The sequence below is a fragment of the Leifsonia sp. CL147 genome (genome assembly GCF_900114565.1).
Lineage (GTDB): Bacteria > Actinomycetota > Actinomycetes > Actinomycetales > Microbacteriaceae > Leifsonia.
Map to the genome: position 1 here is coordinate 109477 of NZ_FOTM01000001.1, position 56657 is coordinate 166133.

Annotated in this window: 51 protein-coding genes and 3 rRNA genes (2 of these 54 only partly in view); 35 read left to right on the plus strand and 19 right to left on the minus strand. The window is 68.4% G+C overall.

What is annotated here, in order from left to right:
• From hemG to hemL, 10 genes are all read left to right on the plus strand, one after another.
• A protein-coding gene (hemG, locus tag BM287_RS00600; RefSeq protein WP_244527795.1) for a protoporphyrinogen oxidase crosses the window boundary here: on the plus strand, positions 1-1534 show its 3' portion. It extends 137 nt beyond the left edge of the window; 1534 of the gene's 1671 nt are visible here — the last part of the coding sequence; its start codon lies off the left edge, out of view; the stop codon is at positions 1532-1534.
• Positions 1535-1548: 14 nt separating this feature from the next.
• A complete protein-coding gene (locus BM287_RS00605; RefSeq protein WP_090035397.1) occupies positions 1549-1869 on the plus strand; it encodes a hypothetical protein in 321 nt (106 codons plus the stop codon).
• Between the two features lie 37 nt (positions 1870-1906).
• Positions 1907-2410: a phage holin family protein gene (locus BM287_RS00610; protein WP_090035395.1), complete on the plus strand. Its 504-nt coding sequence runs from the start codon at positions 1907-1909 to the stop codon at positions 2408-2410.
• Positions 2400-2615 carry a DUF3618 domain-containing protein gene (locus tag BM287_RS00615; protein ID WP_090035393.1) on the plus strand — a complete coding sequence of 72 codons (216 nt, stop codon included), beginning with the start codon at positions 2400-2402 and terminating at the stop codon, positions 2613-2615. The genes BM287_RS00610 and BM287_RS00615 overlap by 11 nt, the downstream gene beginning before the upstream one ends.
• A gap of 49 nt (positions 2616-2664) precedes the next feature.
• Positions 2665-3396: a hydrogen peroxide-dependent heme synthase gene (hemQ, locus tag BM287_RS00620; protein WP_090035392.1), complete on the plus strand. Its 732-nt coding sequence runs from the start codon at positions 2665-2667 to the stop codon at positions 3394-3396.
• A gap of 59 nt (positions 3397-3455) precedes the next feature.
• Positions 3456-4610 carry a ferrochelatase gene (locus BM287_RS00625; RefSeq protein WP_170857395.1) on the plus strand — a complete coding sequence of 385 codons (1155 nt, stop codon included), beginning with the start codon at positions 3456-3458 and terminating at the stop codon, positions 4608-4610.
• Positions 4607-5608: a hydroxymethylbilane synthase gene (hemC, locus tag BM287_RS00630; protein WP_090035390.1), complete on the plus strand. Its 1002-nt coding sequence runs from the start codon at positions 4607-4609 to the stop codon at positions 5606-5608. The genes BM287_RS00625 and hemC overlap by 4 nt, the downstream gene beginning before the upstream one ends.
• Complete coding sequence (locus BM287_RS00635; RefSeq protein WP_244527796.1) at positions 5605-6441, plus strand: uroporphyrinogen-III synthase; 837 nt, start codon at positions 5605-5607, stop codon at positions 6439-6441. The genes hemC and BM287_RS00635 overlap by 4 nt, the downstream gene beginning before the upstream one ends.
• 210 nt (positions 6442-6651) lie before the next feature.
• Positions 6652-7578, plus strand: a complete 927-nt coding sequence (gene hemB / locus BM287_RS00640) for a porphobilinogen synthase (RefSeq protein ID WP_244527828.1) — start codon at positions 6652-6654, stop codon at positions 7576-7578.
• A complete protein-coding gene (hemL, locus tag BM287_RS00645; RefSeq protein ID WP_090107265.1) occupies positions 7575-8897 on the plus strand; it encodes a glutamate-1-semialdehyde 2,1-aminomutase in 1323 nt (440 codons plus the stop codon). The genes hemB and hemL overlap by 4 nt, the downstream gene beginning before the upstream one ends.
• 395 nt (positions 8898-9292) lie before the next feature.
• Here hemL and BM287_RS00650 read toward each other — a convergent pair whose 3' ends face one another.
• The 5 genes from BM287_RS00650 to BM287_RS00670 form a co-directional block, all read right to left on the minus strand.
• The gene (locus BM287_RS00650) at positions 9293-9529 is read right to left on the minus strand and encodes a hypothetical protein (protein WP_090035388.1); all 237 of its coding nucleotides are present in this window, start codon (positions 9527-9529) and stop codon (positions 9293-9295) included.
• 50 nt (positions 9530-9579) lie between these two features.
• A complete protein-coding gene (locus tag BM287_RS00655; protein WP_090035387.1) occupies positions 9580-10848 on the minus strand; it encodes a sugar ABC transporter permease in 1269 nt (422 codons plus the stop codon).
• Positions 10845-11675 (minus strand): ATP-binding cassette domain-containing protein, encoded by an 831-nt coding sequence (locus BM287_RS00660; RefSeq protein WP_090035610.1) that lies wholly within the window; start codon positions 11673-11675, stop codon positions 10845-10847. Before BM287_RS00660 ends, BM287_RS00655 begins: the two co-directional genes overlap by 4 nt.
• A gap of 145 nt (positions 11676-11820) precedes the next feature.
• Positions 11821-12936 carry a sugar ABC transporter substrate-binding protein gene (locus tag BM287_RS00665; protein ID WP_090035385.1) on the minus strand — a complete coding sequence of 372 codons (1116 nt, stop codon included), beginning with the start codon at positions 12934-12936 and terminating at the stop codon, positions 11821-11823.
• A gap of 150 nt (positions 12937-13086) precedes the next feature.
• Positions 13087-14268, minus strand: coding sequence for an ROK family transcriptional regulator (locus tag BM287_RS00670; RefSeq protein ID WP_090035383.1), 1182 nt, complete (start codon positions 14266-14268; stop codon positions 13087-13089).
• 107 nt (positions 14269-14375) lie between these two features.
• Here BM287_RS00670 and BM287_RS00675 point away from each other — a divergent pair, with 107 nt between their 5' ends.
• Positions 14376-14762 carry a hypothetical protein gene (locus BM287_RS00675; RefSeq protein ID WP_090035381.1) on the plus strand — a complete coding sequence of 129 codons (387 nt, stop codon included), beginning with the start codon at positions 14376-14378 and terminating at the stop codon, positions 14760-14762.
• A 5-nt stretch (positions 14763-14767) separates the two neighbouring features.
• On the opposite strand, the gene BM287_RS00680 is transcribed toward BM287_RS00675, so the two are convergent.
• Positions 14768-15157 carry a DUF1304 domain-containing protein gene (locus BM287_RS00680; protein WP_090035379.1) on the minus strand — a complete coding sequence of 130 codons (390 nt, stop codon included), beginning with the start codon at positions 15155-15157 and terminating at the stop codon, positions 14768-14770.
• A gap of 23 nt (positions 15158-15180) precedes the next feature.
• On the opposite strand from BM287_RS00680, the gene BM287_RS00685 reads away from it, so the two are divergent.
• Complete coding sequence (locus BM287_RS00685) at positions 15181-16482, plus strand: FAD-dependent oxidoreductase (RefSeq protein WP_090035378.1); 1302 nt, start codon at positions 15181-15183, stop codon at positions 16480-16482.
• 95 nt (positions 16483-16577) lie between these two features.
• Here the strand turns inward: BM287_RS00685 and BM287_RS00690 are convergent, their stop codons facing one another.
• From BM287_RS00690 to BM287_RS00700, 3 genes are all read right to left on the minus strand, one after another.
• The gene (locus tag BM287_RS00690) at positions 16578-16976 is read right to left on the minus strand and encodes a DUF1304 domain-containing protein (protein ID WP_090035376.1); all 399 of its coding nucleotides are present in this window, start codon (positions 16974-16976) and stop codon (positions 16578-16580) included.
• 25 nt (positions 16977-17001) lie between these two features.
• The gene (locus BM287_RS00695; RefSeq protein WP_090035375.1) at positions 17002-18024 is read right to left on the minus strand and encodes an MDR family oxidoreductase; all 1023 of its coding nucleotides are present in this window, start codon (positions 18022-18024) and stop codon (positions 17002-17004) included.
• A gap of 105 nt (positions 18025-18129) precedes the next feature.
• Positions 18130-18936 (minus strand): isocitrate lyase/PEP mutase family protein, encoded by an 807-nt coding sequence (locus BM287_RS00700; RefSeq protein WP_090035373.1) that lies wholly within the window; start codon positions 18934-18936, stop codon positions 18130-18132.
• A 74-nt stretch (positions 18937-19010) separates the two neighbouring features.
• On the opposite strand from BM287_RS00700, the gene BM287_RS00705 reads away from it, so the two are divergent.
• The gene (locus BM287_RS00705) at positions 19011-20456 is read left to right on the plus strand and encodes an LssY C-terminal domain-containing protein (protein ID WP_090035371.1); all 1446 of its coding nucleotides are present in this window, start codon (positions 19011-19013) and stop codon (positions 20454-20456) included.
• 97 nt (positions 20457-20553) lie between these two features.
• On the opposite strand, the gene BM287_RS00710 is transcribed toward BM287_RS00705, so the two are convergent.
• Both BM287_RS00710 and BM287_RS00715 read right to left on the minus strand, forming a co-directional pair.
• On the minus strand, positions 20554-22140 hold the full coding sequence (locus BM287_RS00710) for a Na+/H+ antiporter (RefSeq protein ID WP_244527797.1): 1587 nt from the start codon (positions 22138-22140) through the stop codon (positions 20554-20556).
• Positions 22141-22269: 129 nt separating this feature from the next.
• Positions 22270-23157, minus strand: a complete 888-nt coding sequence (locus tag BM287_RS00715; protein WP_090035366.1) for an oxygen-dependent tRNA uridine(34) hydroxylase TrhO — start codon at positions 23155-23157, stop codon at positions 22270-22272.
• A gap of 151 nt (positions 23158-23308) precedes the next feature.
• Here BM287_RS00715 and BM287_RS00720 point away from each other — a divergent pair, with 151 nt between their 5' ends.
• Positions 23309-24085 (plus strand): polyprenol monophosphomannose synthase, encoded by a 777-nt coding sequence (locus BM287_RS00720; RefSeq protein WP_211772936.1) that lies wholly within the window; start codon positions 23309-23311, stop codon positions 24083-24085.
• A gap of 9 nt (positions 24086-24094) precedes the next feature.
• Entirely contained in the window at positions 24095-24625 is a 531-nt protein-coding gene (locus BM287_RS00725) for a YbhB/YbcL family Raf kinase inhibitor-like protein (protein ID WP_090035364.1), read from the plus strand.
• Between the two features lie 63 nt (positions 24626-24688).
• Here the strand turns inward: BM287_RS00725 and BM287_RS00730 are convergent, their stop codons facing one another.
• Positions 24689-25327: a LysE family translocator gene (locus tag BM287_RS00730; RefSeq protein ID WP_090035362.1), complete on the minus strand. Its 639-nt coding sequence runs from the start codon at positions 25325-25327 to the stop codon at positions 24689-24691.
• A gap of 247 nt (positions 25328-25574) precedes the next feature.
• Here BM287_RS00730 and BM287_RS00735 point away from each other — a divergent pair, with 247 nt between their 5' ends.
• Positions 25575-26702 (plus strand): bifunctional 2-methylcitrate synthase/citrate synthase, encoded by a 1128-nt coding sequence (locus tag BM287_RS00735; RefSeq protein WP_090035608.1) that lies wholly within the window; start codon positions 25575-25577, stop codon positions 26700-26702.
• Positions 26703-26767: 65 nt separating this feature from the next.
• On the opposite strand, the gene BM287_RS00740 is transcribed toward BM287_RS00735, so the two are convergent.
• The gene (locus BM287_RS00740) at positions 26768-27952 is read right to left on the minus strand and encodes an acetyl-CoA C-acetyltransferase (protein WP_090035361.1); all 1185 of its coding nucleotides are present in this window, start codon (positions 27950-27952) and stop codon (positions 26768-26770) included.
• A 127-nt stretch (positions 27953-28079) separates the two neighbouring features.
• On the opposite strand from BM287_RS00740, the gene aspS reads away from it, so the two are divergent.
• Positions 28080-29408: an aspartate--tRNA(Asn) ligase gene (aspS, locus tag BM287_RS00745; RefSeq protein ID WP_170857372.1), complete on the plus strand. Its 1329-nt coding sequence runs from the start codon at positions 28080-28082 to the stop codon at positions 29406-29408.
• Here aspS and BM287_RS00750 read toward each other — a convergent pair.
• Positions 29338-30099, minus strand: coding sequence for a JAB domain-containing protein (locus BM287_RS00750; RefSeq protein WP_090035356.1), 762 nt, complete (start codon positions 30097-30099; stop codon positions 29338-29340). The two genes, aspS and BM287_RS00750, sit on opposite strands and share 71 nt — an antisense overlap.
• Before the next feature lie 152 nt (positions 30100-30251).
• Here BM287_RS00750 and BM287_RS00755 point away from each other — a divergent pair, with 152 nt between their 5' ends.
• The 10 genes from BM287_RS00755 to BM287_RS00800 all read left to right on the plus strand — a co-directional run bounded on the left by BM287_RS00755 (position 30252) and on the right by BM287_RS00800 (position 44086).
• The gene (locus BM287_RS00755) at positions 30252-30968 is read left to right on the plus strand and encodes a histidine phosphatase family protein (RefSeq protein ID WP_090035353.1); all 717 of its coding nucleotides are present in this window, start codon (positions 30252-30254) and stop codon (positions 30966-30968) included.
• Positions 30965-31582, plus strand: coding sequence for a TlpA disulfide reductase family protein (locus tag BM287_RS00760; RefSeq protein WP_090035351.1), 618 nt, complete (start codon positions 30965-30967; stop codon positions 31580-31582). Before BM287_RS00755 ends, BM287_RS00760 begins: the two co-directional genes overlap by 4 nt.
• 1 nt (position 31583) lies before the next feature.
• On the plus strand, positions 31584-32324 hold the full coding sequence (locus BM287_RS00765) for a cytochrome c biogenesis CcdA family protein (protein WP_090035348.1): 741 nt from the start codon (positions 31584-31586) through the stop codon (positions 32322-32324).
• A gap of 100 nt (positions 32325-32424) precedes the next feature.
• Positions 32425-33936, plus strand: coding sequence for a cytochrome c biogenesis protein ResB (locus BM287_RS00770; protein WP_244527798.1), 1512 nt, complete (start codon positions 32425-32427; stop codon positions 33934-33936).
• 9 nt (positions 33937-33945) lie between these two features.
• Positions 33946-35013 (plus strand): c-type cytochrome biogenesis protein CcsB, encoded by a 1068-nt coding sequence (gene ccsB / locus BM287_RS00775; RefSeq protein ID WP_170857373.1) that lies wholly within the window; start codon positions 33946-33948, stop codon positions 35011-35013.
• Between the two features lie 680 nt (positions 35014-35693).
• Positions 35694-37217: ribosomal RNA gene (locus BM287_RS00780) — 16S ribosomal RNA — on the plus strand.
• A gap of 454 nt (positions 37218-37671) precedes the next feature.
• Positions 37672-40786 (plus strand): 23S ribosomal RNA (locus tag BM287_RS00785).
• Between the two features lie 133 nt (positions 40787-40919).
• A 5S ribosomal RNA gene (gene rrf / locus BM287_RS00790) occupies positions 40920-41036 on the plus strand.
• Together the 16S, 23S and 5S rRNA genes form the textbook arrangement of a ribosomal RNA operon.
• 1216 nt (positions 41037-42252) lie before the next feature.
• On the plus strand, positions 42253-43092 hold the full coding sequence (locus BM287_RS18000) for a hypothetical protein (protein ID WP_244527799.1): 840 nt from the start codon (positions 42253-42255) through the stop codon (positions 43090-43092).
• Positions 43067-44086, plus strand: a complete 1020-nt coding sequence (locus BM287_RS00800; RefSeq protein WP_090035340.1) for an HAD-IIA family hydrolase — start codon at positions 43067-43069, stop codon at positions 44084-44086. Before BM287_RS18000 ends, BM287_RS00800 begins: the two co-directional genes overlap by 26 nt.
• Before the next feature lie 6 nt (positions 44087-44092).
• Here the strand turns inward: BM287_RS00800 and BM287_RS00805 are convergent, their stop codons facing one another.
• Complete coding sequence (locus tag BM287_RS00805) at positions 44093-45085, minus strand: o-succinylbenzoate synthase (RefSeq protein WP_090035338.1); 993 nt, start codon at positions 45083-45085, stop codon at positions 44093-44095.
• A 56-nt stretch (positions 45086-45141) separates the two neighbouring features.
• On the opposite strand from BM287_RS00805, the gene BM287_RS00810 reads away from it, so the two are divergent.
• The 3 genes from BM287_RS00810 to BM287_RS00820 are packed head-to-tail and all read left to right on the plus strand — an operon-like array spanning position 45142 to position 48262.
• Positions 45142-46053, plus strand: a complete 912-nt coding sequence (locus BM287_RS00810; RefSeq protein WP_090035335.1) for a 1,4-dihydroxy-2-naphthoyl-CoA synthase — start codon at positions 45142-45144, stop codon at positions 46051-46053.
• A 5-nt stretch (positions 46054-46058) separates the two neighbouring features.
• Positions 46059-47252, plus strand: coding sequence for an AMP-binding protein (locus BM287_RS00815; protein ID WP_244527800.1), 1194 nt, complete (start codon positions 46059-46061; stop codon positions 47250-47252).
• Positions 47253-47278: 26 nt separating this feature from the next.
• Positions 47279-48262 (plus strand): 1,4-dihydroxy-2-naphthoate polyprenyltransferase, encoded by a 984-nt coding sequence (locus tag BM287_RS00820; protein ID WP_090035332.1) that lies wholly within the window; start codon positions 47279-47281, stop codon positions 48260-48262.
• On the opposite strand, the gene BM287_RS00825 is transcribed toward BM287_RS00820, so the two are convergent.
• On the minus strand, positions 48250-48606 hold the full coding sequence (locus tag BM287_RS00825; protein WP_244527801.1) for a DUF4229 domain-containing protein: 357 nt from the start codon (positions 48604-48606) through the stop codon (positions 48250-48252). The genes BM287_RS00820 and BM287_RS00825 overlap by 13 nt on opposite strands.
• 42 nt (positions 48607-48648) lie before the next feature.
• On the opposite strand from BM287_RS00825, the gene BM287_RS00830 reads away from it, so the two are divergent.
• From BM287_RS00830 to BM287_RS00840, 3 genes are all read left to right on the plus strand, one after another.
• Positions 48649-49005, plus strand: a complete 357-nt coding sequence (locus BM287_RS00830) for a PLD nuclease N-terminal domain-containing protein (RefSeq protein WP_090035326.1) — start codon at positions 48649-48651, stop codon at positions 49003-49005.
• Positions 48998-50794, plus strand: a complete 1797-nt coding sequence (gene menD / locus BM287_RS00835; protein ID WP_090035323.1) for a 2-succinyl-5-enolpyruvyl-6-hydroxy-3-cyclohexene-1-carboxylic-acid synthase — start codon at positions 48998-49000, stop codon at positions 50792-50794. Before BM287_RS00830 ends, menD begins: the two co-directional genes overlap by 8 nt.
• Positions 50795-50935: 141 nt before the next feature.
• Positions 50936-51481, plus strand: a complete 546-nt coding sequence (locus BM287_RS00840) for an acyl-CoA thioesterase (RefSeq protein WP_090035320.1) — start codon at positions 50936-50938, stop codon at positions 51479-51481.
• 88 nt (positions 51482-51569) lie between these two features.
• On the opposite strand, the gene BM287_RS00845 is transcribed toward BM287_RS00840, so the two are convergent.
• Positions 51570-52940, minus strand: coding sequence for an FAD-binding oxidoreductase (locus tag BM287_RS00845; protein WP_090035318.1), 1371 nt, complete (start codon positions 52938-52940; stop codon positions 51570-51572).
• A gap of 78 nt (positions 52941-53018) precedes the next feature.
• On the opposite strand from BM287_RS00845, the gene BM287_RS00850 reads away from it, so the two are divergent.
• Entirely contained in the window at positions 53019-54035 is a 1017-nt protein-coding gene (locus BM287_RS00850; protein ID WP_170857374.1) for a DNA-3-methyladenine glycosylase family protein, read from the plus strand.
• A gap of 33 nt (positions 54036-54068) precedes the next feature.
• Here BM287_RS00850 and BM287_RS00855 read toward each other — a convergent pair whose 3' ends face one another.
• Together BM287_RS00855 and BM287_RS00860 are read right to left on the minus strand one after the other, a co-directional pair.
• A complete protein-coding gene (locus tag BM287_RS00855) occupies positions 54069-54623 on the minus strand; it encodes an SRPBCC domain-containing protein (RefSeq protein ID WP_090035315.1) in 555 nt (184 codons plus the stop codon).
• Between the two features lie 85 nt (positions 54624-54708).
• Positions 54709-56298 (minus strand): phytoene desaturase family protein, encoded by a 1590-nt coding sequence (locus tag BM287_RS00860; protein ID WP_090035312.1) that lies wholly within the window; start codon positions 56296-56298, stop codon positions 54709-54711.
• A 77-nt stretch (positions 56299-56375) separates the two neighbouring features.
• On the opposite strand from BM287_RS00860, the gene BM287_RS00865 reads away from it, so the two are divergent.
• On the plus strand, positions 56376-56657 hold the 5' portion of the coding sequence (locus BM287_RS00865; protein ID WP_090035308.1) for a proline dehydrogenase family protein. It continues 3399 nt past the right edge of the window; 282 of the gene's 3681 nt are visible here — the first part of the coding sequence; the start codon lies at positions 56376-56378; its stop codon lies beyond the right edge, outside the window.

Below are 56657 nucleotides of genomic sequence, written 5' to 3' on the forward strand. Positions count from 1 at the left end.
CGAATGCGCGCGTCCGGGCTTCGAGGTGACGCTTCTCGAGGCCGGCGACCGCGTGGGCGGCAGTGTCGCCCCTCTGGACCTCGGCGGGATGACCCTCGATGCGGGCGCGGAGAGCTTCGCCACCCGCGGCGGTCACGTCGCCGAGCTGCTGCGCGACCTCGACCTCGACGACGACGTGGTCCAGCCGAACCCGTCCGGCGCCTGGGTGCGCCACGGGTCCCGATCGGTGCCCCTTCCGAAGGCGGGACTGCTCGGCATCCCCAGCTCGCCGCTCGCGAAGGATGTGGCGGACGCGATCGGGTGGTCCGGCGCTTTCCGCGCGTACCTCGACCGGCTCATCCCGGTCCTGAAGATCGGGCAGGAGCGGCGGCTCGGCACCCTCGTGCGCAAGCGGATGGGGCAGAAGGTCCTCGACCTCCTCGTCGCGCCCGTCGCGACCGGCGTCTACTCGGCCGCCCCGGACGAGCTGGATGTGGACGTCGTCGCGCCCGGGCTGAACGCCGCGCTGACGCGGTTGGGCTCGCTGTCCGGCGCCGTCGCCGAGCTGCGGTCGGCCTCGAAGGCGGGCAGCGCTGTCGGAGGGATCCGCGGCGGGATGTGGCGGTTGCCGCAGGCGCTCGCCGCAGACGTCGCGACCCGCGGCGGAGTCGTCCGGACGGACGCTGCAGTCGCCGCACTCGAGCGGTGGACAGCGCCGACGGCGGCGGAGACGGCGCGGGCGCTCGTGCAGGGCGTGCTCACGGACGCGCTCGGCGACGCGGTGGACCCGATGGAGGTCGCCCCGGCGTCGGAGGACGAGGAGATCGCGGAGGTCGGGGAGGTCGCGGAGGACGCGCGCCCGGCGCGCTGGCTCGTCCGCCTGGAGGACGGAGACGAGCTCCCGGCCGATGCCGTTGTGCTCGCAACGCCGGCCGACGCCTCCCTCGCGCTGCTCGCCTCCCTCGATCCGGACCTCGCCGCGCTGGGCGACCTCGACTGGCCGGCGGCCTCCAGCGTCGAGCTGGTGACCCTCGTCGTCGCGGACGACCGGCTCGCGACCGCTCCCGTGGGGACCGGCGTGCTCGTGGCCGACGTCCCGGGGAACGATGTCCGGGCCAAGGCGATGACGCACTCCAGCGCCAAGTGGGCGTGGGTCGCGGAGGCGGCGGGAGCCGGTCGCCACGTCGTCCGCCTCTCCTACGGGCGCGCCGGTCGCCCGGCCGAGACCCTGGCCCTGGGGGACGCGGAACTCAGAGCCCAGGCGATCGAGGACGCCTCCCGTCTGCTGAATATTCCGATCGCGGAATCCGCCGTGACCGCATTCGCCCGGACCCCCTGGACGAACGCCCTCCCATATGCGACAGTGGGGCAGCGGGAACGCATCCAGCGGGTCCGCACCGAGGTCGACGGTGTCGAGGGTCTCGAGGTCACCGGGTCCTGGCTGACCGGAACAGGCCTCGCCTCCGTCATCCCGGATGCGCGCCGGGCAGCAGAGCGCGCGCGAGGTCTGCGCTGGAAAGGCCTCACCGAGGCTCTTCACCACACGGACAACTGAGACAGGGAGACGGAATGCGCGGCAAACTCCTCTTCGTCACCGGGGCAGCGGTGGGCTACGTGCTCGGCGCGCGCGCCGGCCGCAAGCGGTACGAGCAGCTGAAGGCCGCCGCCGGCAAGGTGTGGGAGTCGCCCGGGGTGCAGAAGCAGGTGCATGCCGTGGAGGACTTCGTGGCCGAGAAGGTGGGCGAGTTCCCCGAGACGGTGTACGTCACCATCAAGAGGCTCGTGGTCCAGGCGAACGCCCGGCGCCGCGAGGCCCGCGCGCCCTATCCGTCGCCCGCGGCCGAAGCGGCCATCCGTGCGGCGGACGACAGCAGCCCCACGTCGTCCTGACGGGGGTACTGTACGGAAGCGACGAGGGGAGACACGGATGACCGACCGTGAACGGACCGCCGCGGGCGCTGCCGGTACGCCGGGTGCGCCACGCGCGGCGGGCGCGGATCCGGTTCAGGAGGCCCGGGCCCGTGCTCGCGCCCAGGGCGCCCGCAGCCGATCCCTGGTCCAGCTGGTCTCCGACCTGCCCCGCCTGATCGTCGACCTGCTCAAGGCCGAGCTGAACCACCTGAAGGCCGAGTTCGCCGAGAAGGCGAGATATGCCGGGGTCGGCATAGGGCTCCTCGTGGTCGCCGCGCTCCTGCTGTTCTTCGCGCTGGGGGTGCTCATCGCCGCTGCCATCCTCGGGATCGCCGTCGCTCTGCCGGCCTGGGCCGCCGCCCTGATCGTCTTCGGCGGCCTTGTCGTGATCGCGGTCGTCCTCGCGCTGTTCGGCATCCGCTCGTTCAAGAAGATGAACGGGGTGGCGCCGTCGCAGACCATCGAGAGCGTCCGCGAGGACGCCGACGCGCTGAAGGGACTGGGGAAGTATGACAACTGACCGCAGCGACGTCGACCGGGCGCGCGCCGAGCTCGCCGCCACCATGGACGCGATCGAGTACAAGCTCAACGTGCCCAAGCGCGCCGCCGAGCGCGTCCAGCGGCTGCGGGCCGAGAACCCCGTCGCCCTCGCCGGGATCGCGGCCGGTGCGGTGGCCGCGGTGGCCGGTGCCGTGTGGGGCGTCGTCCGGCTCGTCCGCCGGTGAGCCGGCGCCCGTTTTTGGCCTTCTCAGGTTTGCGAGAGAGACTGTGGGTATGAGTACCCCGGCTGCCGTTCCGGCAGAGTCGACCAGCCCAGAAACCCCCAGCGACAACCCGTCCGGCTTCACGGTGTGGGCCGTGCTGCGCCGCGATCCCGCCCGCCCGGACGACCTGGACGGCACCGATGTGCCGACAGCCGTCGAGGAGCTGGAGGGCGTGATCGCCGACATCGAACTCCAGAATGTGACCGTTCGAGGGCTCTACGACGTCTCGGGCCTGCGCGCCGACGCCGATCTGATGCTCTGGCTGCACGGCCCCGAGGCGGACACCCTGCAGTGGGGCCTGCGCCAGCTGCGCCGCACACGTCTGCTGAAGGCGCTCCTCCCGACGTGGAACGCGATGGGCGTGCACCGGGACGCGGAGTTCAACAAGGCGCACGTGCCCGCCTTCCTCCGAGGCGTGGCACCGAAGGACTGGCTCTGCGTCTACCCGTTCGTCCGCAGCTACGAGTGGTACCTGCTTCCGGACGAGGAGCGCTCGACGATGCTCGCCGATCACGGCCGCAAGGGCGCAGCGTTCCGGTCGGTGCTCGCGAACACCGTCGCAGCCTTCGCGCTGGGCGACTACGAGTGGCTCCTGCCGATGGAGGCGGACCAGCTGACCGACCTCGTCGACATGATGCGCGAGCTGCGGTACACCGAGGCGCGCCGCCACGTCCGCGAAGAGGTGCCGTTCTTCACCGGCCGCCGCATCCAGCCCGCTGAACTGGTGGAGGTTCTGCAGTGACGGACGCCCGCACGGGTGAACACGTGGAGGCCGCCGGCACGGCAACGCCGGGCGGGCGAGTGCTCGCCGCGACCGCTGCCGCGGCCGACGGTCCGGAGCACGTGACGGAGCCGGTCGCCTACGACGCGATCCTCCTCGCCGGCTTCGGCGGACCCGAGGGTCAGGACGACGTCATCCCCTTCCTCCGCAACGTCACGCGCGGGCGCGGCATCCCGGACGAGCGGCTGGAGGAGGTGGCGCACCACTATCGCCACTTCGGGGGCGTCAGTCCGATCAACGACCAGAACCGCGAGCTCAAGGCGGCGCTGGAGGCGGAGCTCGCCGAGCGCGGGATCGACCTGCCGGTGCTCTGGGGCAACCGCAACTGGGACCCGTACCTCGCCGAGGCGCTCCGCGAGGCCGACGAGCGCGGCTTCACGAGACTCATCGCGATCGCGACGAGCGCGTACTCTTCGTACTCCAGCTGCCGCCAGTATCGCGAGGACTTCGCGGGCGCGCTCGAAGCCACCGGGCTGGCCGGGCGCATCCAGATCGACAAGATCCGTCAGTTCTTCGACCACCCGGGATTCGTCGAACCGTTCATCGAGGGCGTGCGTGCGGCGATCGACGAACTGCAGCACCGGCTGCCCGGCATCGACCCCGCGACCGAGGTCCGCATCCTTTACTCGACGCACTCGATCCCCTCGACCGACGCCGCCAAGTCCGGGCCGGCCGACCGCGGCTTCGGCGAGGGCGGCGCCTACGCCGCCCAGCACCTCGCGGTCGCGGAGGTCGTCTCGCACGCCGCGACCGGCGGGACGGTCGCCTGGGATCTGGTCTACCAGTCCCGTTCCGGGCCGCCGTCGATGCCGTGGCTGGAGCCCGACATCAATGACCGCATCGCCGAGCTGCCCGCCCTGGGCGTCAAGGCCGTGGTCATCGTGCCGCTCGGTTTCGTGAGCGACCACATGGAGGTGCTCTGGGACCTCGACAACGAGGCGCTGGAGACCAGCGACAAGAACGGCCTGGTAGCGGTCCGCGTCCCGACGCCCGGGACGCACGCGAGCTACGTCCGGGGACTCGTCGACCTCGTCCTGGAGCGCCGGGACGGCGTGGCGGTCGCGCAGCGTCCCGCCCTCACCTCGCTCGGCCCCTGGTACGACGTGTGCCGGCCCGGCTGCTGCGAGAACGTCCGCCTCGGCTTCAAGCCGGCAGTGGCGGGGCTCGCTCCGTGACCGGCTCCGTGACGAGGGTCGAGGGCGCCGCCGAGCGCCGCGACGGAGTGGTGCGCATCGGAACGCGGGGCAGCGCTCTGGCCGTCGCCCAGACGACCACGGTCGCCGAGTCGATCGCTCGCGCGACCGGATCGGAGGTCGAACTCGTCACGGTGACCACGCACGGGGACACGTCGCGCGAGTCGCTCTCGCAGCTCGGCGGGACCGGGGTGTTCGCGACGGCGCTGCGTGAGGCGCTGACCGCCGGCGAGGTCGATCTCGTGGTGCACTCCCTCAAAGACCTCCCGACCGCACCGGCGCCCGGACTCGTGATCGGCGCCATCCCGAAGCGTGCCGATGCCCGCGACGCGCTGTGCGCTCGGGACGGTCTGACGCTCGAGACCCTCCCGGAGGGCGCGCGCGTCGGCACCGGCTCACCCCGGCGCGTCGCTCAGCTGAAGGCGCAGCGCCCGGACCTCGACATCGTGGACCTGCGCGGCAACGTGGACACCCGCCTCGGCAGGGTGGCCGCCGGCGACTTGGATGCGGTGGTGCTCGCCGCCGCCGGGCTCAGCCGTCTGGGGCGGCTGGACGCGGTCACGGACTTCTTCCCGCTGTCGACCATGCCGACCGCACCCGGCCAGGGTGCTCTCGCGCTGGAGGTCCGCGCCGGCGAGGAGAAGGGCCGAGGGCTGGTCGCGCGGGCGCTCTCCGCCGTCGGCCACGTCACCACGCACGCCTCCGTCATCGCCGAGCGCGACGTGCTCGCGGGGCTCGAGGCGGGATGCGCCGCCCCGATCGGCGCCACCGCCATCGTCGATGACGGCCTGCTCTTCCTCACCGCCACGGTGTACCGGCCGGACGGCAGCGAACAGCTCACCGCCTCCCATGCGGCGACCCCCGACTCCCTCAGTGCCGCGCACCTCGAAGAGGCCGCGCACGACGTCGGCGCCCGCGTGGTCGCCGAACTGCTCGACGCGGGCGCGGCGGGCCTCGCGCCGCTCGGGAGCACTCGATGACCAACACCGCGCCGATCCCGAAGCCGCTCGCCGGCTGGCGGGTGCTCGTGCCGCGCGGCGGCCCGTGGGGCGACTCCGTCGCCGCCGACCTGCGGGCGAAGGGCGCCTCTCCGATCGTCGCCGCCATGATCAACTTCGCGCCGACGGCCGATGCGCCGGCCCTCGAGGCCGCCCTCGCCCGGCTCGCGAACGGCGACTTCGACTGGATGACCGTCACCAGTGCGACGACGGTGGATGTGCTCAGCGCCCAGCGGGCCGTCGTGCCCCCGACGACGCGGGTCGCCGCTGTCGGCGAGACGACCGCCGCCGCGCTCGCGGCCGCCGGCTACCACGTCGACCTGGTGCCGTCCGAGGACAACTCCGCGCGCGGCCTGCTCGCCGAGTGGGAGGCGGCCACGCAGGGCGCGTTGCCGCTCCGCATCCTGACGCTGCGGTCCGAGATCGCGAAGCCGCTGCTGACCGAAGGCCTGCGGCGCATCGGGCATCACGTCGAGTCGGTGGTCGCCTATCGCACCGTCGGAGTGGCCGTGCCCGAGAACGTCGTGCGGGATGTCCGCGACGGGCTGGTGCAGGCCATCCTGGTGACGAGCGGCTCGGTCGCGGAGCAGGTGCAGCAGCAGCTCGGCCCCGTTCCCGAGTCGACCCTCATCGCCGCGATCGGCCCGCAGACCGCGCGCGACGCCCGCAGCTTCGGACTCCGGGTGGATGTGGTCGCCGCCGAGCGCACCGCCGCATCCCTCATCGACGCCGTCGTGCGCGTCGCGCTGTCGGGAGCCGTCCATCCGCACCCCCGCACCGACCCCGAAGCCGACGACGCCACCGAGAGCTCCTGACCTCCGGCCTCCTGACCTCCGGCCTCCTGACCTCCGGCCTCCTGACCTCCGGCCTCCCGGCCTCCCGACCTCCGGCCTCCGGCGGCGACGACGCTCGAAGGATTCCGGACCCGTCGTCTGGGAAACCGTCAGCGCCGCGGGCGTAGGCTCGTACGAGTGAGCGAACTGCACCCCGTCATCCGCCCCCGACGGCTGCGGCAGTCGCCGGCGATGCGCCGGCTGACCGCCGAGACCCGCCTCCATCCGGCTGAGCTGATCCTCCCGCTGTTCGTGCGTGAGGGCGCGAGCGAGCCCGTCCCGATCGGGTCGATGCCCGGCGTGGTGCAGCACAGCCTCGACTCGTTGAAGCGCGCGGCGAACGAGGCCGCCGAGGGCGGAGTCGGCGGCCTCATGCTCTTCGGCGTGCCGGAGACCCGGGATGCGGTGGGGTCCGGCGCAACCGACCCGGACGGCATCCTCAACGTCGCGACCCGTGTCCTCGCCGGCGAGGTGGGGGACGCCATCGTGGTCCAGACGGACCTGTGCCTGGACGAGTTCACCGACCACGGGCATTGCGGTGTCCTGGATGCGCGCGGTCACGTCGACAACGACGCCACCCTGCTCCGCTACCGCGACATGGCCGTCGCCCAGGCGGAGGCCGGCTCGCAGCTCCTCGGGCTCAGCGGGATGATGGACGGCCAGGTCGCCGCCGTGCGCGAGGCGCTCGACGACGCGGGCCGCACCGACGTGGTGATCCTCGCCTATGCCGCCAAGTACGCCTCCGGGTTCTACGGGCCGTTCCGCGAGGCCGTCGACTCGCAGCTCTCCGGCGACCGCCGGGCCTACCAGCAGGACCCGGCGAACCGCCGCGAGGGCCTGCGTGAGGCGCGACTCGACCTCGAGGAGGGGGCCGACATCCTCATGGTGAAGCCGGCGCTCAGCTACCTCGATGTGCTCAGCGACGTCGCCGCGATCAGCGACGTGCCCGTCTGGGCCTACCAGGTGTCCGGCGAATACGCGATGGTGGAGGCGGCGGCGGCGAACGGCTGGATCGACCGCGAGCGCATCATCGAGGAGACCCTCCTGGGGGCGCGCCGAGCCGGCGCCGACGCGATCCTGACCTACTGGGCGACCGAGGTGGCGGGGTGGCTGCGATGAGCGACAGCAACGAGCAGGAGTTCGAGCGCGCCCAGCGCGTCATCCCGGGCGGCGTGAACTCTCCGGTCCGGGCGTTCGGGTCGGTCGGCGGCACGCCGCGGTTCCTGGTGTCGGCCCGCGGGCCGTACGTCACCGACGCGGAGGGCCGCGAGTACGTCGACCTGGTCGCGTCGTGGGGTCCGGCCATCCTCGGCCACGCCCATCCCGCCGTCGTGGAGGCGGTGCAGCAGGCGGCCGCGCGCGGCCTGTCCTTCGGCGCCTCCACCCCGGCGGAGACCGAACTCGCCGAGACCGTGATCGCGCGCGTGCCGTTCGTCGAGAAGCTGCGGCTCGTCTCGACCGGCACGGAGGCGACCATGAGCGCGATCCGTCTTGCCCGCGGGTTCACCGGACGCCCGCTGCTCCTCAAGTTCGCCGGTCACTATCACGGCCACTCGGACAGCCTCCTCGCCCAGGCCGGCTCGGGCCTCGCGACCCTCGCCCTGCCCGGATCCGCGGGCGTGACCGAGGCGACCGCCGCGCAGACCATCGTGCTGCCGTACAACGACCTGGATGCGGTGCGGGCGGTGTTCGAGGCGCAGGGCCCGGACATCGCCGCCGTCATCACGGAGGCCGCCGCCGCGAACATGGGCGTCGTGCCGCCCGACGAGGGCTTCAACGCGGCCCTCGCCGACCTGGCGCACGAGTTCGGCGCGCTGCTCATCCTCGACGAGGTGCTCACCGGCTTCCGCGTCGGCGAGGCCGGTTTCTGGGGTCTCGATCGCGGCTACACGCCCGACCTGGTCACGTTCGGCAAGGTCATCGGCGGAGGGATGCCGCTCGCGGCCCTCGGCGGACGCGCGGACCTGATGGACTTCCTCGCGCCGGCCGGTCCCGTGTACCAGGCGGGAACCCTCTCCGGGAACCCCGTCGCGGTCGCCGCCGGTCTCGCCACCCTCGCCAACGCGAATGAGGCCGTGTACGACCGCCTCGACGCGGTCGCCGAGACGGTCTCGGCCGCGGTGTCCGATGCGCTCTCGGCCGCGGGAGTGGCCCACCGCGTCCAGCACGCGGGCAACCTCTTCAGCTTCGTCTTCGGGGAGTTCGCCCGCCCGCCGCGCACCTACGCCGAGGTGCAACGCCAGGAGGCGTTCCGCTACCGCGCCTTCTTCCACGCGATGCTCGACGCCGGCGTCTCGCTGCCGCCGAGCGTCTTCGAGGCCTGGTTCGTCACCGCGGCCCACAACGAGGCCGCCGTCTCCCGCATCCTCGACGCCCTCCCCGCCGCCGCCCGCGCGGCGGCCGCTGCCACCCCGTCCATCCCGCACACCCCGCAGTAGGAGCGCCGAGGTGCTCGTAGGCGCACGCGACACGCCGTCGCGCCCTGCAACAACGAGCACCTCGGCGCCCGGGGCGCAGGCGACCGGGCCGCGGCCGCTGCCACCCCGTCCATCCCCGGCACCCCGCAGTAGGAACGCCGAGGTGCTCGTAGGTGCACGCGACACGCCGTCGCGCCCTGCAACAACGAGCACCTCGGCGCCCTCCCCGCTGCCGCCCGGGCCGCGGCCGCTGCCACCCCGTCCACCCCGTCCATCCCGCAGTAGGAACGCCGAGGTGCTCGTAGGTGCACGCGACACGCCGTCGCGCCCTGCAACAACGAGCACCTCGGCGATCGGACCGGGGCGGAGGCGCGACCGCGCGACCGCGCGACCGCGCGACGGGGGCGGAGGCGGCGTCAGGCGTCCGGCGACGCCGGCTCGCGCGACAGGGACTCGACGTACGTGTACGTCGCGGAAGCCGGCCACCCGTCCGCGTCCAGCAGCGCGTAGACGTCGAAGTTCAGCGACCCTCCGCCCCCCGCTGCGCGCCGCAGCGTCCGCGGCGGTGCGTCGGAGGCCGACCGCACGGTCACCGTCTGCGGCTCCACCCCGGAGCGCAGGAGGCGGGCGCGGAAGGTGGTGGTCCGGGTCATCCCACCACTTTCCCACGCCCGCCTGTCACGACACAGCGGGGACGGCGTCCCTAGGCCTGGCCGTGCGACGCTCGCGAGCGCCGCGACAGCGAGTCGATGATCACCGCCAGCAGCAGCACGGCTCCGGTGATCATGAACCGGTAGGACGAGTCCAGGTTCATGAGCGTCAGGCCGTTCGAGATCGACTGGATGACGAGGATGCCGAGCAGCGCCGACCAGGCCGATCCGCGTCCGCCGAAGAGGCTGGTACCGCCGATGACGGCGGCCGCGATCGCATTGAGGTTGGTGTCCGTTCCGCCCGACGACGCGCTGACCGACGCGAGTCGCGCCGCGGCCAGCAGCCCGCCGACCGCCGCGAAGGTGGAGGTGAGGACGAAGACGCTGATGAACACCCGGTTCACCTTGATGCCGGCGCGTCGTGCCGCCTCCACCGAACCGCCCACCGCGAAGACCGACCGGCCCCAGCGGGTGCGGGTGAGGAAGAAGTTCATCACGACGACGAGGATCACGAACAACAGGAACATGGCCCCGGTGCCGCGGTCCGTGGACAGGTACCAGACGCTGATGCAGAGTCCGACGAGCAGCAGCCCGGCCCGGAGCGCCACCACGGCCACCGAGCCCTCGGACAGCCCGGCCTTCCGGCGGCGGACGTTCCGCCGCCAGTCGGAGAGGAACATCCCGCCGGCCGCGATGACCGCGAGCGCGTAGGCCGCCCACGGCGGGAGGAACGTCTGCTGCGCGAACTTCACGATCCACGAGTCGTACGGGATGTTGATCGAGCTGTTCGGCCCGAGGATCCACAGCTGGAGTCCGAGGAAGCCGAGCAGACCGGCCAGCGTGATCACGAAGCTCGGGACGCCGAACCGCGTGAACAGGAACCCGTACAGCAGGCCGATCGCCGAGCCGGCCAGGATCGCGACGATCACCGTCAGCCAGAGCGGCCAGTGCAGCTGGGTGAAGCCGACGCCCAGGACGGCCGCCGCCACACCGCTCACCGAGCCGACCGACAGGTCGATCTGCCCGAGCAGCAGCACGAGGACGATGCCGATCGAGATGGTCCCGATCGCGGCGCACTGCAGGGTCAGGTTGACCAGGTTGTTCGCGCTGAGGAAGTTCGGGTTGAGGATCTGGAACACGACCCAGATCACGACGAGGCCGATGACGACCGGCAGCGACCCGAGGTCGCCTCCGCGCACGCGGCGCCCGAAGGCGCGTGCAGCGCCGCCGAGGCCTTCCGTGCGGATCAGGCGCTCGTCCTGGAGGTCGGCCGCAAGCTCGGCCGGGCTCTCCGGGGCAGTGGATTGGGCTGCCTTGCTCATGCTTCCGGGCTCCGTTCGGTGGATTCTTCGGCCTCCATGAGCCGCTCGGCACGTCGGACGACGACGTTGTCCGTGGCTCCGGTGATGGCCGAGATGATGTCCTCGTAGCTGACCTCCGGGACGCGGAAGTCGCCGTTGTTGCGCCCGAGCCGCAGCACGGCGACCCGGTCGGCGACCGCCTGCACGTCGGCCATGTTGTGGCTGATCAGGATCACGCCGAGCCCGCGCTCGCGGAGGCGCTCGATCAGGTTGAGCACCTCGGCGGTCTGAGCGACGCCCAGCGCCGCCGTGGGCTCGTCGAGGATGACGACGCGGGGGTCGCCGATGAGGGATCGCGCGATGGCGACGGTCTGCCGCTGCCCGCCGGAGAGCGACGCGACGGCGATGCGGACCGAGGGGATGCGCGCCGAGAGCTGGCGGAGCAGGCTCCACGACCGCTTCTCCATCTCCTCCTCGTCGAGCGTGCCCCGGCTGATCTCGCGGCCGAGGAAGAGGTTGGAGACGACGTCGAGGTTGTCGCAGAGCGCGAGGTCCTGGAAGACGGTCGCGATGCCGAGCTGCCGCGAGGCGGACGGCGTCGGGATGCCGACGACCTGGCCGTCGAACTCGATCGTCCCCGAGTCCTGCGGGTGGACGCCCGCGAGGATCTTGACGAGGGTCGACTTCCCGGCCCCGTTGTCGCCGACGAGGGCGACGACCTCGCCCGGGTAGACCTCGAGGTGGATGTCGGTGAGCGCTTGGACGGCGCCGAAGCCTTTCGATATCCCCCGGAGGGAGAGGACGGGCTGGCGGGTCGACCGCTCTCCGTCCACGATGGCGGATTCCATGGTCACGGCGTTCTCCTTCGAGCTGTGCGCAGCATGTTTCCTGTTCTCAGGGTAGAGCGGAACGGGTGAAACGGAACCTCCCGGCCCGGCTTGCGCTCCCCTTTCGGGTAGGAGGGCGCAGTCCGGGCCGGGAGTCCGTCAGGGGTTACTTGACGCCGTACTTGTCGCAGGCCGCCTTGTATGCGGCCGTGCAGATCTTCGCGGCGGAGTCGGAGCCGTAGAACTCGTCCTTGACGACCGTGCTCTCGATGTTGTCCGCCGTGACGGCGACCGGGGTGAGCAGGAAGGACTGGATCTCGGCGCCGCCGGCCGTCTTGACCGTGGTGTCGCCCTTCGGCTTGTTGCCCTTGGTGAGGTCGATGGCGAGCTCGGCGGCCTTCTCGGCCTCCGGCTTGATCGCCTTGTAGACCGTCATGTACTGGTCGCCGGAGAGGATGCGCTGGATGCCCGCCAGCTCAGCGTCCTGACCCGTCACCGGGGGGAGCGGGTTGAGGTTGGCCGCCTTCATGGCCGCGATCGCACCGCCGCCGGTCCCGTCGTTGGCCGCGTAGACGCCCTTGATCTGGTCCTTGAACTGCGAGACCTGACCGGACACCCAGTCCTGGGCCTTCGCCGGGTCCCATCCTGGTGTGTCGAACTCGGCCAGCACCTTGAAGCCGCTGGAGTCGATGACGCTGTGCGCGCCCTTCTTGAACAGGGTGGCGTTGTTGTCCGTCGGCGAGCCGTTGACCATGAGGATGCCGCTGCCGGAGGCCACGCCGTCCTTCTTGAGCTTGTCGACGAGGGCCTGCGCCTGCAGCTGGCCCACCTTCTCGTTGTCGAACGAGATGTAGTAGTTGCTGTCCGGGCTGTTGATCAGCCGGTCGTAGGAGATGACCGGCACGTTCTTCGCCTTGGCCTCTCCGACGATCGAAGCGGCCGCCTCCCCGTCGAACGGGTCGAGGACGAGCACCTTGACGCCCTGGGTCAGCATCGACTCCGCCTGCTGCTGCTGCTTGCTGGCGTCGCCGTCGGCGTTCGCGTAGAGGACCTTGCAGCCGGAGCAGAGCTCCGCGACCTTGGCCTCGAAGAAGGGCTTGTCCGCCGCCTCGTACCGAGCGGTGACCGAGTCGGGCAGCAGGAGACCGATCTGGGCGGTCGAGGCGCCTGACGTGCTCCCTCCCGAACTGTTTCCGGAACCGTTGGAACACGCTGTGAGGGTGACGGCTGTGAGCAGGATCGCAGCGGACGCGATGACCGCTCTCTTGGTGGCGATCTTCATTGAAAAACCTCCGATTCGGAACCGCCTTCGTTGGCGGCTTCGTTGAGTGTGCCAGTCGGTGGATTTGGCGTCAAGACTTGAAGCCAACGGATTCGATAACGGTTGGGGACGTCTTCGGGGGACACGGCCGTCCTCGACGCAGGGCGAGCGTCAGTACGAGAGGCTGTTCGAGTCGAGCGAGACGCAGTCGACGGCGTAGGCCACGGCGCCGAGCGCGGCGGCGCGCATCCCGAGCTGGCCCTGGACGATGTCGGGCATCAGGTCGGGGTTGACGATGATCGAGCGCTCCACCGCGTGCCGCATCGGACCGAGCAGGAGCTCGCCCGCGCGGGCCAGTTCTCCGCCGACGATGACGCGCTCCGGGTCGATCAGGTTGCACAGGTTGGCCGTCGCGACGCCGATGTGCCGGCCCGCGTCCGCGATGGCCCGGATGCAGCGCGCATCCCCTGCCATCGCCTGCAGGACGAGGTCGCCGAGCTTGAGCGTGCCGAGGTGGTCGCGCAGTTCCTCGAGGATCGCCGGACCGCCGGCGATCGCCTCCAGGCAGCCGCGGTTGCCGCACCGGCAGAGCGGCCCGTTCTCGCGGATCGTCGTGTGGCCGAACTCGCCGGCGATGCCCCGGTTCCCGCGGAAGACCTGGCCGTTCAGCAGCAGCCCCGCGCCGATCCCGTCGCCGATCTCCAGGGTGACCGTGTTGCGTCTGCCCCGGCCGGCGCCGAAGCGGGACTCGCTCAGCGCGGAGAGATTGGCGGCGTTGTCCACGAACACCGGCCGCTTGATCCGCCGTTCCATCGACTCCGCGATCACCACGCCGTCCCAGCCGCGCATGATGCCGCTGCGGGCGGTCGTGCCGGTGGCGCGGTCGATCGGGGCGGGCACGGCGATGCCGACCGCGAGGAGGTCGTCGCGGGACGCATCCACCGACTCCAGCATGTCGTTCAGCAGCAGTGCGACCTTGTCCAGCTCGTTGTCGGCGCGATGGTCCCGCGCCAGCGGCATGTGGTTCTCGGCCACGACCGTGTGGGCGACATCGGCGAGCGCGACGCGCAGATGCCGCGTCGAGAAGTGCACCCCGACGACCAGTCCGAGCGCGTGCGCGAGGGTGACGTGCTGCGCCCGGCGGCCGGAGCGGATGCTCTGCGTCGTGTGCAGGAGCCCGGACGTCGAGAGCTCCTTGACGATGTTCGAGACGGTGGCGGGGGAGAGGCCGGTCGCGCCCGCCAGCTCGACCTGGGTGAGGCCGCCGTGCTTCTTGATGGCGTCGACGATGCGGGCTCGATTGGCTTCACGAAGTGAAGTCTGCGAACCCGGAGTTCGTCGCTGCGTTGCCACGACGAGAAGGATACATGCCCGGGATCGGTCGCTCGCCTTTTGTGAAAGTAATCGCTTTGTGAGGTTCCTGCGCCCATCCGGAGAGGTGCAGTTGGCAGGATAGAGCCATGTCCGACCTGCACGTTCACCCCGACCGCCTGGAGATCCACCTCACGCGGGCCGAGAAGGTGCTGGCCATGAAGCGTGAGGACCTGGTGGTGCCGCGCGACAGCATCCGCTCGGTGGCCATCACGGAGGATCCGTGGATCTGGATCCGCGGCATCCGCGCGCCCGGAGCCGCCGTGCCGCTGACGCTGTCGATCGGCACGTGGAAGTTCCACGGCGGCAAGGACTTCCTCCTGATCAAAGGCAAGCAGCGAGCCGCCGTCGTGATCGACCTCGACGGCGAGGAGTACTCGCGCATCATCGTCTCGACCCCGCACGCCGCACGCCTGGTGGAGGCGCTGCGCGTGGACGGGAGCGAGCTCGCCGCCGACGGCGAAGTCATCGAGTAGTCGCGCTACTCGTTCTCGCCGATCACGAACAGGATGAGGCCGACCAGCGGCAGCGCGCCCTGCAGCACGGCGGTGGCCCAGAAGCGACGGCTGATCGTCAGCAGCACCAGCGACGCCAGGATCATGCAGACGCCGCAGAAGAAGATGAGCCCGAAGCCGACCTGGCGCAGCGTCGTCCAGTAGAGCAGCAGTCCGACCACCGACCCGCCCGCGAGGAACAGATTGTAGAACCCCTGGGTGTACGCCATCGGGCGGACCGCGTCCGCCTGCGACTGCGAGGCCACCCCGAAGCGCCTCCACACTCCGGGCGCCGGCCAGAGCACGCTCTGCATCGCGAAGAAGCTGAGCTGCACCAGCGCCGCCGCGGCGATGAGGACGCTGCCGATGATCGCCATGCCGGGAGGATACGCTTCCAGCCATGGAGACGCTGAACACCACGTGCGTCATCGTCGGCGGCGGCCCGGCCGGGATGATGCTGGGCCTGATCCTGGCGCGCAACGGCGTCGACGTCGTCGTGCTCGAGAAGCACGCCGACTTCTTCCGGGATTTTCGGGGGGACACCATTCATCCGTCCACGATCTCCGTGCTCGGCCAGCTGGGACTCCGGGAGCGTTTCCTCGGGCTTCCGCACACCAGCGTCACGAGCCTCGACGTCGTCGTGAACGGCAACCGGCTGCATCCCATCGATTTCAGCCGGCTCCCGGCGCCGGACGACTTCCTCGTGCTGGCGCCCCAGTGGGACTTCCTGACCTTCCTCACCGAGGACGCGGCGCGGTATCCGAACTTCCGGCTGCTGATGCGAACGGAGGCGACCGAGCTGATCTGGGAGGGCGGCGCCGTGCGCGGCGTGCGGGCACAGGGGCCGGAGGGTGCGCTGGAGGTCCGCGGGCGCCTGACGGTGTCGGCGGACGGCCGCGCGTCGGTGCTCCGCGACCAGGCGGGGCTGCGTCCCCGGCGGTTCGGCGTGCCGATCGACGTGCTGTGGTTCCGCATCCCGAAGCCCGAGGACCTGCCGGCGCACACGCTCGCCTACGTCGGAAGCGGCGGCATGGTCGTCAGCATCGAGCGCGAGGACTACGTGCAGCTCGGCTTCATCATCCGCAAGGGCGGCTTCGATGAGCTGCGCGAAGCGGGCCTCCCGGCCTTCCGCACGGCGGTGGCCGGTGCGGCGCCGCATCTGCGAGCGGTGCTCGAGACGATCACCGACTGGGATCAGGTCAAGCTGCTGAGCGTGCAGATCGACCGGCTGCCGCGCTGGTATCGCCGCGGGTTCCTGGCGATCGGGGATGCGGCGCACGCCATGTCGCCGGCCTTCGGCGTCGGGGTGAACTACGCGATCCAGGATGCGGTGGCGACCGCGAACGCCCTCACCGAGACGCTGCGAGAGCTCGGTCCGGTGGGGGTCGAGGACGCGGGGGCTGAGGATGCGGGGGCGGGGGATGCGGGCGCTGGCGGCCAGGAGGCGGAGCCCGGCGTCGAGCTGCGGTTGCTGGACGGCATCCAGCGGCGACGGATGCCCGCGGTCGCCGGGATGCAGCGCATCCAGCTCGCCGCGCACCGGTTCATCTCGCGACCCGAGGGCGTGCGGCTGCTGCCGGAGCCGATGCCCGGCCCGGCCCGCGTGGCGATCGCCGCGGCGACCCCGCTGACGCAGCTGCTCGCCTCGCGCCTGATCGGCCGGGGGCTGCGTCCGGAGACGGTGGCGCCAGAGCTCCGCTGACGGAGGGGCTTCGCTGACGGGGTCCGGCGCCGCCCGCGTTAGCGTCTTGCGCTGCTCGCGCGAGCCTCCGGCGCCAGTGTCTTGCGCTGCTCGTTCTAGTGCTGCCCGGTTGCGAGCGCGATGAGCAGCAGCACCAGTCCGGCCAGCGGCAGCAGCCCCTGGATGATCGCGGGTCGCACGTACCCGCGGCCCGTGGTGACCAGAACGACCGCCGCGCCGACCATGCTTCCCGCCGCGAAGATGATGAGCGCGAGCCCCGACGCGTGCTGCCCCACACCGTAGAGGATGAGGCCGACGACCGCCCCGATGGCGAGGAACAGGTTGTAGAACCCCTGGTTGTACGCCATCGGCCGCGTGGTGTCCGCCGCCTCCTGGCTGGCGACGCCGAACCGCTGCCAGACCGCGGGACGCGTCCACGCCACGCTCTCCATGAAGAAGATGGCTACGTGGAGGGCGGCGGCGAGGGTGACCAGCACCGTGGCGAGGACGATCATGGCGTCAGCATATCGATCGCTCGACTCAGCGGCGGACGTCGACCACCGTGCGTCCCCGCAGCCGGCCCGCGAGGATCTCGTCCGCGGCCGGAATCGCCTCCGCCAGGGGCACGAACCGCGTCATCGCCGCGAGTGCCTCCTCGTCGAGATCCGTGGCCAGGCGGCGCCACGCCGTCTCCCGCAGCGCAGCGGGCGCTTCCACGGAGTTGATCCCGGCGAGCGTCACCGCCCGCAGGATGAACGGCAGCACCGTCGCGGGGAGGTCCGGGCCCTGCGCCAGCCCGCAGGCGGCGACCGTGCCGCCGTACCGGGTCTGCGCCAGTACCGTGGCGAGGGTCTGGCTGCCGACCGCATCCACGGCGCCCGCCCAGCGCTGGGACTGCAGCGGCCGGCCGGGCACCTCGAACTCCGACCGGTCGATCACCTCGGTCGCACCGAGGTCGGTCAGGTAGTCGCGCAGTTCATCTGCGCGACCTGTGGATGCGGTGACCGGGTACCCCAGTTTCCCGAGCAGGGCGATCGCCACCGACCCGACACCGCCGGCGGCGCCGGTGACGAGCACGCGGCTGCCGCTCGCGGCGACCTCGTGCGGGTCCACGCCGTTGCGCTCCAGAGCGAGGACGGACAGCATCGCGGTGAACCCCGCCGTGCCGATGGCCGCCGCCTGCTCGGATGTGATCGAGTCGGGGATGCGCACCAGCGCGTCGCCCCGCACGCGGGCCCTCTCGGCGAGCCCGCCGTGGTGCGTCTCACCGATCCCGTCGCCGTTCAGCACGACGCGGTCGCCCGGCCGCCAGCGCGGGTCCTCCGACTGTTCGACCGTGCCGACGATGTCGATCCCGGGGATCAGCGGAGACGTGCGCGCGACGCCGGGACGCCCCGCGATGGCGAGGCCGTCCTTGTAGTTGAGGTCGGAGAACTCGACCGCGATCGTCACCTCGCCCGGCATGAGGAACGCGTCCGTCACGCGCCGGACCTCCGCGGTGTGGGCCGTGATCCTCCCGCCGTCGACCTGCTGCTCGATCACGATCGCCCGGAAGTCGCCCATGGCCTCACCCTACGCCGGGGGCCACGGCCGCCCGCGTCGCCGGTTCGCCCGTGTGCTCGCCCCCGTGCCGCCCGCGTGCTCGCACCCGTGTGCTCGCCCTCCTGCTCAGTTCAGAAGGAGCGTGCCGTCGGGCAGTACGTCGCCCGCAGAGAGGTTCTGGGCCGCATGGCGCAGCGCCGTCAGGGCGACGCGCTGCGTCCACGGTCCGTAGGAGACGCGCGCGACTCCCAGCTCCTGAAGTCGCGCGGGAGGGACCGATCCGGGAACCGCGATCACGCTGAGCATGCGCTCGCCGAGGCCGTCCACCAGCCGTTCGATCGTGTGCTCGTCGAGCTTCCCCGGGACGAAGACGCAGGTCGCGCCCTCGGCGAGGAAGGCGCGCCCACGGCGGACGGCCTCCTCGATCTTCTGCTCGACGGTCGTCTCCTCGGCTGAGCTCGCGCCTCCGACCGGGGGAGCGGAGCGGAGGAAGACGTCGGTGCGGGCGTTCAGGGCGAACGGAACCCCCTCGGCATCCGCCGCTCGCACCGCCGCGCGCACTGCGGTGACGGCCTCGTCGAACGGTGCCATCGCGTCTTCGAGGTTCGCCCCGACCGCGCCGACACCGATCGCACGCCGGATCGTCTCCCCGGCGTCGCCGTAGCCGCGTTCGAGATCCGCGCTGACCGGCAGCTCCGTCGCCGCGACGATCCGGCCCACCATGTCGAGCATCAGGTCGCGCGGGATCTTCTCGCCGTCCTCGTAGCCGAACGTCGCCGCGATGGAGTGGCTGGCCGTGGCCAGTGCCCGGGTCTCCGGGAGCTCGGCGATCACACGCGCGCTGACGGCATCCCACACGTTCACGACCTGGAGGAGTTCGGGAGCCGTATGGAGCCGCCGGAGTTCGCTGCCGCGTGCCTCGATACTGGTCATGCCGCGATCCTAGAGGGACCGCCGCCGCGGAACTGCACTGAGGGTGCGGGCGGCCGTGACTCTAGGATGGCGGCATGGCCCACGCGGAGAAGCCGCAGGAGGTGCCGAAGACCCGTTCGGCACTGGGTCACCCTGCCTCCCGCAGCACGGTCGTCGACTACGTCTCCTTCGTCTTCGGCGGCGTCTCCGCCATCTGGCTGGCCTGGCTGGTGCTCACCGAGAGCTTCGAGTGGGGCTGGTTCCTCATCCTGTTCTTCGTGCTGTTCTGGATCGTGCTGGCGTACCTGGTGCTCCCCCGCCTGCACCGCATCCTCACCGAGATCTACGTCCCGGACTATTTCATCGGCCGCGCCCGGACGAGCGACGGCCTCCTGGGGGACCCGATCAACCTCGCGCTCGTGGGATCGGAGGCGCAGCTGGACGACGCGATGCGCGAGGCCGGCTGGACACGAGCCGACGACGTGACCTTCCGGTCCAGCTGGCGGATCGTGACGTCGACGCTGTTGCGCCGGAGCTACGACGAAGCGCCGGTCAGCCCCCTGTTCCTGTTCGGGCGCCAGCAGGATGCGGCGTACCAGCAGGAGGTGAAAGGCAACCCCGCGAAGCGCCACCACGTGCGGTTCTGGCGCTGTCCCGACGGCTGGCTGCTGCCCGGGGGGCACCGCGTCGAGTGGCTGGCGGCCGGGACCTTCGACCGCGCGGTGGGCTTCTCCCTGTTCACCTTGCAGATCACGCACAAGATCGACGCCAACACAGACATCGAGCGGGACCACATCGTGTCGACGCTGCTCCGCGCCGATGTGGGCGTCGAGGTCGCCGTCCTCCGCGACTTCTCGAGCGGCTACCACTCCCGCAATGGAGGTGGCGACAGCATCGAGACCGATGGGGACCTGCCCGTGGTCGACCTGACACAGGTGCCCGTGGATCCGGAGGGCGCGGGTGTCGCCGCGGACGCTGCCGCCCGCCGGCTGGCCTTGGCCGAGCGCCGTCCGGTGCCGACGACCCTCGGCGTCCTGTTGATGGTCCTCCGCGTCGCCGCTGGCGTGGGATACGTCGTGCTGAACGTGCTCGACTGGCACCGGTTCGTCCTCTCCGAGGTCGCCGGTTCCGTCACGCCGGGCGACGAGGCGACGGCGAGCCTGGTGCTGGGCGTTGCCATGGGCGCTTTCGGTGCAGGCCTGGTGCTGTACTTCCTCCTCGCTCTGCTGGTGTTCTTCGGAAGCAACTGGGCCCGCATCGCGGCCATGTCGTACAGCGCCCTCATCATCGTCTTCTCCGCGGTCGACTACCTGGACGGAGGCCCGCAGGTCTCCCTCCGCAACAATCTCCTCGGCTTGGCCCTGGACATCCTCGTGGTCCTGGCGCTCTCCTCGAAGCGTTCGCGGAGCTGGGCCCGGCGCCCGCGCACACGGTCGGCGGCGCCCGCTCGCTCGGGCAGGGGGAGGGGCGCTGTCCTCCCCGACGACGCGGCAGCGCGCGCGGCTCTCGACGCCCCCGCCGATCAGACGCGCCTGCGCTGATCCGTCTGTGCTGATCTGTCCGTGCTGATCTGCCTGTGCTGCGCCGTTTGCGCTTGCCTGCGCTGATCCGCCTGCGCGCGTGTCAATTCAACCGGGTTCACATGAGCGACTTCTTCCCCTCGGCGCCTCCGGCCTTGAGCGCGGATTCCTCGGCATCGAGGAATGCGAGCACCGAGCGCACGGCCGGTTCCTGATACCGTCCCTCCGCCCGCGCTTCCAGGACCGCCTGGCGCTCGGCGCCGATCATCGTCCGACGCAACCGGCGGTATTCCTGCGGAAGGTCGGCGCTTTCGCCGGGCGATGGATTCTCCAGCGCGTCGGAGAGGAACAGCGCGTTGATCCGAAGCCGCTCGATCACCCGCTCGTCCTCGTCGCCCGTCACCTGGGATTCCAGGTGTTCGAGGCCCGCGGACTGCGCTTCCGCGAGAAGTCGCTGCATCTCGCTCGCTTCCTGTGCGAAATCGGGTGGCGGCAGCTTGAGCCGGCGGATGACCCACGGCAGTGTCAGGCCCTCGAGCAGTGTCGCCACCACGACGACGAAGGCCAGGAACTGCAGGAACTCTCGGTGGGGTGTCTGCGCCGGCAGGAGGAACACTGCTGCGAGTGTGACCACTCCGCGGATCCCGGCGAACGACACGGCGACGCCGGTGGGCCAGGACCAGCCGCGCTCGCGCAGGCGCTGAGGCCCGTAGCGGTAGAGGGCCGTCGTGCCGATCATCCAGACGAATCGGGTCAGGAAGAGCGTCAGCAGGACCACGATGCTGATGACGACGGTCTGCGGAATCGTGATCCCGGACGCGAACGCGGCCGTGAGGATGGAGCGCAACTCCAGCCCGATGAAGAGGAAGACGGCGTTCTCCAGCAGGAAGCTGACCGTCCGCCAGTTGATCGTCTCCGCGATACGCGCCTCCGCGGTCTGGATCGTGGGGGAGCGGTATCCCAGGTAGAGGCCCGCGACGACGACCGCCAGGATCCCGGAGCCGTGCAGGAGCTGCGCCGGGATGAACGCCAGATATGGCGTGATGAGGGCGAGCGAGGTGTCCAGCACCGGGGATCGCAGCTGTTTCCGGATCGTTGCGAGCACCAGGCCGATGACCAGCCCGACGCCCACGCCGACCACGACGGCCAGCACGAAGTCGACGCCGATCGCGACCGGGTTCACGATGCTCACGATCGCCGCGATGCTCGCGTTCAAGGCGACCAAAGCGGTGGCGTCATTGAGGAGGCTCTCGCCCTCGAGCACGGTGACGAGTCGTCGGGGAAGCCGGATCCGTCCCGCGACGGCTTGGACTGCGACGGTGTCGGTCGGAGCGACCACCGCTCCGAAGGCGAACGCCGCCGCCAGGGTGATGGCCGGGACCGCCAGGTAGGTGGCGAACCCGACGACCACCACGGTGAATGCCACGAGCCCGACGGAGAGGAGGAGGATGCCGTCGCGCCGGGCTCGCACATCCACGATCGAGGTCTGGATCGCTGCGGCGAAGAGCAGGGGCGGCAGCAGCCCGAAGAGCACCACCTCCGGCTCCAGAGCCACCTGGGGCACTCCCGGCACGAACGAGGCGGCCGCTCCCACGACGACGAGCACGACGGGGGCGGACCAGCCGACCCTGCGGGACAGGCCGGTGACCGTGACCGTGACGAGAACGAACGACACGATCCAGACGATGGTGGTGACCGGATCCATGCTGTTCATGATGGCGGCAACGCGGAGAGGCCGCCAAGATTTCCCCGAGCCCGTGGATAAGTCGTACGCCGCCGGCGATGTGGACGATTACCCGCCCCCGGGAGGCGCTGTCCGGGTCGTGCAGGTCGGCTATGCGGCGTGAATCGCGCAGGCGGCCGATTCGCACTCCTCGCACACCACCAGTTGCTCGCGGCATGCGGGGTCGCTGCAGTTGCGCATCCTGCTCGTGGGTCCGTTGCAGGTCACGCAGCGGCCGAGGACCGCCGGGTTCTCGCTGAAGGTCATCGTGCCCCGGCCGTCGAAGACGTAGAGCGATCCCTCCCAGAGACCATCGTCGCCGTGCGCTTCTCCGTAGCGCGCGATGCCGCCATCGAGCTGGTACACCTCCTGGAACCCGCGGTCGCGCATCAACGACGACAGCACTTCGCAGCGGATGCCCCCGGTGCAGTAGGTGACGATCGGCTTGTCCTTCAGATGGTCGTAGATCCCGCTGTCGAGCGCGGCGACGAATTCGCGGGTGTTGGCGACGTCCGGCACGACCGCGTCGCGGAAGCGCCCGATCTCCGCCTCGAATCGGTTGCGACCGTCGAAGAAGACCAGGTCGTCCCGCTCCGCCGCGAGCGCGTGGAGCGCATCCGGATCGAGCCGGGTTCCGCCCCCGACCACCCCGTGCTCGTCGACGCGCAGCTCGTCGGGAGCGCCGAACGACACGACCTCGTCCCGCACTTTGACGGACAGGCGGGGAAAGTCCCGGCTCGTATTGTCCGCATTCAGTCCGGATCCTTCGCTCCATTTCGCGTCGAGCCGGCGGAACGGCCCGTACTCCTTCGTCACGCGCAGGTAGCGCTTGAGCGCATCCAGTTCGCCGCCGAGCGTTCCGTTGATTCCCTGGCTGGAGAGCAGGATGCGTCCCCGCAGGCCCAGCCGCTCGCAGAGCTCCCGCTGCCACAGCCGGATCGCGTCCGGGTCGGGCAGCGGGGCGAACACGTAGAAGAGGAGGACTTTGGGCACAGCCACCGCCTCATCGTAAGGGAGCGCTTCCCGCGACGGGTTGATCGTAGGATCGTGGAAGCTGTGAACGCCGGAAGCCGCGTTCGCCTGCCGTTCAGGCTGGTAGGACAAGGTCGGTGCGTTCCCCGGGGCGTGCCCCAGACAGAGAGGCGGGTTGTTGCGAACCCTGGTCATCATCCCGACCTATAACGAGCGTGAGAACGTCGGCTCGATCGTCGGACGGGTGCGTGCATCCGTTCCGGAGGCGGACGTCCTGGTCGTCGACGACGGTTCTCCTGACGGGACCGGCGAACTCGCCGACGCGCTCGCCGCGACCGACGCGAACGTCCACGTGCTTCACCGCGCGGGAAAGGACGGGCTGGGCGCCGCGTATCGCGCCGGCATGCGCTGGGCGCTCGACGCCGGGTACGAGGCGATCGTCGAGATGGATGCGGACGGGTCCCATCAGCCGGAGCAGTTGCCGCGCCTCCTCCATGCCCTTCGAGCGGATGGGACGTCCGGCGGCGCTGACGTCGTCCTCGGGTCCCGCTGGGTCGGCGGAGGCGGCGTCGTCAACTGGCCGGCACGCCGACGGATCATCTCGAAGGGCGGCAGCGCCTATTCGCGGATCGCACTCGGACTCCCGGTCCGGGATGTCACGGGAGGCTATCGCGCCTTCACAGCAGACGCCCTGCACCGCCTGCAGTTCGACCGCACCGAGAGCCAGGGGTACTGCTTCCAGATCGACATGACCCGGCGCGCCCACAACGTCGGACTCACCATCGTGGAGGTTCCCATCACCTTCGTCGAGCGGGAGCACGGGGCGTCGAAGATGGGAGGCGGGATCGTCGTGGAGGCGATGCTCCGTGTGACTCTGTGGGGTCTCGCCGGCCTTCCGAAACGGTTCCGCAGACGTCCGTCACCGGCCGAGCAGGAAACGGTGCAACGGGCGTAGCGTGGCGTCATGACACGTGATCCTTTCGAGCGCTTCGGCGCCGTTCCCTCCTTCCTCGTGTCGAGCGACGACGTCTCCGACGGCCGGCCGCTCGCGCGGGAGCAGTGGGCTGTGGGATCGGGAGGCGGCGGCATCTCGCCGCAGCTGTCGTGGAGCGGCTTTCCTCCGGAGACGAAGAGCTTCGCCGTGACCGTCCACGACCCCGACGCACCCACCGGCTCGGGATTCTGGCATTGGGCGGTCTACGACATCCCGCCCGCTGTGACCGAGCTGCCGACCGATGCCGGAGCGGAGGGAGGCAACAACCTCCCGCAGGGTGCGGCGATGCTTTCGAACGAACTGGGTTCGAAGAGCTTCACCGGTGCTGCTCCCCCTCCGGGGACCGGCACGCACCGCTACGACATCGTGGTTCACGCTCTGGACGTCGAACGACTGGACATCGGCCCGGATTCGACTCCGGCGGTACTCGGGTTCAACGCGCACTTCCACACGCTCGCCCGCGCCGTCATCTGCCCGGTCGCTACGGCCGGCGACATCTGACCCTCTCGCCGGTCAGTGCCTCTCGCCGGTCAGTGCTTCACGCCGGTCAGTGCTTCACGCCGGTCAGTGCTTCACGCCGGTGAGGGCCAACACGCCGCCGAGCCCGATCATCAGGACGCCCCCTGTCGCGCCGAGACGCTCCACCCGCCGGGGCGACCGCCCGAACCATTGCCGCGCCGTGCCGGCCGCGAGCGCCCACATGCTGTCGGACACCAGAGCGAGCGCGAGGAATACCACCCCGAGCTCGAACAGCTGCAGGGGGATCGCGTCCCGGCGATAGTCGACGAACTGAGGCAGGACTGCGACGAAGAAGACGAGGGACTTCGGGTTCGTCAACCCGACCACGAAGCCTTCGCCGAGGAGGCGCAGCGGGGATCGCCGTGGCGGCGTCGCCTCGTGCGTCACGGCCGTGTGCCTCCGGTGGCGGATGGCCTGGATCCCCAGATAGATCAGGTATCCCGCACCGGCGAACTTGATGATCGTGAAGAGCACCACGGACTGGGCTACCAGCGCTCCGACGCCGAGTGCGACCGCGATGATCAGCGGCAGCGTCCCGAGGGCGTTCCCGAGCACGCTCAGCAGACCGCCCAGCCTCCCCAGTGCCAGCGACCGGCCGATCACGAAGAGCACGCTCGGACCGGGGATGACGATGAGAGCGAGCGAGGCGAGCGCGAACGTCAGCAGCGAGGGACCCGAGACCATCTGCCGAGCGTACGGGAGGTAGGTTCGTTGCGCGAAGCTCCACGACGTTCGTCTGCACTCCAGCGAGGGAACCCGGGAACCGATGCTGGGTGAGATGCGGCATCGCGCTGAGCTGTACGACCTGATTGACTACGAGGGATGGAACGCGTTCGACACTCCGGTGTATGACTTCGAGGTACGCCACCAGCGTCCTCCCACCGCGACGCCGCCGTACGACGGCGACTCTGCCAGCTGCGAAGGAGCTCACATGTCCGATCAGGAGATCCACAAGGGACTCGCCGGCGTCGTCGTGGACACGACGACCATCTCGTCGGTGAACCCGGAGACGAACTCGCTGCTGTATCGCGGATATCCGGTTCAGGAGCTGGCGCGGCACTGTTCCTTCGAGGAGGTCGCGTATCTGCTGTGGCACGGCGAACTGCCGACGGCGGACGAGCTGGTCGCCTTCGAGTCGCTCGAGCGTTCCCTCCGTCGTCTCGACGACCGTACCCGGCGGGCCCTCGACGACGTGCCCGTCTCCGCCCACCCGATGGACGCGCTGCGCACCGCGGTGAGCCAGCTCGGTGGTCTGGATGCGACGCTCCACCAGCCGGACGGCATCCTCGATACCGACCTGAACGAGGGGCGGGCCATCTACCTGCTCGCCCAGTTGCCCACGATCGTGGCGTACATCCAGCGCCGTCGCCGGGGGCTCGAGCCGATCCAGCCCCGCGACGACCTCGACTACTCCCGGAACTTCCTCTGGCTCACCTTCGGTGAGGTCCCGGATGACGTGGTCGTGGATGCCTTCCGCGTCTCCCTCATCCTCTACGCAGAGCACTCGTTCAACGCGTCGACGTTCACCGCCCGCGTGATCGCGTCCACCCTGTCGGATGTCTACTCGGCCGTCACCGGTGCGATCGGCGCCTTGAAAGGCCCGCTCCATGGCGGTGCGAACGAAGCGGTCATGCACGCGTTCGACGAGATCGGGTCGGCCGACCGGGCCGCCGGATGGCTTGACGCGGCACTCGCTGAGAAGCGCAAGATCATGGGCTTCGGGCACCGGGTCTATAAGAACGGCGACTCCCGTGTGCCGACGATGAGGGAAGCACTCGTCCGCCTGGTCGAGCACTACCAGCGGCAGGAGATGCTCGACCTCTACGACGCGCTCGAGCGCGGGATGGCGGAACGGAAGAACATCAAGCCGAACCTCGACTACCCGTCGGGACCGGCCTACAACCTGATGGGCTTCGACACGGAGACCTTCACGCCGCTCTTCGCCGCGGCGCGGATCACGGGCTGGACGGCACACGTCTTCGAGCAATACGCCGCGAACTCCCTCATTCGTCCGCTCTCTCAGTACACCGGGCCGGCGGAGCGCCACCTGGAGCGGTAGCGATCCCGCCGGCAGCGATCCCGCCGGCAGCGCTCGCGCCGGCGCCCGTCCGCCCCGCGAAGGGTTCAGCGGTAGAGCAGCAGGGCGTCTCCCTGTCCGCCACCGCCGCACAGCGCGACCGCCGCCCTGCCGGAACCGCGTCGCGCGAGTTCGTGCGCCGCATGGCCGGCCAGCCGTGCCCCCGAAGCCCCGATGGGGTGTCCGAGGGCGATGGCGCCACCGTGGATGTTGACCTTCTCGGAGTCGATGCCCAGATCGGCCATCGATTGGAGCGCGACTGCGGCGAATGCCTCGTTGATCTCGATCAGGTCCAGCTCCGAGACGCTCCACCCTGCGCGCCGCAGGGCCGCGTCGATCGCCCGCGACGGCTGCGAATGGAGCGAGTTGTCGGGGCCAGCTACCTGACCACTTGTTCCGACGAGTGCCAGCCAGTCGAGCCCGAGGCGATCGGCGTTCTCGCGACTCGTCAGCACGAGGGCGGCTGCTCCGTCGCTCAGCGGTGAGGAGTTGCCTGCGGTGAGGGTGCCGCCCTCGGCGAAGCTCGGGCGCAGCCGCGAGAGCGTCTCTGCTGTCGAGTCGGGACGAATGCCCTCGTCCGAACTGACGACCACCGGGTCTCCCTTCCGCTGGGGAATGCTGACCGGTGCGATCTCCTCGTCGAACACGCCATTCGCCGCCGCCGCGCCGGCCCGCTGATGCGACTGCGCCGCGAACGCGTCCTGAGCCTCGCGCGTCAACCCCAGCTTCTCGGTGTAGCTCTCGGTGGAAGCGCCCATGGAGATCCCGTCGAAGGCATCCGTCAGGCCGTCGTGGTCCGCCGAATCGAGCGCCTGGATCGAGCCGTAATTCCAGCCGCTCCGTGATCCGGGCAGGATGTGCGGAGCGTTCGTCATCGACTCCTGGCCGCCGGCGACGACCACGGTCGCCTCGCCGGTCCGGATGAGACGTGCCGCATCGGTCACGGCGGCAAGCCCGGAGAGACAGACTTTGTTGATCGTCGTCGCGGGGACGTTCCACCCGATGCCCGCACCGATCGCCGTCTGTCGCGCCGGATTCTGGCCGGCACCCGCCTGCAGCACCTGGCCGAACAGCACGGTGTCGACCGCCTCCGCCCCGAGGCCGGAGCGTTCGAGGGCTTTCCGCAGCGCGATCGTTCCGAGTTGGACCGCACTCAATGACGCGAGCGTCCCCTTGATCTTCCCCAGCGGTGTCCGCGCGGCGGACAGGATGACGACGTCGTCGGTACTCATGGGCTACTCCTTCGTGCCTGGTCCTTCCATTCTCACACCGCCCCGGCCTTCCGGAACGGGGTGGCCGGCACCGGGCCGGAGAGCCGGAATCGGGAGCCTCCCGGGCGCACCGGTAGGCTTGTGGCTCGTGACCGAACGCGTTTTGATCAAGGACCTTGCCGCTCTGCCCGACGGACTCGTGAGCGTCGCAGGATGGGTCGAGACCGTCCGCGACCAGAAGAAGGTGCAGTTCGTCGTCCTTCGCGACGAGTCGGGTGCTGTCCAGCTCGTGAACCCGCGCACCGTCGGCGAAGACGGCACCGTGCTGGCCGATGAGCCGGCGACGACGATCTCTGCGCTCTCCCAGGGCACCTTCGTCCGTGCCACCGGTGAGCTCAAGCATGATGAGCGCGTCAAGCTCGGCGGCATCGAGATCCGTCTCTCGTCGCTCGACGTGGAGACGGCCGCCATCCCCGAGACTCCGATCGCCGCCGACAGCGGGATCGACAAGCGCATGGACTGGCGGTTCCTCGATCTGCGCGAGCCCCGGCACAATCTGATCTTCCGCGTGCAGACCACCTTCGAGCATGCACTCCGGCAGTACTGGGTCGACAACGGCTTCGTCGAGATCCACACGCCGAAGCTCATGGCCTCCGCCTCCGAGTCGCGCGCAGAGCTGTTCGAGCTGCCCTACTTCGAGACGACGGCCTACCTGGCCCAGAGCCCCCAGATCTTCAAGCAGATGGCGCAGGCGGCCGGCTTCGGACGGGTCTTCGAGATCGGGCCGGCGTTCCGGGCCGACCCGAGCTTCACGAGCCGCCACGCGACCGAGTTCACGAGCATCGACACCGAGCTGAGCTGGATCGACAGCCACGAGGATGTCATGAAGGTGCACGAGGAACTCCTCGTCGCCGGCTTCACCGCGGTCAAGGAGAAGCACGGCGAAGAGATCGAGCGACTCTTCGGGGTCGAGGTCACGGTGCCGTCGACGCCGTTCCCGCGCATCCCGCTGGCGGAGGCGAAGCGCATCGTGGCGGAGCACGGCTACCAGGTCCAGCGCGATGACGACGACATGGACCCGGAGGGCGAGCGCCGGATCTCGGCCTACGTCAAGGAGACGTACGGTCACGAGTTCGTCTTCCTGACGGACTACGCCTCGACGATCCGCCCGTACTACCACATGCGTCATGCCGAGGACCCGTCCATCACCCGCAGCTACGACCTGATCTTCAACGGGGTGGAGATCTCCACGGGCGCCCAGCGTGAGCACCGGGTCGACACCCTGGAGCAGCAGGCGATCGAGAAGGGTCTCTCGGTCGACGAGCTCGAAGACGTCCTGGCGTTCTTCCGGTACGGCGTTCCTCCGCACGGTGGATTCGGTATGGGGCTCGCGCGCGTTCTGATGCTCATGCTTCACCTCTCGAACCTCCGTGAGACGACCTATCTCTTCCGCGGCCCGACGCGCTTGACCCCGTAGTCCCCGACCCGATCGTGGGCAGCGCGTTCCAGCTGTCGCCCGCGACGAGGATGTGGCCGAGGAACCGGAGACCGAGTGTCGCAGCGGACTGGTCCAGGCGGCGCGTGAGCATGAGGTCTGCGACGGATGCATCGAGGACCCCCGAGGGATGGTTGTGCGCCACGGCGAACGATCTTCCGCCCCGCGTGAGAACCGCCTGGAGAACATCCGCCGGCTGAACGCTCGTCTCATCCACTCCGCCGTCGCGCATGAGCACGATCTCGAGAGGCCGGGCGGCTCGGTCGGCCACCACGACCAGGAACCGCTCAGAATCGCGATGCAGCAGCTCCGGCCGGACGACGCCGGCGACGGCCTTCGCGTCGACCAGTCGCGTCCAGGTGGACGATGCTCCGGCACGCCGCCAGATCTCCGTGATCGCGACCAGGCGGCCCGCCGTCGCCGGCCCGACTCCGGGCAGCCGTTCCAGTCGAGCGAAGTCCATCGTCGCAAGGCCGGGGAATCCGCCGGTCCGCCGGAGCACGGACCTCGCCAGGGCGAGGACGCTCCGACCGGTCTGACCCGAGCCGAGCACGAGCGCGAGGACCTCGTCATCGGTGAGCGCACCGATACCCAGGCGCCGCATCCGTTCACGTGGGCGGTCGTGGTTGGGGATGTTCGCAAGCGCCTCTCCTTCTTCTTCGTCATCGGCCATGAGTCGACGCTACGAAGAAGCGCAGCCGGCCACCGGCAGAGGAGAGAATCTGTGGATAACCGGCGAGAACCGTCCACCGGTGGAGAGATCACCGGGAACTGCCGCGCGGGCGCTCAGTCAATTCAAGGGAACCCGGTCCGTAGACTGGAGCCGTGGTAGCGAGCCAAGTGCACCTCGTCCGTCATGGCGAGGTGTTCAACCCCGACGGCATCCTGTATGGCAGGTTGTCGGGGTTCGGCCTCTCCAAGCTCGGCCACCGCATGGCGCAGGCCGCCGCCGACGAGCTGGCGGCGCGCGAGCGGCCGATGAGCGCATTGCGCGTGTCTCCCCTTCAGCGCACCCGCGAGTCCGCCGCTCCCATCGCCGAGGCATTCGGCCTGGATCCCGTCATCGACGACCGGATCATCGAGCCCACGAATCGGTTCGAAGGCACGAAGATGCGGCTCGCCCTCCGCAAGCCGATCTACTGGCCCTACCTGGTGAATCCGCTTCGACCCAGCTGGGGCGAGGCTTACGCCAGCATCGAACGCAGGATGCTCGCGGCCATCGACGAGGCCTTCGAATCCGTCGAATCGGGCGACGTCGTGCTGATGAGTCACCAGCTTCCGATCTGGGTCGCGCACCTGTCCGTCGCGGGCGAGCGCTTCCCGCACGATCCGCGTAAACGGCGTTGCTCCCTGTCGAGCATCACGACATTCGAGCGGCCGCCCGCCGCCGAAGGCCCGGCGGATGCGGTGGATCCGGACCCGGGCACACCTGCGAAGCCGCACGAGGCACGGACAGCTTCGGCTCCGCGTCTCGTCGAAGTCGGCTATGCGGAGCCCGCCGCGAGCCTCCAGGTCGCCGCGACCGACGTGGGGGCCGTGTGAACGCCGCACCCCGGCTCCGGTCTCGGATCCTGCTCCCTGCCGCCGCCCTTGCCGCCGCCACCGCCCTGGCGCTGAGTGGATGCACGGCCAACGACTCCCTCGCCACCCAGTACCGCTCCGGAAACGGGCAGAACTACATCGCGGGCGACGGCACGGTCAGCGAGTTCGCCGCGGGCAATCGCGGCGAGCCGGTCTCTTTCACCGGGACGCTGCAGGACGGCAGCACCGTGAGCTCGAAGCAGTACGCGGGAAAGGTCCTCGTCGTCAACTTCTGGTACGCCGGCTGCCCGCCGTGCCGCGTCGAAGCGCCGGACCTCCAGTCGCTCAGCCAGAAGTACGCCGCACAGGGAGTCGAGTTCCTCGGAGTCAATCTCTACGACTCCGTACAGACTGCGGAGAGCTTCGAGAAGGACAAGGGTGTGACCTACCCCTCCGTCCTCGACCGCGACACCGGCTCGGTCCTCCTCGCCTTCAGCAAGACCGTGCCGCCGAAGGCGACCCCGACGACCCTGGTGGTGGACAAGAAGGGACGCGTGGCGGCGCGCATCCTCGGCGCACTCCCGGGCAAGGGCATCCTCGACTCCCTCATCTCCGACGCCGTGGCCGAGCACTGAGGTGGGCGGCGTCGGTCAGATCGTCTTCAGCGGCCAGCTTCTGCTGGCCCTGCCGATCGCCCTTCTCGCGGGCCTGGTCTCTTTCGCCTCCCCGTGCGTGCTCCCGCTGGTGCCCGGATACCTCGCGTATGTGGGCGGCGTCAGCGACCCCGGCGCCAAGCGCGACCGATCGCGCATGCTGACGGGGGTCGCCCTCTTCGTCCTCGGGTTCGCGGTCGTGTTCGTCGCCTACGGTGCGGCCTTCGGCGCTCTCGGCTTCTGGCTGGTGCGCTGGCAAGAGGTCGTCATCCGCGTGCTGGGCGTGCTCGTGATCGTCATGGGGTTGGTCTTCATCGGCCAGTTCTCCTTCCTCCAGCGAACGATCAAGCCGTCCTGGCGCCCAGCGACCGGCCTGATCGGCGCGCCGCTGCTCGGCATCGTCTTCGGGTTGGGATGGACGCCGTGCATCGGACCGACGCTCGCCGCGATCAGCGCGCTCAGCGTCGGCAGCGGCTCGCCGTGGCGCGGCGCCTTGCTCGGGCTCTTCTACTGCATCGGGCTCGGCATCCCCTTCCTGCTCGTCGCCCTCGGTTTCGACTGGGTGGCGGGTTCCGTCGCCTACCTCAAACGGCACATCCGGGCCATCAACATCATCGGCGGCGTGCTGCTGGTCGTCATCGGCATCCTGATGGTCACCGGCCTGTGGAGCGAGCTCATGTCCCAGTTCTTGGCGGTGATCCAAGGTTTTGAGCCGGCCCTCTGATCACATCGACTCCGCTCCGCCTCGAGAGGATCCGGACGTCGTCCAGCCGAAGCTCGGCCCCCTCGGATGGCTCCGGTGGTTCTGGCGGCAGCTCACGAGCATGCGCACAGCGCTGTTCCTGCTGCTCCTGCTCGCTATCGCGGCGGTGCCGGGTTCGTTGGTGCCTCAACGCAGCTCCGATCCCAACGGCGTCACCAAGTACTTCAGCGAGAACCCCCAGTTGGCGCCGGTGCTCGACAAATTGCAGGCATTCGACGTCTACACGTCCGTGTGGTTCTCGGCGATCTATCTCCTGCTGTTCGCCTCGCTGATCGGCTGCATCATCCCGCGTACCACCCACCATTTCCGGGCGATGGGCGCCAAGCCGCCGAGGACCCCGGCCCGGCTGGAGCGGATGGCCGGTTTCCAGGCCAGGATCCTGCCCGCCGCGCTCCGCTCCGCCGCACCCGACCCGATCCTCACCGCGCGCGATGTGCTGAAGGCCAACCGCTACCGCGTGGCGCTGTACCAGGATGCACGCTCCACGTCCGTCTCCGCCGAACGCGGCTATCTCCGCGAGACGGGCAACCTCGTCTTCCACATCGCACTGCTCGGCGTGCTCCTCGCGATCGGGGTCGGGGGAGGATTCGGCTACACGGGGCAGAAGATCGTGGTCGAAGGTCAGAGCTTCGTGAACAGCCTGCCGTCGTACAACTCCTTCAACCCGGGCCGGTTCTTCAGCGACGCATCGCTCGCGCCGTTCTCGATCGCCGTGAACAAACTGGATGTGCGGTACGAGAGGAAGAATCGTGACGCGATCGGCACCCCCTTGGACTACACCGCGCATGTCACCACGACCGGGCCGGGAGACGCGAACTCCGACACGACGATCAAGGTGAACGAACCGCTGGCCATCGGCGGCACGAACGTCTATCTGCTCGGCAATGGATATGCGCCGACGATCACGGTCCGAGACCCCGCCGGGAAGGTGGTGTTCAGCGACTCCGTCCCGTTCATCCCCCAGGCGGATCCGAACCTCACCTCCCTCGGCTTCGTGAAGGTGCCGGACGGACTGAAGGAGCAGGTCGGGATGATCGGCTTCTTCTATCCGACAGTGACCGCCAGCCAGACTGCGCAAGGCGCGCTCGCCTCGAAGTTCCCGGGTCTCGACGACCCGGTGCTGAGCCTCAACGTCTATGCGGGCGACCTGGGGGTCGACGACGGAGTTCCGCAGTCCGTGTACAGCCTGAACACCGACACGCTCGAACAGCTGGCCGGTCCGCCGACGAAGACGAAGGCGCTCGAGCTGAAACCCGGACAGACCGTGAAGCTGCCGAACGGTCTCGGTACCATCTCACTGGACGGGGTCAAACGGTTCGCCACGCTCGAGGTCCACCACGACCCGGCTCAAGGATGGGTGCTGCTGTTCGCCATCCTCATCCTCGCCGGCCTCCTCACCTCCCTGTTCGTCCCACGGCGCCGGATCTGGGTGAAGGCTGTCGAGAATCAGGACGGATCGCTCATCCTGGAGTACGCGGGCCTCGCCCGCGGCGACGACCCCAACCTCCTGGCAGCGGTGGCCGCCGTCGCCGATCAGCACTCCGGAGCCATGGCGGGCTCCCCGAAGACGTAGGCTTGCATCGTGACCGAGACCCTCGCACAACTGTCGACCGTGTTCCTGTACGCGGCGATGGGCCTCTACGCGGCGGCATTCATCGCCTTCGCCCTCGACCTCGCACGACGAGGCGCTCGCGCGACCGCGGTCGAGGCAGCCGTCGTGCCGAGTGCCGTCGCGCGACGGGCTGAGGTCGCCGCACCGGTCGGCGCAGCCACCACGACCGTCATCGGCGAACCGCCGAGGGAGGCGCCGCCCGGCCCGACTTCGGCTCTCGGCCGGCTCTCCTCCCGCATCAGCACCCGCGTCGAGGACGACTTGCTGAACGGCTCAGAGAACTCCGCGTCCCTGCGGTGGGCGTTCGCGCTCACGATCATCGGGTTCGGGTTCCACGTCGTGGCGGACGTTCTGCGGGGTGTCGCCGCAGCTCGAGTCCCGTGGGCGAACATGTGGGAGTTCTCGATGACGGGGACACTCGTGATCATCGGGGTCTTCCTGGCGGCGAACCTGAAGTGGCAGATCAAGTACCTCGGCACCTTCGTCCTGGGATTGGTCCTGGTCCTGCAGGGCATCGCGCTGCTGCGGTACTACGTGCCCGTCGTCCCGCTTCAGCCCGCACTCCAGTCGTACTGGCTGGTCATCCACATCATCGTGGCCGTGCTGGGCACGGCGTTCTTCGCACTCGGCTTCGCGCTGTCGGGGCTGCAGCTGCTCCAATACCGCCGCGAACGCCAGGTGGCGGAGTCGCGTCCTCAGCAGTTCGCGTTCCTGACGACCTTGCCGGGCTCGGTCGCGCTGGAGAACCTGGCCTACCGCATCAACATCGTCGGATTCATCGCCTGGACGTTCACGCTCATCGCCGGTGCCATCTGGGCCGAGAAGGCGTGGGGCCGGTACTGGGGATGGGACACCAAAGAGGTCTGGACCTTCATCATCTGGGTGATCTATGCCGGCTACATCCACGCGCGCGCCACCCGTGGGTGGCGCGGATCCCGCTCCGCGTGGCTGGCGATCATCGGCTTCGCTGCCGTCCTGTTCAACTTCGGCATCGTCAACGTCTTCTTCCACGGGCTCCACGCATACTCGGGACTCTGACGCACGGAGACCCGCAGAAACCACGACCCCTTCGAGCAGTCCGCTTGGAGGGGTTTTCTGTCGGTCGCGGAGGACCGAGCGGGGAAGATCCGCATGATTCCGCGGAAGTGGAGCACGACACGCCCGGGATGATGGCGGAATTTGCACGTCCTCCAGGGCCTGCGTAAAGTACTTACTTGTCACCCCAAAGGTGCGGGAGAGCGGAAGAGCTCCCCGGCCTCAAGCGGGACCGAATCCCAAAGCCAAGCGGCAATCTGAACTTGAATTAGTTCGGTCGCTGAGCTTAGGATTAACACCCACTCACAGAGCAGGTCTGACTGGTTCAGTTCGTGAGATCGGTTGTGCCCTTATACGGGTCAACGAGATCACGGCGCGCCGATTTGACAAACTGACTGCGAGTGGTAAAGTAGAGAAGTTGCCTCGCGGAGACAGCCGGAAGGTTGAAAAGCGAGAGCGTCCGATCCTTGAGAACTCAACAGCGTGCACAATGTCAAATGCCAAATAACCTCGGCATTGACTGTCTAGACCTAGTCTAGCGGTCGATGCGAGATTCCTTTGGATTAGAACAGAATGTCAGTAGATATTCGAAACTAGTCAAGACAAACTCGCAGTGCCCGGACACATTTCCTGTCCGAGCCTGCACCATGTTTCCCGATCGCTTGCGATCGCGGAGCTAAACATTTACGGAGAGTTTGATCCTGGCTCAGGACGAACGCTGGCGGCGTGCTTAACACATGCAAGTCGAACGATGAACCCGGAGCTTGCTCTGGGGGATTAGTGGCGAACGGGTGAGTAACACGTGAGTAACCTGCCCTTGACTCTGGGATAACCTCCGGAAACGGAAGCTAATACCGGATACGACGTACGGAGGCATCTCCTGTACGTGGAAAGAACTTCGGTCAAGGATGGACTCGCGGCCTATCAGGTAGTTGGTGAGGTAACGGCCCACCAAGCCTACGACGGGTAGCCGGCCTGAGAGGGTGACCGGCCACACTGGGACTGAGACACGGCCCAGACTCCTACGGGAGGCAGCAGTGGGGAATATTGCACAATGGGCGCAAGCCTGATGCAGCAACGCCGCGTGAGGGATGACGGCCTTCGGGTTGTAAACCTCTTTTAGTAGGGAAGAAGCGAAAGTGACGGTACCTGCAGAAAAAGCACCGGCTAACTACGTGCCAGCAGCCGCGGTAATACGTAGGGTGCGAGCGTTGTCCGGAATTATTGGGCGTAAAGAGCTCGTAGGCGGTCTGTCGCGTCTGCTGTGAAAACCCGAGGCTCAACCTCGGGCCTGCAGTGGGTACGGGCAGACTAGAGTGCGGTAGGGGAGAATGGAATTCCTGGTGTAGCGGTGGAATGCGCAGATATCAGGAGGAACACCGATGGCGAAGGCAGTTCTCTGGGCCGTAACTGACGCTGAGGAGCGAAAGCGTGGGGAGCGAACAGGATTAGATACCCTGGTAGTCCACGCCGTAAACGTTGGGCGCTAGATGTGGGGACCATTCCACGGTTTCCGTGTCGCAGCTAACGCATTAAGCGCCCCGCCTGGGGAGTACGGCCGCAAGGCTAAAACTCAAAGGAATTGACGGGGGCCCGCACAAGCGGCGGAGCATGCGGATTAATTCGATGCAACGCGAAGAACCTTACCAAGGCTTGACATACACGAGAACGGGCCAGAAATGGTCAACTCTTTGGACACTCGTGAACAGGTGGTGCATGGTTGTCGTCAGCTCGTGTCGTGAGATGTTGGGTTAAGTCCCGCAACGAGCGCAACCCTCGTTCTATGTTGCCAGCGCGTAATGGCGGGAACTCATAGGAGACTGCCGGGGTCAACTCGGAGGAAGGTGGGGATGACGTCAAATCATCATGCCCCTTATGTCTTGGGCTTCACGCATGCTACAATGGCCGGTACAAAGGGCTGCAATACCGTAAGGTGGAGCGAATCCCAAAAAGCCGGTCTCAGTTCGGATTGAGGTCTGCAACTCGACCTCATGAAGTCGGAGTCGCTAGTAATCGCAGATCAGCAACGCTGCGGTGAATACGTTCCCGGGCCTTGTACACACCGCCCGTCAAGTCATGAAAGTCGGTAACACCCGAAGCCGGTGGCCCAACCCTTGTGGAGGGAGCTGTCGAAGGTGGGATCGGTGATTAGGACTAAGTCGTAACAAGGTAGCCGTACCGGAAGGTGCGGCTGGATCACCTCCTTTCTAAGGAGCAACTGGCACCCTCGGGTGTCCAGGCGCCGGATCTGAGGCTGTTCTTACCAGTTCGGTAAGACTCGTTCTCAGCCGGTTAGCTCATGGGTGGAACATTGACATTGGTGCAGAGCCGAACGGCTCGAACTCAGTACATCCGCTTGCGGATCGGAAAGGTTCGATTCTGGAAGCACTGCACATGCACGCTGTTGGGTCCTGAGGGACCGGACCTCATCCGATCGGATGAGAACCGAATCCTCTGGACCTTTTCTTGTCGGCCATAACTCGGCCGGCGGAGAAGGTACCGCCCGTACTTTGAGAACTACACAGTGGACGCGAGCATCTTAGATTCGAACCTTCGGGTTCGGATCACAAAGATCAACAAGCAGTACTTCATGTACTGACTTATAGATCATTGGTCAATCTGCTCATCTTTTGATGGGCCGATCGATTCAAACTCATGTGATTTCAAGTTTCTAAGAGCAAACGGTGGATGCCTTGGCATCTGGAGCCGAAGAAGGACGTAGCAATCTGCGATAAGCCTCGGGGAGTTGATAAGCGAACTTTGATCCGAGGATTTCCGAATGGGGAAACCCCGCTGGGCCCTTTATGGTGACCCAGTGACTCCCGCCTGAATATATAGGGCGGGTAGAGGGAACGTGGGGAAGTGAAACATCTCAGTACCCACAGGAAGAGAAAGCAAAAGCGATTCCGTTAGTAGTGGCGAGCGAAACCGGAAGAGGCTAAACCGATCATGTGTGATAGCCGGCAGGCGTTGCATGGTCGGGGTTGCGGGACTTTTCAGCAGATTCTGCCGAACTGCAAGCGTTACAAAGGATCATAGGTGAATGGCATTGAAAGGCCAGCCACAGTGGGTGCAAGCCCCGTAACCGAAATGGTCCAATGGCGCGAAGAGTATCCCAAGTAGCACGGGGCCCGAGAAATCCCGTGTGAATCTGTCAGGACCACCTGATAAGCCTAAATACTCCCAGATGACCGATAGCGGACAAGTACCGTGAGGGAAAGGTGAAAAGTACCCCGGGAGGGGAGTGAAATAGTACCTGAAACCGTTTGCTTACAAACCGTTGGAGCCTCCTTGTAGGGGTGACAGCGTGCCTTTTGAAGAATGAGCCTGCGAGTTAGCGATATGTGGCGAGGTTAACCCGTGAGGGGTAGCCGTAGCGAAAGCGAGTCTGAATAGGGCGATTCAGTCGCATGTCCTAGACCCGAAGCGAAGTGATCTATCCATGGCCAGGTTGAAGCGACGGTAAGACGTCGTGGAGGACCGAACCCACTTAGGTTGAAAACTGAGGGGATGAGCTGTGGATAGGGGTGAAAGGCCAATCAAACTTCGTGATAGCTGGTTCTCTCCGAAATGCATTTAGGTGCAGCGTTGCGTGTTTCTTGCCGGAGGTAGAGCTACTGGATGGCCGATGGGCCCTAAAAGGTTACTGACGTCAGCCAAACTCCGAATGCCGGTAAGTGAGAGCGCAGCAGTGAGACGGTGGGGGATAAGCTTCATCGTCGAGAGGGAAACAACCCAGACCACCAACTAAGGTCCCTAAGCGCGTGCTAAGTGGGAAAGGATGTGGAGTTGCACAGACAACCAGGAGGTTGGCTTAGAAGCAGCCACCCTTGAAAGAGTGCGTAATAGCTCACTGGTCAAGTGATTCCGCGCCGACAATGTAACGGGGCTCAAGCACGCCACCGAAGTTGTGGCATTGACATTATTGGTAGGCCTTCGTGGTCCAGCCGTGTTGATGGGTAGGAGAGCGTCGTGTGGCGAGTGAAGCGGCGGTGTGAACCAGCCGTGGACGCCACACGAGTGAGAATGCAGGCATGAGTAGCGAAAGACGGGTGAGAAACCCGTCCTCCGAAAGACCAAGGGTTCCAGGGCCAGGCTAATCCGCCCTGGGTAAGTCGGGACCTAAGGCGAGGCCGACAGGCGTAGTCGATGGACAACGGGTTGATATTCCCGTACCGGCGAAGAACCGCCCCAGTCAATCCAGTGGTGCTAAGAGTCCTAATCCTGGACACCGATCCCTTCGGGGTGACGGTCCGGGCCTAACGCTCGACCCCATGCTGGTGCGGCTAGCGTATTAACAGGTGTGACGCAGGAAGGTAGCCCAGCCGGGCGATGGTAGTCCCGGTGTAAGTGTGTAAGCCGAGAGATAGGCAAATCCGTCTCTCACATAGGCCCAGGCACGATGCGTAGTCTTCATTGACGAAATGGGTGATCCTATGCTGCCAAGAAAAGCATCGACGCGAGGTTCCAGCCGCCCGTACCCCAAACCGACTCAGGTGGTCAGGTAGAGAATACCAAGGAGATCGAGAGAATCGTGGTTAAGGAACTCGGCAAAATGCCCCCGTAACTTCGGGAGAAGGGGGGCCTGAGGCGTGAACGGACTTGCTCCGGGAGCGTTTGAAGGCCGCAGAGACCAGTGGGAAGCGACTGTTTACTAAAAACACAGGTCCGTGCCAAGTCGCAAGACGATGTATACGGACTGACGCCTGCCCGGTGCTGGAAGGTTAAGAGGAAGGGTTAGCTTCGGCGAAGCTCAGAATTTAAGCCCCAGTAAACGGCGGTGGTAACTATAACCATCCTAAGGTAGCGAAATTCCTTGTCGGGTAAGTTCCGACCTGCACGAATGGCGTAACGACTTCCCAGCTGTCTCAACCGCGAACTCGGCGAAATTGCACTACGAGTAAAGATGCTCGTTACGCGCAGCAGGACGGAAAGACCCCGTGACCTTTACTACAGCTTGGTATTGGTGTTCGGAGTGGCTTGTGTAGGATAGGTGGGAGACTTTGAAGCGGACACGCCAGTGTTCGTGGAGTCAATGTTGAAATACCACTCTGGTCACTTTGGATATCTAACTTCGAACCGTAATCCGGTTCAGGGACAGTGCCTGGTGGGTAGTTTAACTGGGGCGGTTGCCTCCCAAAAAGTAACGGAGGCGCCCAAAGGTTCCCTCAACCTGGTTGGCAATCAGGTGTCGAGTGTAAGTGCACAAGGGAGCTTGACTGTGAGACTGACAAGTCGAGCAGGGACGAAAGTCGGGACTAGTGATCCGGCAGTGGCTTGTGGAAGCGCTGTCGCTCAACGGATAAAAGGTACCTCGGGGATAACAGGCTGATCTTGCCCAAGAGTCCATATCGACGGCATGGTTTGGCACCTCGATGTCGGCTCGTCGCATCCTGGGGCTGGAGTAGGTCCCAAGGGTTGGGCTGTTCGCCCATTAAAGCGGTACGCGAGCTGGGTTTAGAACGTCGTGAGACAGTTCGGTCCCTATCCGCTGCGCGCGTAGGAAATTTGAAAGGATCTGACCCTAGTACGAGAGGACCGGGTTGGACGAACCTCTGGTGTGTCAGTTGTTCCGCCAGGAGCACCGCTGATTAGCTACGTTCGGGATGGATAACCGCTGAAAGCATCTAAGCGGGAAGCCGGCCTTGAGATGAGATTTCCATGCCTTCGGGCGAGAGGCTCCCAGCTAGACTACTGGGTTGATAGGCCGGATGTGGAAGTGGGGACTAAAGACCCATGGAGCTGACCGGTACTAATAAGCCGATAACTTGATAATCACCACTCTCATACATGTTGTAAGGCTGGTATGAGGGGCTGAGATTGCACGCGTCCACTATGTGGTTCTCGATGTACGGTCGAGAACTGATTCAAGCGAAGCTTGATCGTTCACTTTGATACATCAATAGTGTTTCGGCGGCCATAGCGAGAGGGAAACGCCCGGTTACATTCCGAACCCGGAAGCTAAGACTCTCTGCGCCGATGGTACTGCAGGGGGGACCCTGTGGGAGAGTAGGACACCGCCGGACTTCTTTGTGAGATGGCCACCCAGTGATGGGTGGCCATTTCGCGTTAACGGGGTCGGTTGCAGCAGGAAGCATAGGCTGGGCTCGACCCGCCAACTCGACAGGAGAAGCCGTGAGCGACACACCGGCAGACGAGAACGCTCGGAACGACGAGCCGCGTCGTCGCCAGCAGCCGGGTCGCCCGGCACGAGGCGGCGACGGATACCGGTCGTCTCGGAACGATGGCGATCAGCGTGGCCGTCCCCGAGCCGGCGGCGCTTCGCGCGATCGCTCGTCGACCGGCGGCGACGGACCGCGGAGAACGGACCGAAGCGGCGGAGGAGACCCAGCTGCGCGGCGCTCGGACGGGTCCCGTCCTCGCCGCGAAGGCTCCGACTCCTACCCCAGCCGTGACCGGAACGCGGCGCGCGGATCCGAGCGCCGTGGCGAGGGGGGACCGTATCGCGGGCCCGACCGCGACTCCCGCGACGGTTCTCGTTCGAGCGGCGGACAACAGCCGCGAGGCGCCTCCGATGGTCGATACGACCGCCGAGCCGACAGCGGTTCGCGCGGCGGCTCCGGCCGCAGCGACGACCGGGGTGCGCAGGGTGGCTATGGTCGTCGTGATGATCGCGGTGCGCGAGCCGGCTACGGTGGCCAGGATCGTGGAGGCGATGGCGCCCCGCGGGGCGGCTACCGTCGCAAGGACGACGATGGTTCGCGCGGTGGATACGAGCGTGGAGGTGACCGGGGCGCGCGGCGGGACGGCGATCGCGCCGGCGCGGGCCGTTCGCGGGAAGAGCGGCAGCCCCGCGAGTGGAAGCCTCGCGCTTCCGGAGACGGAGCTCGGACGGGGCGTCCGAGCGGTTTTGCGGGGCAAGGACGCACGGATCGCCGTGAGGGATATCGTGGCCAGGACGACCGACGAAGCGATGGGCAGCGGTCGGAACGTCCTCGGTCCGATCGGAACGACGACCGACGGCAGCACGGCTCCACGGGCGACCGTTCGGGCTCCCGTCCCTGGTCGGCCGCGCCGCAACGGGAGCAGCGCTCGGGCGCCCAACGCGCCGGCGGCTCACGAGGCGACTCGGGCACTTTCCGAAAGGACGGGCCGCGGCGCCCCGACCGCGACGATCAGCTGTGGACGCGCGACGGACGTCCGGCGCGCGGAGACAAGGACGCCCGCGATCAGTCTCGCTGGGATGACGAGGACGCACGGCTCGCGCGGGAGCTCCAGTCCGTGCGCCCGCGCCACGATGACCCGCTCATCCCCGAGGATGTGCAGGCACGAGACCTGCCGGGTGCGGCGCGGGTCGAGCTGAAGACCCTCAGCAAGGACAACGCCGACTGGGTCGCCAAGCACTTGGTGATGGCCGGTCGTCTCATCGACAGCGATCCCGAGCTGGCGCACCTTCATGCCATGTCGGCGTCGCGTCGCGCAGGTCGCGTGGGGGTCGTTCGCGAAACGCTCGCGATCACCGCGTATGCGATCGGCGACTTCGCACTCGCCCTCCGCGAACTGCGCACGTACCGCCGCATCTCCGGATCCAACGACCAGCTGCCACTCATGGTGGACAGCGAGCGCGGCGTCGGCCGCCCCGATCGGGCACTGGAGCTCGGCCGATCCGTCGACCGCACCAGCTTGCCTGCGGATGTCCAGGTCTCTCTCGCCATCGCCATGTCGGGCGCGCGCCTGGACCAGGGGAACCCGGAGGCCGCACTCGCCGAGCTCGAGATTCCGCAACTGGACCCGAACCGGGCCTTCGCCTACAGCGCCGATCTCTTTCACGCCTACGCCGAGGTGCTCGAGGAGCTCGGCCGCAGCGAAGAGGCCGCACGCTGGCGCGAGCGGGCGGCAGCCGCAGAGGCCGCCTTCGACCAGGCGGACGTCGAAGAGCACGAGACGGTCGACATCATCGAAGAGGACCTCGGCTTCGGCGAAGACGAGCTTGCCGCCGACGATGAGCCGAACGACTCCGATGAGCCGGACCACCCGGACGACGCGGCGGAAGAGTCCGCGGCGAGCCACGACCACGAGGAGGGCGAGCCCGACGATGGCACTGTTCCGACGCAGCCCTGAGGACCGCGCTCCGCTCGACGGGGTCGACCTGCTCCTGGCTGACCTCGACGGTGTTGTCTACACGGGCGCGGAGGCCATCCCCTATGCGGTGGAGAGCCTCAACAGCGCGGCAGAAACCTGTCGAGTGGGTTACATCACCAACAACGCGTCGCGGACGGATGCCACGGTTGCCGCGCACCTCAGAGAACTCGGCCTGAGGGTCGAGCCGAGCGATGTCGTGACGTCGCCGCAGGCGGCGGTTCGGTTGCTCGCCCAGCATGTGCCGGCCGGCTCCAGCATCCTCGTCGTCGGGGGCGATGGTCTGGTCGACGAGCTCCAGAAGGGCGGCTTCACGGTGACCCGGTCCGCCGAAGACGAACCGGCCGCGGTGATCCAGGGATTCGCTCCGGAGGTGGGATGGACGCAGCTCGCCGAGGCCGCGTTCGCTCTCCAGGGGCGCAGTGACGACGAACGTCCGTGGATCGCCACGAACACGGACTGGACCATTCCCGTCGCCCGCGGGATCGCGCCAGGCAACGGGACGCTCGTCTCCGCGGTGCATACCGCCGTCGGGCGATTGCCTCTGGTTGCGGGAAAGCCGGAACGAGCGATCTTCGACGAGGCGGTGGCGCGCTTCGGCGCACGGCAGCCGCTCTTCATCGGCGATCGCCTGGACACGGACGTGCTCGGAGCCAATCGGGCAGAGATCGCGTCGGTCCTCGTGCTCACCGGAGTCGATCGAGGCAAGCAGTTGCTCTCCGCGGCTGCGGACCTGAGGCCCACGTACATCCTGCGGGATCTTCGCGACCTCACCGCGCCGTATCCGCGGCCCCACACGGCGCGCGATGGAGCGGTGACGGTCCGCGATGCGACCGTGGCGATCGTGGGAAACGAGGTGCGCATCCTTTCCGAAGGCAGAGACGACGTGGACCTGCTGCGTGCAGCCTGCGAAGCCATCTGGAGTTCCGGACGTGCCATCTACGGCCTCGACGTGCCGGAGCGGCTGTACGTCTGAGGCCGGTCAGAGGGCGGCGGCGTGCTCGATGAAGCGGTAGCTCCGCCGAATCCGTCCGTGCCACCACTCGGTGCGTTCCTCGTCGGCGCGGAGCGCATCCAGTCGTGAGGACGAAACGGCCGGGCGCACGACCGGGATGCTGCCGTCCACGGGAACGAGCGGCTCGTCGGCGACGTCGTCCACGAACATCGCGACCGTCCCGAGGCCGCAGTCGAAGTCGAGGTCCGGAAGGGCGGCGGCGAGGTGAGCGCCCATGGCGATGCCGACCGACGTGTCGAGGGCGCTGGAGACGACGGCCGGCAGCCCTGCTGCTGCGACGATCCGCTGGGCCGCATGCACTCCGCCGAGCGGCTGCGCCTTGACGACCACCAGGTCGGCGCCGCCGGCTTGTGCCACGGTGAGCGGATCGGCCGCCTTCCGGATGCTTTCATCCGCGGCGATCGGGATGTCCATGTAGGCGATGCGTCGACGGAGTTCGACGAGTTCGTCGACGGTCGCGCACGGCTGTTCCACGTATTCGAGGTCGAACGGGGCGAGGGCGTGGATGGCGTGCTCCGCCTCGTCGAGATTCCACAGCGCGTTCGCGTCGATCCTCACCCGGCCCTCCGGACCCAGCACCTCCCGCACGGCACGTACCCGGGCGATATCGTCGGCGAGCGTCTGCCCGGGCTCCGCCACCTTGACCTTCGCGGTACGCGCGCCGGGATATCTCGTCAGGATCGCCGCGACGTCATCCACCCCAACGGCGGGGACCGTGGCGTTGACCGGGATGCGCTCGCGCAGTGGTGCGGGCGGTTCATGCCAGCCGAAGTCGACGGCTGCGCGGAGCCAGGCGGAGGCCTCCTCGTCCTCGTATTCGAGGAAGGGTGAGAACTCGGTCCACCCCAATGGCCCCTCGAAGAGGACCGCCTCCCGCACCGTGATTCCTCGAAAGCGTGTGGTCATCGGCAAAGAGACCACGCGCGCAGTTGCTAACAGGTCAGCGAGGTCCGGCAGCATTCCACCAGTTTTGCACGACGGGCTCGTCCGAGAACCGCGAACCGTAGTCTGGACGCATGCAACCGGACGTGTCAGAACTCTTCGATCCCGACGTGTGGCGCGAGGTCCCCGGCTTCGGCGGCCTCACCGACATCACCTACCATCAGGATGTCAGCGGGCGGATAGTGCGGGTCGCCTTCGACCGCCCAGAGGTACGGAACGCGTTCCGCCCGCACACGGTCGACGAGCTCTACTCGGCTCTCGAAGACGCCCGGACGAACCCCCGGGTCGGCGTGGTGCTGCTGACGGGAAACGGCCCCAGCCCGAAGGACGGCGGCTGGGCCTTCTGCTCGGGAGGAGACCAGCGGATCCGAGGTCGCGACGGCTACAAGTACGCCGAGGGCGAGAACGCCTCGGGCATCGACAGGGCGCGAGGGGGCCGGCTCCACATTCTCGAGGTGCAGCGTCTGATCCGGTTCATGCCGAAGGTGGTCATCGCGGTCGTGCCCGGTTGGGCCGCGGGGGGTGGGCACTCTCTCCACGTCGTCTGCGATCTGACGATCGCGAGCGCCGAACACGGTCGCTTCAAGCAGACGGATGCCGATGTCGGATCGTTCGATGGAGGGTACGGGTCCGCGTACTTCGCTCGGCAGGTCGGGCAGAAGTTCGGCAGGGAGGTGTTCTTCCTGGCGCGCGAGTACTCGGCACAGCGCGCGTATGAGATGGGCGCGGTCAACGCGGTGGTCCCGCACGCCGCGTTGGAGACCGTGGCGCTGGAATGGGCCGACGAGATCCTGACGAAGTCTCCGACGGCCATCCGGATGTTGAAGTACGCGTTCAACGCGGTCGACGACGGCATGGTGGGGCAGCAGCTGTTCGCCGGGGAGGCCACCCGGCTGGCCTACGGGACCGACGAGGCCGTGGAGGGCCGGGATGCGTTCCTCGAGAAACGCGAACCGGACTGGTCGCCGTTCCCCTGGCAGTACTGAGGCGCGTGGATGTGGGGCGCGTGGATGTGGGCGGGCGGATGACACGGCGGTTGCGAGTGGTGGATGCCGGCCACCCGGAGGACGTCTTCGTCGCGCTCCGGGACGCGTTGACGGGCGGAGGCGACGCGGTCCTGCCGCGGGCCGGTGAGGCGCAGGCCGGTGAGTCGACCGCGGAGGAGGGCGAGCTGGTGGCGCAGAATGTCGCGCTCGTCATCGAGACGTCCGGTTCGACGGGAGTACCGAAGCGTGTCGCCTTGTCGGCGGACGCTCTGCTCGCCAGCGCCGCCGCCTCTGCGGGCGCCCTCGGAGGCCAGGGGCAGTGGCTGCTCGCGCTTCCGGCGCACTACGTCGCCGGTGCACAAGTGCTGGTTCGGTCGCTCGCCGCCGAGACGGAGCCCGTGTACTACGGGACCGGGCATTTCGACCCCGAGCGGTTCGCGGAGCTCGCTGCCGGACTGCACGATGGGCCTCGATACACCTCGCTGGTTCCCGTCCAATTGGGGCGGCTGCTCGACGCTGCCGAGAGCGGATCGAGGAGGGTGGCCGATGCGCTGAGACGATTCGACGGCATCCTGGTCGGTGGGCAGGCGTTGAGTCCGGCGATCCGAGAGCGTTCCGAGCTGGCGGGTGCTCGCGTCGTCACCACGTATGGGTCGAGTGAGACGGCGGGCGGGTGCGTCTACGACGGGACACCGATCGGCACGACCATGGTGCGCGAGGTGGAGGGGCGCCTCGAGATCACGGGAGCCGTGCTCGCCGAGGGGTATCTGGGCGATCAGAAGCGAACCGCGGAATCGTTCTACGAGCGCGACGGTCTCCGGTGGTACCGCACGGGGGATCTCGGCGAGGTCGACGCGCACGGGCGGGTGACCGTGTCCGGGCGAGCGGACAACGTCATCATCTCGGGGGGTGAGAAGGTCCTTCTGGATGCGGTGGAGCGGGTCGTGAAGGAGGTCCCGGGGCTGGAGAACGCGGTCGTCGTCGCGGCCGGGCATCCCGAATGGGGACAGGTTCCCGTGGTCGTCGTGGAAGGGAGAACGCCGGCCGGGCTCGCCACGATCCGTCGTGCCGTGACGGAGCAGCTCGGGCGCGCGGCGGCCCCCGCCCGGCTCGTCGAGGTGCCTCGGATGCCGCGGTTGTCGAGCGGCAAGCCAGACCGGCTGGCGCTCGCCGAGGTGGCGAGGGAAACGGAGGCATAGCCGATGTTGTTACGATTCGGCCTGTGATGAGTCAGAACAAGCCACGCATGGAACGGATGACGCCGCCGATGGCGCGCGGACCCCGGGGCGGCCGGAGCAGACGGCCGGGCGCAGCAGCCGCGGCGGCGAAGCCGGCGACCACCGCCGACTGGATCGCCGGAGCGCGGCTACGGACACTGCCGTTGGCGATCGCCCCGGTGCTGATCGGTGTCGGCGCGGCGAAGGTGGCAGAGGGACCGGGCATCTGGCATCCGGTACGGTCTCTGCTCTGTCTCGCCGTCGCGATCCTGCTGCAGATCGGCGTGAACTACGCGAACGACTACTCGGACGGAGTCCGGGGAACCGACCAGTTCCGGGTCGGCCCGAGCCGGCTGACCGGGTCGGGGAGGGCCGCACCCCGCGCTGTGCTCACCGTCGCTCTCGTCTTCTTCGGCCTGGCGGCGCTCGCCGGACTCATCCTCGTCATCCTGACGCACTACTGGTGGGTGCTGCTCGTCGGCGCGGCGGCGATTGCGGCCGCGTGGTTCTACACCGGCGGCAAGCGTCCGTACGGGTACTACGGGCTCGGCGAGGTGTTCGTCTTCATCTTCTTCGGACTCGTCGCCACCGCCGGCACCACGTACATGCTGGCGGGCACGGTCAACCAGGAGGCCTGGTACGGCGCCGTCATCGCGGGTCTGATCGCGTGCGCAGTGCTCATGGTGAACAACATCCGGGACAGCGCGGCGGACAAGCAGGCCGGAAAGCGCACCCTGGCCGTGCTGCTCGGCCGGATCGCCTCCCGCATCCTGTTCTGCCTGCTGCTCCTGGTGCCGTTCGGGATCCTTGCGGTGCTCGCGGTGTTCTATCCCTTCGCCTGGTTCGGGATGTTCGCGCTGCTCGCCGCCCTGCCTGCGTGCATCATCGTGCTGTTCGGACGTTCCCCACGCGAACTGGTGACCGCGCTTCAACTCACGAGCGTCGCGGGCTTGCTGGTCGGCCTCGCGCTCGGCATCGCCTACGCGTTCTGAGGGGGTGTGGCCGAATCGCCGGCGTCGACCCGACGGGGTGCGGCCGAATCGCCGGCGTCGACCGCACGGGGTGTGGCCGAATCGCCGGCGTCGACCGCAGCATCCTCGACGTCGTCGTCTTCCGACCGTGAGGGCGTGGTGCGGTGGCGGACGGCGTACAGCTCCGACGAGACCGCGTTGCGCGGCCGGGTGAGGAAGATGTATGACAGGCAGAGTCCGATCAGAGCCGCCGCGATGACCGAGAACCACCAGACGACGCCGAACAGAAGCAGGATCGCAAGCGGCACCGCGAACACCAGCAGGCGCAGCACGGTGTAGGTGATCCAAGAGGGAATCCGCTTCACCCTCCCAGCTTAGAGACCGTCTCTGAGAGTTACGATTGACCCATGGTCCGCCTCTGGATAGCCCTCGGCGTTGCAGCCCTGGTGTTCTATATCTATTCGGTGGCCGACTGCGCCCTGTTCGACCGTTCTCGCGTGCGTGGCCTTCCGAAGCCCGTGTGGGTTCTCGTCGTCATCCTCTTCCCGATCATCGGCGGCATCCTCTGGTTCCTGGTGGGTCGGGGACGCCGGAAGGCGGACCTCGCGCGTCGAGTGACGGCGCCCGACGACGACCCTGCGTTCCTCGGAAAGCTGCGCCTGGATCACGACCAGGAGGAGCGCATCCGCCGGCTCGAGAAAGAACTGGCCGAACTCGACGACAACGGTCCCGACAACGACCAGACCGGCCGCCGGGATGGGTGACCGCCCACACCGGGGCGGGGTCACCACGGTGGGGGCTGCGGACGCGGTCGCAGGGGTGCGCACGGGCAACCCGGCGAGCGACTTCTCGGTCGCGCTCCTGACCGCCTTCGTCCGGAACGGAGTCCGCGACTTCGTGGTGAGCCCCGGTTCGCGTTCGCAGGCGCTCGCGCTGGTCGCCGCGGAACTCGAGAGGTCGGGGTCCGCCCGCCTGCATGTGCGGATCGACGAACGCTCCGCCGGCTTCCTCGCCCTCGGTCTCGCGCGCGAGACGGGTGCACCGGCCGTCGTCATCACCACGAGCGGAACGGCGACGGCGAACGTGCATCCCGCCGTGCTCGAAGCGCACGAGGCCGGCGTACCGCTGATCGTCGTGACCGGCGACCGTCCGCAGGAGTTGCGCGGCATCCGGTCCAATCAGACGACGCAGCAGGACGGGATGTACGGGGCGGCCGTGCGATGGTCGGCCGATGTCGACGCGCAGGCGTTCGGGTCCGAGGGGGACGACACGGCGGAGCTCGCCCGCGCGGCGGTGCGATCGGCCGTCGGGTCCGAGACCGCGGATCCGGGACCGGTCCATCTGAACGTCGCGTTCCGCGAACCGCTCTCGGTCGCGGTCCCGCCGCTTCCCGCCGCGGTGGCCGGCAGCCTTCCGGCCCGGGCGGGCGCCGATGCTCTCGGGCGCGAGACCATCGCCATCGACGGAGCACGCCGGACGGTGGTCGTCGCCGGAGCCGACGCCGGTCCGCGCGCCGAGGAGTTCGCCCGCGAGGGCGGCTTCCCACTGCTGGCGGAGGTGTCGAGCGGTTCGCGCTTCGGCCCGAACCTCGTCGCGTCGTACCGTGAGCTGCTGCACGACGAAACCTTCGGCGGCGCCGTCGAGCGGGCGATCGTCTTCGGGCATCCGACGCTCAGCCGCGAGGTCCCAGCCCTCCTCTCGCGCCCCGACGTGGAGGTGTTCGTCGTCGCTCCGACCGGTGCACAGGCCTACAACCCGGGCCATCGTGCTCGCGTCGTGGGCGGCGTGCGGGCCGGCGACGGAATCGATGTCCGTTCGCCGGAGGTGCGCGGCTGGGTCGGCCGGTGGGTGTTCGCCAGCAGGCGTCTCGCCGAGCAGGCGGAAAAGGAGGCGAACCCTTCCGCGGCGGCTCCCGATGTGGCGAAAGCGCGCTCGTTCGAGCCGGCTGATGCACTCGCCTTCGCCACCGCGGAACTCGCGGCGATCCGCGCGCCGATCACCCGGGCTCTGCTCGCGGAGACCATCTGGCGCTATACCTGGCCGCACGATCGGCTGATCCTGGGCGCCTCCCGGCTCATCCGGGATGCCGACCGCATCGTGCCGGGGAAGAAGATCGTCGTACATGCCAACCGCGGTCTCGCCGGGATCGACGGCACGATCGCAACAGCCACCGGCATCGCGCTCGCCAGTCAGGCGGAGGCGGAGCAGGCCGGGATGCCGAGTGGAGTGACCCGGGCGCTTCTCGGCGACCTGGCCGTGCTGCACGACGCCGGCTCGCTGCTCCTCGGGGCGGGCGAACGTCATCCCCACCTGCAGGTGGTCGTCGGCAATGACGGCGGCGGCACCATCTTCGACGGGTTGGAGGTGGCCGGCAGCGCGTCGGCGGAGGCGTTCGATCGCGTCCTCTACACGCCGCAGTCGGTCGACCTCGCTTCGCTCGCGCGAGCCTATGGCTGGCATCACAGCATCGCCCGCACGAAGGGTGAACTGGACCAGGCGCTGTCCGCGCCGCCCGCCGGGGTGAGCATGCTGGAGGTCCCGCTCACCCGCTGAGGGACGGGCGGCTTGGGCCAGGCGGCCCAGCGCCTGATGCGTAACGCACAAGGCGCATCCACTGGGTCTCCGCGTTGTTTGGAGAGAGCGCACAACGCATGCGACCGTTCGCGTGCGGATCACTACCATGATCGGGTGCACATGATCTTCCGGACGATGCTCCACGCGATCCTCTCGCGCTTCGGCGCCCGGCTCGATCACTGGGATGTGGCGCGGACCAGATTCCGTGTGCTGCCGACCGACCTCGACATCCTGAGGCACATGAACAACGGGGTGTACCTGTCGATCGCGGACATCGGGCGCTTCGACCTGCTGCGGCGCAACGGTGTGTGGGCGATCTTCGCGAAGCGCGGGTGGTATCCCGTGGTCGCGTCGGAGACGATCTCCTTCCGGAAGTCATTGGAACTGTGGCAGCCGTTCGTGGTGGAGTCGCGCATCCTCGGCTTCGACGAGAAGGCGGTCTACGTCGAGCAGCGCTTCACGGTCGACGGCGAGATCTACACGCAGGCCTTCATCCGCGGGCGCTTCCTCAAGCGCAGCGGTGGCGTCGTCACGATCGCCGAGTTGCTGGAGGCGGTGGGCCCGTCGCCGACGGACGTCACCGTCCCGCAGTGGTTGCGCGAGTGGGGCACCGACGCCGCGCTCCCCTCCACCCGCGTGGATGCGCCGAGCATCTGGAGCGAGTGAAGCGGAGTGCGCGGGGGAGCGCGTGACGGAGCACGTCGGGGAGCGCGGGGGAGCGCGTGACGGAGCACGTCGGGGAGCGCGCCGGAGGTCAGGCCGGCCCGAAGGCGAAGACCCGCTCCGGGTCCCATTCGCGCCGGACCGCCTCCAGCCGTTCGAAGACAGCCGGCGGCCAGACCTTCTCGAATGCCGCCCGGTCGGCGATGTCGCCCGCGAGGTTCACATTCGTGACGGAGGAGATCTGGTCCTGGAGGGCGTTCGCGATCGCGCGGGCACGCTCGGGTGCCGCCTCGGCGAACGTGGACGGGTCCGCCGCGAGCAGACTGAGGGTGAACGCGCTGTCGCGACCTCCCACCGAGGTGCCGTCTTCGGGGTCGCGTGCGGTGGCCCCGCCGAGCTGCCGCAGCTCGACCGCGAGGAAGGGCGATCCGGACCCCGGTCCCGCGAGTTCGAGGAGTGCGTCCACGGCATCCTGATCGAAGGAGTCGAGCATGTAACCGCGGATCCAGCTCGGTGCGCCCTCCTCCGGATCGTTGTGGATGCTCGCGATCGCCGTGGTCGGCATCTCGGCCACGAAGTCCAGATACACCGGCGCTGCGCTCCGAATCGGCGCGAACAGGCGCTCGCCCTCGATCGCATCCCCGGGATAGGCGAAGCGGACGCTGAGGACGGTGCGGCCGCGCAGGGGCGGCGGGGGCCCATCCACATCGGGGATGCTGAGGAGGACGACCGAGGTGGTGGCCTCATCCGGCAGCTCCGTCGACCAGTCCACCCAGGCGCGGAGCGCGGGCTCGATCGCGCCGCCCTCGAAGAAGACGCTCCCGCCGTAGAGCGTGCGCAGGGGGACGAGTTCGAGGGTCATCTCGGTGACGATCGCGAGCCCGCCCTTGCCGCCTCGCAGCGCCCAGAACAGCTCCGGGTTGGTGACGGCGTCGGCCGTTCGGACGGCGCCCTCGGCCGTGACGACGCGGAAGCCGCGCACCCAGTCCGCCGTGAAGCCGTAGCGGCGGGCGAGCGGCCCGATTCCGCCGCCCAGCGTGTAACCGACCGCTCCGACGCTCGTCGACGAGCCGGTGACGGGAGCGAGGCCGTGCTCAGCTGCGGCCACGATGACCGGTGCCCACCGCACGCCGGCGCCGATGCGTGCCAGCCCGGACCCGGCATCGATGGACAGGCCGTCGAGGCCACGCGTCGACACGATCATGCCTCCGGAGATGGGCGACTCGGCACCGTGCCCGGTGGCCTGGACGCGAACAGGGAGCCCGGCGGTGCGGGCGAACCGCACCGCCTCGGCGACGTCGCCCTCACTCGTTGCGGCGACGACGATGTCGGGGTCGTGGCGGATCGCCGTGTTGAAGCAGGCGACCTCGGCGGCGAGGCCCTCCTCGCCGCGGAGGTAGACGGTGCCGGCGATCGAGTCGCGCAGGCGCGCGACGGCAGACGATTCGAGTTCGATTCCCATGGCAGAAAATGTAAAGGAGCCCACCGACATCCGGGAAGACCCGGCTCCGGCGTCAGCGGGGTGACGTAGCATTCCTGCATGACCGCCCTGCTGCCCGCTCCCCGCGACACCGCGGATGCGGCCAGCGCGGCGGATGCGGCCAGCGCGGCAAGCGCCGCAAGCGCCTGGGCTGCGGCGCCGGACGCCCGGACCGTGTATCGCCCCGCCGATCCGGTGGACCTGGGCAGCATCCTGGGCCAGCTGGGCCGTGGGCCGTACGATCCGACCACGACGTGGGATCCGCGCGGCGTCTGGCGCACCTGGCGGACACCGGCGGGTGCGGCGACGCTCCGCATCCAGCTCGCGCCGGTCGAAGGCGGGGTCGCGGCGTTCGCCTGGGGACCGGGCGCGGAGTGGGCGATCGCCGGCGTGCCCGAGCTGCTCGGGCGCAGCGATGACTGGTCGGAGCTGGACGTGAGCGGTCATCCCCTGCTCCAGGACAGCAGGCGGCGCAATCGCGGCCTGCGGCTGGCGAGGACGGGTCTGATTCTGGAGGCGCTCCTCCCCGCGATCATCGAGCAGCGGGTCACCAGCATCGAGGCGTACCGGTCATGGTCGCGGCTGTTGCGGTGGTACGGCGAGCCTGCTCCCGGTCCGGCGCCCGAGGGGATGCGGGTGGCGCCGACGCTGGAGCAGTGGCGCGGCATTCCCTCGTGGGAGTGGCACCGGGCGGGTGTGGACCCGCGACGGGCACGTGCGATCCAGGCGGTGCTGGCCGTCGCGCCCTCCCTCGTGCGCGCAGTGCAGCGGGCGGGAACGCTCGACGCAGCGGAGTCGGCACTCGAGACGATTCCCGGCGTGGGTGTGTGGACGGCGGCGGAGACACTGCAGCGCTCGCACGGGCACCCCGACCTCGTCTCCGTCGGCGACTACCATCTCGCGCACCAGGTGGGCGAGGCGCTCATCGGGCGACGGGTGGACGACGACGGGATGCTCGAACTGCTCGCGCCGTGGGCGGGACATCGCCAGCGCGTGGTCCGGCTCATCTTCGCGAGCGGGTTCCGCTTCCAGCGGCGCGGGCCGCGGGTGGCACTGCAGGACCACCGCTCGCATTGAGCGGCGCAGCGCCCGGTCGTCGCTGCTCGCGGGCTACTCGGTGATTCCCGATCGTGCCGCCGCGAGGCGCTCCGAGCGGAGGTCCCGGTCGAGTTCTCTGCAGAGGGTGCGGTAGTGCTCCCGCATGACCGGACCGTAGCTGTGCCAGTCGGGCATCGGCTTGCGATCGTGGGCGGCGACCAGGCGGTCGAGATAGTAGTCCCAGCGGGGGCCGTCGTCGGCCTCGCCGACGACCGAACGCAGGCGACGGCCGAACGTGACCGCGGTGTGCCCGCTCGCCTCCGTGAGATGCACGAACATCCGGTGGGATGTGCCGGCGGGCCCGACATCGGCATGGAGGCGATGGGGCGCGGTGCATTCCATGATGGAGACGTCCTGCCACTCGGCCGGCTCGCCGTCCGCGGTCATGCGGAACTTCACGGCGCCGGTCGAGCCCGTGCCCTTGTACTCCCCGAGCCATTCCGCCAACCGCGGCGAACGGCTGAAGTAGGCCCACACCTCCTCGATGGGAGCCTTGAACATCCGGTCGAGGACGAGGTAGACCCCATCGTCCTTGCGGACGAGTCTTCCTGTCGGCTGCGGCATCATGGTGACCTCCGTCGGCTCAGCCTCTGGTGATCCATACCTTAGTCACGCCGGCACGGAATAGGCAGAGGGCGCGCTTCGAGGGCTCTCATCCTTCGAGGATCGCCATGGCGGCGTTGTGCCCGCCGAGGCCGCTGACCGCCCCGCCGCGTCGCGCCCCGGCCCCGCACAGCAGGATGCGCGGATGGCGGGTCGCGACTCCCCACCGCTGCGCAGGAGTCGCGAGCGGCTCGTCGTCTTCCGCGAAGGGCCAGGAGAGCGGCCCGTGGAAGATGTTCCCGCCCGGCATGGCGAGCGCCTGCTCCAGGTCCCGCGTCGTCTTGGTCTCGATGCAGGGGTTCCCGTCGGCGTCGCGCAGGAGGAGGTCTTCGACGGGCTCGGCGAGTACCGAGTTCAGAGAGGCGAGCACCGCATCCTGAAGCCTCTGCCTGGTGGCATCGTTGTTCTCGTCCGAGAGCCAGCGGTCGGGGGTGTGCAGACCGAAGACGGTGATGGTGTGCGCGCCCGATTCTGCGAGCTCAGGGTCGAGGATGCTCGGGTCGGCGAGCGTATGGCAGTAGATCTCGCAGGGGAGCAGCTCGGGCATCACGCCCCTGGTCATGCCGGAGTGGGCCTCCTGAAGCTGCGTGTAGGTCTCGTTGATGTGGAAGGTCCCGCCGAACGCCGCCCTCGGGTCGAGGTCCGCATCCCGGAGCCGCGGCAGTCGCTCGAGGAGCAGGTTCACCTTGACCTGTGCGCCCTCGGCCCTCGGCCGCGGCGGTTCCGGCGATTCGCCGAGCAGCTGGTCGAGGATGTCCGGGGCCGCGTTGACCAGGACGTGGCGGCCCTCGACGCGTCGCTCATGGCCGTTGCGCCGGTATTCGACGGCTCCGTCCGGGTGGATGCGCGTCACCTCGGCTCCGGTGACGATGCGGGCGCCGGATTCGCGAGCGACACGGGCGAGCTCGCCGGTGACAGCGCCCATGCCGCCGATGGGAACATCCCACTCGCCGGTGCCCTGACCGATCACGTGGTAGAGGAAGCACCGGTTCTGGTCGAGGCCGGGATCGGACAGGCTTGCGAACGTGCCGATCAGGGCGTCGGTGGCGACCACGCCGCGGACGACGTCGTTCGCGAGTCGCGATCGGATGAACTCGCCGATCGGCTGCTCGATCATCGCCTGCCACACCTCGTCGTTCCCGACCAGGGCCTGGGCCTCTGAACGCGTGAGCAGGGGCTCGGTCATGGTGGGCCAGAGGGCACGTGCCAGCTCTCCCGTGCTCTGGTACACCGAAGCGAAGCCGGCACTGTCCTCCGCTGCGTCGATTCGCGCGAAGGATGCCTCCGTCGCCTGCGGATCGGAGTTGTCGATCAGGAGCCCGCGGCCGTCCGGATCGCCGGGAACCGGCGTATAGGAGGAGTAGCGCCTCCGGGCGAACCGGATGTCGAGACCGAGGTCGTCGATGATCCGCTGGGGCAGCAGGCTCACGAGATAGGAATATCGGGAGAGCCGGGCTTCGACGCCCGGGAACGCCTGGGCGCTGACGGCCGCCCCTCCGACCTCGTCCAGCCGTTCGAGCAGGATGACGGACCTTCCGGCCCGCGCGAGGTACGCGGCCGCGGTGAGGCCGTTGTGGCCTCCTCCGACGATGACGATGTCGTGGGTCGCGGAGGAGGGGGAGGAGGGGCCGTCGGTCATGGACTCGACTCTAGGACTTATCCACAATCTCCGGACGGTTCCCGGAGCGCCCAGCGCCGGGTAATAGTGTCGTCATCATGGTCGACAGAACGGATGACACCGCGGTGCGGCCGGCCGAGATCGCTCACGAGGCGGTCGAGCTGGTGCAGCGTTGGCTCGCCGAGAGCGCGCGCGCCGGCGACGGCCCCGCGCCCCGGCAGGACCCGTCGGCGGAACGGCTCGCCGGTGTTCTCAGCGACCCGCACGGTCTCGATTTCGCCGTGGGGTTCGTCGATGGTGTCGCCCGACCGCAGGACGTCTTCGTCGCGGGGAACAACCTCCACCGGCTCGCGAGACGCATCCCCGCGTTCCTGCCCTGG

Excerpts from the sequence above, each read along its gene's own strand:
- BM287_RS00605 (WP_090035397.1), top strand. The coding sequence starts at position 1,549 with ATGCGCGGCAAACTCCTCTTCGTCACCGGGGCAGCGGTGGGCTACGTG.
- BM287_RS00610 (WP_090035395.1), top strand. The coding sequence starts at position 1,907 with ATGACCGACCGTGAACGGACCGCCGCGGGCGCTGCCGGTACGCCGGGT.
- BM287_RS00615 (WP_090035393.1), top strand. The coding sequence starts at position 2,400 with ATGACAACTGACCGCAGCGACGTCGACCGGGCGCGCGCCGAGCTCGCC.
- hemQ (WP_090035392.1), top strand. The coding sequence starts at position 2,665 with ATGAGTACCCCGGCTGCCGTTCCGGCAGAGTCGACCAGCCCAGAAACC.
- BM287_RS00635 (WP_244527796.1), top strand. The coding sequence starts at position 5,605 with ATGACCAACACCGCGCCGATCCCGAAGCCGCTCGCCGGCTGGCGGGTG.
- hemB (WP_244527828.1), top strand. The coding sequence starts at position 6,652 with ATGCGCCGGCTGACCGCCGAGACCCGCCTCCATCCGGCTGAGCTGATC.
- hemL (WP_090107265.1), top strand. The coding sequence starts at position 7,575 with ATGAGCGACAGCAACGAGCAGGAGTTCGAGCGCGCCCAGCGCGTCATC.
- BM287_RS00650 (WP_090035388.1), bottom strand. The coding sequence starts at position 9,529 with ATGACCCGGACCACCACCTTCCGCGCCCGCCTCCTGCGCTCCGGGGTG.
- BM287_RS00655 (WP_090035387.1), bottom strand. The coding sequence starts at position 10,848 with ATGAGCAAGGCAGCCCAATCCACTGCCCCGGAGAGCCCGGCCGAGCTT.
- BM287_RS00660 (WP_090035610.1), bottom strand. The coding sequence starts at position 11,675 with ATGGAATCCGCCATCGTGGACGGAGAGCGGTCGACCCGCCAGCCCGTC.
- BM287_RS00665 (WP_090035385.1), bottom strand. The coding sequence starts at position 12,936 with ATGAAGATCGCCACCAAGAGAGCGGTCATCGCGTCCGCTGCGATCCTG.
- BM287_RS00675 (WP_090035381.1), top strand. The coding sequence starts at position 14,376 with ATGTCCGACCTGCACGTTCACCCCGACCGCCTGGAGATCCACCTCACG.
- BM287_RS00680 (WP_090035379.1), bottom strand. The coding sequence starts at position 15,157 with ATGGCGATCATCGGCAGCGTCCTCATCGCCGCGGCGGCGCTGGTGCAG.
- BM287_RS00685 (WP_090035378.1), top strand. The coding sequence starts at position 15,181 with ATGGAGACGCTGAACACCACGTGCGTCATCGTCGGCGGCGGCCCGGCC.
- BM287_RS00690 (WP_090035376.1), bottom strand. The coding sequence starts at position 16,976 with ATGATCGTCCTCGCCACGGTGCTGGTCACCCTCGCCGCCGCCCTCCAC.
- BM287_RS00695 (WP_090035375.1), bottom strand. The coding sequence starts at position 18,024 with ATGGGCGACTTCCGGGCGATCGTGATCGAGCAGCAGGTCGACGGCGGG.
- BM287_RS00700 (WP_090035373.1), bottom strand. The coding sequence starts at position 18,936 with ATGACCAGTATCGAGGCACGCGGCAGCGAACTCCGGCGGCTCCATACG.
- BM287_RS00705 (WP_090035371.1), top strand. The coding sequence starts at position 19,011 with ATGGCCCACGCGGAGAAGCCGCAGGAGGTGCCGAAGACCCGTTCGGCA.
- BM287_RS00710 (WP_244527797.1), bottom strand. The coding sequence starts at position 22,140 with ATGGATCCGGTCACCACCATCGTCTGGATCGTGTCGTTCGTTCTCGTC.
- BM287_RS00725 (WP_090035364.1), top strand. The coding sequence starts at position 24,095 with ATGACACGTGATCCTTTCGAGCGCTTCGGCGCCGTTCCCTCCTTCCTC.
- BM287_RS00730 (WP_090035362.1), bottom strand. The coding sequence starts at position 25,327 with ATGGTCTCGGGTCCCTCGCTGCTGACGTTCGCGCTCGCCTCGCTCGCT.
- BM287_RS00735 (WP_090035608.1), top strand. The coding sequence starts at position 25,575 with ATGTCCGATCAGGAGATCCACAAGGGACTCGCCGGCGTCGTCGTGGAC.
- BM287_RS00740 (WP_090035361.1), bottom strand. The coding sequence starts at position 27,952 with ATGAGTACCGACGACGTCGTCATCCTGTCCGCCGCGCGGACACCGCTG.
- BM287_RS00750 (WP_090035356.1), bottom strand. The coding sequence starts at position 30,099 with ATGGCCGATGACGAAGAAGAAGGAGAGGCGCTTGCGAACATCCCCAAC.
- BM287_RS00770 (WP_244527798.1), top strand. The coding sequence starts at position 32,425 with ATGCGCACAGCGCTGTTCCTGCTGCTCCTGCTCGCTATCGCGGCGGTG.
- BM287_RS00800 (WP_090035340.1), top strand. The coding sequence starts at position 43,067 with ATGGCACTGTTCCGACGCAGCCCTGAGGACCGCGCTCCGCTCGACGGG.
- BM287_RS00805 (WP_090035338.1), bottom strand. The coding sequence starts at position 45,085 with ATGCTGCCGGACCTCGCTGACCTGTTAGCAACTGCGCGCGTGGTCTCT.
- BM287_RS00810 (WP_090035335.1), top strand. The coding sequence starts at position 45,142 with ATGCAACCGGACGTGTCAGAACTCTTCGATCCCGACGTGTGGCGCGAG.
- BM287_RS00820 (WP_090035332.1), top strand. The coding sequence starts at position 47,279 with ATGAGTCAGAACAAGCCACGCATGGAACGGATGACGCCGCCGATGGCG.
- BM287_RS00830 (WP_090035326.1), top strand. The coding sequence starts at position 48,649 with ATGGTCCGCCTCTGGATAGCCCTCGGCGTTGCAGCCCTGGTGTTCTAT.
- menD (WP_090035323.1), top strand. The coding sequence starts at position 48,998 with ATGGGTGACCGCCCACACCGGGGCGGGGTCACCACGGTGGGGGCTGCG.
- BM287_RS00840 (WP_090035320.1), top strand. The coding sequence starts at position 50,936 with ATGATCTTCCGGACGATGCTCCACGCGATCCTCTCGCGCTTCGGCGCC.
- BM287_RS00845 (WP_090035318.1), bottom strand. The coding sequence starts at position 52,940 with ATGGGAATCGAACTCGAATCGTCTGCCGTCGCGCGCCTGCGCGACTCG.
- BM287_RS00850 (WP_170857374.1), top strand. The coding sequence starts at position 53,019 with ATGACCGCCCTGCTGCCCGCTCCCCGCGACACCGCGGATGCGGCCAGC.
- BM287_RS00855 (WP_090035315.1), bottom strand. The coding sequence starts at position 54,623 with ATGATGCCGCAGCCGACAGGAAGACTCGTCCGCAAGGACGATGGGGTC.
- BM287_RS00860 (WP_090035312.1), bottom strand. The coding sequence starts at position 56,298 with ATGACCGACGGCCCCTCCTCCCCCTCCTCCGCGACCCACGACATCGTC.